35 protein-coding genes are annotated in these 40,803 nt (G+C 64.0%); 18 read left to right on the top strand and 17 right to left on the bottom strand.

The window, feature by feature from the left end; translation table 11 throughout:
• Positions 1–111, top strand: a 111-nt coding sequence (locus APH30_RS27745; protein WP_156326401.1) for a methyltransferase, incomplete at its 5' end; no start/stop codon positions are given.
• A gap of 116 nt (positions 112–227) precedes the next feature.
• Here the strand turns inward: APH30_RS27745 and APH30_RS09420 are convergent.
• From APH30_RS09420 to APH30_RS09410, 3 genes are read right to left on the bottom strand one after another with little or no spacing between them, the layout of a single operon-like run.
• Positions 228–383, bottom strand: coding sequence for a DUF2474 domain-containing protein (locus tag APH30_RS09420; protein ID WP_054912344.1), 156 nt, complete (start codon positions 381–383; stop codon positions 228–230).
• A 9-nt stretch (positions 384–392) separates the two neighbouring features.
• The gene (gene cydB, locus APH30_RS09415) at positions 393–1,400 is read right to left on the bottom strand and encodes a cytochrome d ubiquinol oxidase subunit II (RefSeq protein ID WP_009682263.1); all 1,008 of its coding nucleotides are present in this window, start codon (positions 1,398–1,400) and stop codon (positions 393–395) included.
• 3 nt (positions 1,401–1,403) lie between these two features.
• Positions 1,404–2,840, bottom strand: a complete 1,437-nt coding sequence (locus tag APH30_RS09410; RefSeq protein ID WP_054912343.1) for a cytochrome ubiquinol oxidase subunit I — start codon at positions 2,838–2,840, stop codon at positions 1,404–1,406.
• Between the two features lie 344 nt (positions 2,841–3,184).
• Between APH30_RS09410 and APH30_RS09405 the strand changes: the two genes are divergently transcribed.
• The 5 genes from APH30_RS09405 (at position 3,185) to APH30_RS09385 (ending at position 8,475) form a co-directional block, all read left to right on the top strand.
• Positions 3,185–4,405 carry an MFS transporter gene (locus APH30_RS09405; RefSeq protein ID WP_054912342.1) on the top strand — a complete coding sequence of 407 codons (1,221 nt, stop codon included), beginning with the start codon at positions 3,185–3,187 and terminating at the stop codon, positions 4,403–4,405.
• 190 nt (positions 4,406–4,595) lie between these two features.
• Positions 4,596–5,891, top strand: a complete 1,296-nt coding sequence (locus APH30_RS09400) for an NCS2 family permease (protein ID WP_009682260.1) — start codon at positions 4,596–4,598, stop codon at positions 5,889–5,891.
• Positions 5,888–6,973 carry a tRNA (uridine(54)-C5)-methyltransferase TrmA gene (trmA, locus tag APH30_RS09395; protein ID WP_054912341.1) on the top strand — a complete coding sequence of 362 codons (1,086 nt, stop codon included), beginning with the start codon at positions 5,888–5,890 and terminating at the stop codon, positions 6,971–6,973. Before APH30_RS09400 ends, trmA begins: the two co-directional genes overlap by 4 nt.
• A 58-nt stretch (positions 6,974–7,031) precedes the next feature.
• Positions 7,032–7,937: a LysR family transcriptional regulator gene (locus APH30_RS09390; RefSeq protein ID WP_054912340.1), complete on the top strand. Its 906-nt coding sequence runs from the start codon at positions 7,032–7,034 to the stop codon at positions 7,935–7,937.
• Between the two features lie 103 nt (positions 7,938–8,040).
• Positions 8,041–8,475: a cupin domain-containing protein gene (locus APH30_RS09385; protein WP_054912339.1), complete on the top strand. Its 435-nt coding sequence runs from the start codon at positions 8,041–8,043 to the stop codon at positions 8,473–8,475.
• A gap of 35 nt (positions 8,476–8,510) precedes the next feature.
• On the opposite strand, the gene pcaG is transcribed toward APH30_RS09385, so the two are convergent.
• Both pcaG and pcaH read right to left on the bottom strand, forming a co-directional pair.
• Positions 8,511–9,116, bottom strand: a complete 606-nt coding sequence (pcaG, locus tag APH30_RS09380; protein WP_009682256.1) for a protocatechuate 3,4-dioxygenase subunit alpha — start codon at positions 9,114–9,116, stop codon at positions 8,511–8,513.
• A gap of 10 nt (positions 9,117–9,126) precedes the next feature.
• Positions 9,127–9,846, bottom strand: a complete 720-nt coding sequence (pcaH, locus tag APH30_RS09375) for a protocatechuate 3,4-dioxygenase subunit beta (RefSeq protein WP_009682255.1) — start codon at positions 9,844–9,846, stop codon at positions 9,127–9,129.
• A 225-nt stretch (positions 9,847–10,071) separates the two neighbouring features.
• Between pcaH and APH30_RS09370 the strand changes: the two genes are divergently transcribed.
• Together APH30_RS09370 and APH30_RS09365 are read left to right on the top strand one after the other, a co-directional pair.
• A complete protein-coding gene (locus APH30_RS09370) occupies positions 10,072–10,965 on the top strand; it encodes a neutral zinc metallopeptidase (protein WP_009682254.1) in 894 nt (297 codons plus the stop codon).
• A 244-nt stretch (positions 10,966–11,209) separates the two neighbouring features.
• Entirely contained in the window at positions 11,210–13,129 is a 1,920-nt protein-coding gene (locus tag APH30_RS09365) for a methyl-accepting chemotaxis protein (RefSeq protein WP_054912338.1), read from the top strand.
• A 132-nt stretch (positions 13,130–13,261) separates the two neighbouring features.
• Here the strand turns inward: APH30_RS09365 and ggt are convergent, their stop codons facing one another.
• From ggt to APH30_RS09350, 3 genes are all read right to left on the bottom strand, one after another.
• Positions 13,262–14,929 carry a gamma-glutamyltransferase gene (ggt, locus tag APH30_RS09360; protein WP_054912337.1) on the bottom strand — a complete coding sequence of 556 codons (1,668 nt, stop codon included), beginning with the start codon at positions 14,927–14,929 and terminating at the stop codon, positions 13,262–13,264.
• A gap of 117 nt (positions 14,930–15,046) precedes the next feature.
• A complete protein-coding gene (locus APH30_RS09355) occupies positions 15,047–15,943 on the bottom strand; it encodes a LysR family transcriptional regulator (protein ID WP_054912336.1) in 897 nt (298 codons plus the stop codon).
• Between the two features lie 122 nt (positions 15,944–16,065).
• On the bottom strand, positions 16,066–16,656 hold the full coding sequence (locus APH30_RS09350) for an NAD(P)H-dependent oxidoreductase (RefSeq protein WP_054912335.1): 591 nt from the start codon (positions 16,654–16,656) through the stop codon (positions 16,066–16,068).
• A gap of 162 nt (positions 16,657–16,818) precedes the next feature.
• On the opposite strand from APH30_RS09350, the gene APH30_RS09345 reads away from it, so the two are divergent.
• Positions 16,819–17,133 carry a putative quinol monooxygenase gene (locus APH30_RS09345; protein WP_054912334.1) on the top strand — a complete coding sequence of 105 codons (315 nt, stop codon included), beginning with the start codon at positions 16,819–16,821 and terminating at the stop codon, positions 17,131–17,133.
• Here the strand turns inward: APH30_RS09345 and APH30_RS09340 are convergent.
• On the bottom strand, positions 17,123–17,887 hold the full coding sequence (locus tag APH30_RS09340; protein ID WP_054912333.1) for a sulfite exporter TauE/SafE family protein: 765 nt from the start codon (positions 17,885–17,887) through the stop codon (positions 17,123–17,125). The two genes, APH30_RS09345 and APH30_RS09340, sit on opposite strands and share 11 nt — an antisense overlap.
• A gap of 77 nt (positions 17,888–17,964) precedes the next feature.
• On the opposite strand from APH30_RS09340, the gene APH30_RS09335 reads away from it, so the two are divergent.
• The 8 genes from APH30_RS09335 (at position 17,965) to APH30_RS09300 (ending at position 25,280) form a co-directional block, all read left to right on the top strand.
• Positions 17,965–18,867, top strand: a complete 903-nt coding sequence (locus APH30_RS09335) for a LysR substrate-binding domain-containing protein (protein WP_054912332.1) — start codon at positions 17,965–17,967, stop codon at positions 18,865–18,867.
• A 148-nt stretch (positions 18,868–19,015) separates the two neighbouring features.
• Positions 19,016–19,621: a CDP-alcohol phosphatidyltransferase family protein gene (locus APH30_RS09330; protein ID WP_054912331.1), complete on the top strand. Its 606-nt coding sequence runs from the start codon at positions 19,016–19,018 to the stop codon at positions 19,619–19,621.
• Between the two features lie 30 nt (positions 19,622–19,651).
• On the top strand, positions 19,652–21,406 hold the full coding sequence (locus APH30_RS09325; protein ID WP_054912330.1) for a bifunctional alpha/beta hydrolase/class I SAM-dependent methyltransferase: 1,755 nt from the start codon (positions 19,652–19,654) through the stop codon (positions 21,404–21,406).
• Complete coding sequence (locus tag APH30_RS09320) at positions 21,407–22,843, top strand: phosphatase PAP2/dual specificity phosphatase family protein (protein WP_054912329.1); 1,437 nt, start codon at positions 21,407–21,409, stop codon at positions 22,841–22,843.
• Positions 22,840–23,271 carry a hypothetical protein gene (locus APH30_RS09315; protein ID WP_054912328.1) on the top strand — a complete coding sequence of 144 codons (432 nt, stop codon included), beginning with the start codon at positions 22,840–22,842 and terminating at the stop codon, positions 23,269–23,271. The genes APH30_RS09320 and APH30_RS09315 overlap by 4 nt, the downstream gene beginning before the upstream one ends.
• Positions 23,272–23,281: 10 nt before the next feature.
• Positions 23,282–23,905, top strand: coding sequence for a lysophospholipid acyltransferase family protein (locus tag APH30_RS09310; RefSeq protein WP_009683877.1), 624 nt, complete (start codon positions 23,282–23,284; stop codon positions 23,903–23,905).
• A gap of 1 nt (position 23,906) precedes the next feature.
• Positions 23,907–24,839: a phosphatidate cytidylyltransferase gene (locus APH30_RS09305; RefSeq protein WP_009683878.1), complete on the top strand. Its 933-nt coding sequence runs from the start codon at positions 23,907–23,909 to the stop codon at positions 24,837–24,839.
• Between the two features lie 96 nt (positions 24,840–24,935).
• The gene (locus tag APH30_RS09300) at positions 24,936–25,280 is read left to right on the top strand and encodes a cupin domain-containing protein (RefSeq protein ID WP_003258412.1); all 345 of its coding nucleotides are present in this window, start codon (positions 24,936–24,938) and stop codon (positions 25,278–25,280) included.
• A gap of 151 nt (positions 25,281–25,431) precedes the next feature.
• Here APH30_RS09300 and mmsB read toward each other — a convergent pair whose 3' ends face one another.
• A complete protein-coding gene (gene mmsB, locus APH30_RS09295; protein WP_054912327.1) occupies positions 25,432–26,319 on the bottom strand; it encodes a 3-hydroxyisobutyrate dehydrogenase in 888 nt (295 codons plus the stop codon).
• 9 nt (positions 26,320–26,328) lie between these two features.
• Entirely contained in the window at positions 26,329–27,855 is a 1,527-nt protein-coding gene (locus APH30_RS09290; protein ID WP_054912326.1) for a CoA-acylating methylmalonate-semialdehyde dehydrogenase, read from the bottom strand.
• A gap of 132 nt (positions 27,856–27,987) precedes the next feature.
• Between APH30_RS09290 and APH30_RS09285 the strand changes: the two genes are divergently transcribed.
• Positions 27,988–28,938: a LysR family transcriptional regulator gene (locus APH30_RS09285; protein WP_009683882.1), complete on the top strand. Its 951-nt coding sequence runs from the start codon at positions 27,988–27,990 to the stop codon at positions 28,936–28,938.
• Between the two features lie 6 nt (positions 28,939–28,944).
• Here APH30_RS09285 and APH30_RS09280 read toward each other — a convergent pair whose 3' ends face one another.
• The 6 genes from APH30_RS09280 to recC all read right to left on the bottom strand — a co-directional run bounded on the left by APH30_RS09280 (position 28,945) and on the right by recC (position 40,642).
• Positions 28,945–29,436, bottom strand: coding sequence for an OmpA family protein (locus APH30_RS09280; protein WP_054912325.1), 492 nt, complete (start codon positions 29,434–29,436; stop codon positions 28,945–28,947).
• A 4-nt stretch (positions 29,437–29,440) separates the two neighbouring features.
• On the bottom strand, positions 29,441–30,712 hold the full coding sequence (locus APH30_RS09275; RefSeq protein WP_029887165.1) for a diguanylate cyclase domain-containing protein: 1,272 nt from the start codon (positions 30,710–30,712) through the stop codon (positions 29,441–29,443).
• A complete protein-coding gene (locus APH30_RS09270; protein WP_054912324.1) occupies positions 30,709–31,275 on the bottom strand; it encodes a YfiR family protein in 567 nt (188 codons plus the stop codon). The genes APH30_RS09275 and APH30_RS09270 overlap by 4 nt, the downstream gene beginning before the upstream one ends.
• A 141-nt stretch (positions 31,276–31,416) precedes the next feature.
• Positions 31,417–33,492, bottom strand: a complete 2,076-nt coding sequence (gene recD, locus APH30_RS09265) for an exodeoxyribonuclease V subunit alpha (protein ID WP_054912323.1) — start codon at positions 33,490–33,492, stop codon at positions 31,417–31,419.
• Positions 33,489–37,163 carry an exodeoxyribonuclease V subunit beta gene (recB, locus tag APH30_RS09260; RefSeq protein WP_054912322.1) on the bottom strand — a complete coding sequence of 1,225 codons (3,675 nt, stop codon included), beginning with the start codon at positions 37,161–37,163 and terminating at the stop codon, positions 33,489–33,491. Before recB ends, recD begins: the two co-directional genes overlap by 4 nt.
• Complete coding sequence (recC, locus tag APH30_RS09255; protein ID WP_054912321.1) at positions 37,160–40,642, bottom strand: exodeoxyribonuclease V subunit gamma; 3,483 nt, start codon at positions 40,640–40,642, stop codon at positions 37,160–37,162. The genes recB and recC overlap by 4 nt, the downstream gene beginning before the upstream one ends.
• Positions 40,643–40,803 lie beyond the last annotated feature (161 nt).

Below are 40,803 nucleotides of genomic sequence, written 5' to 3'. Positions count from 1 at the left end.
GTCGTGGGCAACCGCCACTTGGGCTATCACAGCAAGCTGGCGCGGTTGTTCCGTGGGGTCGCGCAGGTAGCGGCTACGCCCAAGTTTGTAATCCTCAAAGCGCGCAAGTAAGCCTGTATCGGCCCTATCGCCGGCAAGCCGGCTCCCACAGGTACTGTACAAGGCTCGAGGCAGATGCGACCCTGTGGGAGCTGGCTTGCCGGCGATAGGGCCAAAGCAGGCTTACCTCAATGGGTGGTCAGGCCCGCAGCCCCCATGAACAAGCGCATCACCCAGGCCGCCACACCCAGTGCGGCCACGCTCAACGCCCAGATCAGCACCAGCCAACCCAGCCGCTGCCACAGCGGTTTCTTCTCTTCCAGGCCATGCTTGCCAGCCATCATGCGGGCCTCCTAGTGATAGCCGTCGTCATGGGTCACTTTGCCGCGGAACACGTAGTAGCTCCAGAAGGTATACCCGAGGATGAACGGCAGGATGAACAGGGTGCCAACCAGCATGAAGCCCTGGCTTTGTGCTGGCGCTGCGGCATCCCAGATCGAGATCGACGGCGGGATGATGTTCGGCCACAGGCTGATGCCCAAGCCGCTGTAGCCAAGGAATATCAGCACCAGCGTGAGCAGGAACGGCGTGTAGTGCGCGTTGCGGGCCACGGCCTTGAGCAAGCCATAGAACGTTACCAGCACCAGCAACGGCACCGGCATGAACCACAGCAGGTTAGGCATGCTGAACCAGCGGTCGGCGATCTGCGGGTAGGCAATCGGCGTCCACAGGCTGACGATACCGATCACCACCAGCAGCACCAGCGCCAAGGGCCGGGCGATTTCGTGCATTTTCTGCTGCAGCGGCCCTTCGGTTTTCATGATCAACCAGGTGCAACCCAGCAGCGTGTAGGCCACGATCAGCCCCACCCCGCAGAACAGGCTGAACGGGGTCAACCAGTCGAGGGTGCCCCCGGCAAAATGCCGGTCGACCACCTTGAACCCTTCCAGGAACGCGCCCAGCGCCACCCCCTGGAAGAAGGTGGCGATCAGCGAACCCCAGATGAATGCCTTGTCCCAGATGTGCCGCTTGCGGGCGGTGGCCTTGAAGCGGAATTCAAAGGCCACCCCCCGGAAGATCAAGCCGATCAGCATCAGGATCAACGGCAAGTACAACGCTTCCAGCACCACCGAGTAGGCCATCGGGAAGGCCCCGAACAGCCCGGCCCCCCCGAGCACCAGCCAGGTTTCGTTGCCGTCCCACACCGGGGCGACGGTGTTCATCATCACATCACGGTCATGCTCGCCCTTCACGAACGGGAAAAGCATGCCGATGCCCAGGTCGAAACCATCCATCACTACGTACATCATCACGCCGAAGATGATGATCACCGCCCAGATCAGCGGAAGGTCGATACCCATGGCTCAGTTCCCCTTGTTCAGGCTGGCGGTGTTGGCCTCGTGGCCATCATCGGCGGCGGACAGCGGCCGCGCCGGGGTGCGTTTGGTGCCGGGGCCACCCGGGTTGATTTCATCTCCCTCACCGGTCTGCGGGCCCTTGCGCACCAGGCGCAGCATGTAGCCAAGGCCGGTGCCGAACAGGGCGAAATACACCACCACGAACGCCACCAGGGTAAAGCCAAGCTGCGCATAGCTGTGGTTGGACACCCCGTCTGCGGTGCGCAGCAGGCCGTAAACCACCCAGGGCTGACGGCCAATTTCAGTGGTGAACCAGCCGGCCAGCAGCGCCACCAGGCCGGAGGGCCCCATCCACACTGCCATGTGCAGGAACGGCCGCGAGGTGTACAGCGTGCCTCGCTTGCGTAGCCAGAGGCTCCACAAGCCAACGATGATCATCAGCAGGCCCAGGCCGACCATGATGCGGAACGACCAGAACACGATGGTCGAGTTGGGCCGGTCTTCTGGCGGGAAGTCCTTCATCGCCGGCACCTGCTTGTCCAGGCTGTGGGTCAGGATCAGGCTGCCAAGCGCCGGGATCTCAAGCTTGAAGCGGGTGGTTTCGGCCTGCATGTCAGGAATGCCGAAAAGGATCAGCGGCGTCGGCTCACCGGGCACGTTCTCCCAGTGGCCTTCGATCGCGGCGATCTTCACCGGTTGGTGCTTGAGCGTGTTGAGGCCGTGGAAGTCGCCGATCACCGCCTGGATCGGGGCGACGATCAGTGCCATCCACATGGCCATCGACAGCATCTTGCGCACCGCCGGGTTGTCCCGCCCGCGCAGCAGGTGCCAGGCCGCCGAGGCGCCGACGAAGAACGCGGTGGACACGAACGCGGCCGTGGCCATGTGCATCAGGCGGTACGGGAACGACGGGTTGAACACCACGGCCAGCCAGTCTACCGGCACTACCCGGCCATCGATGATCTCGTGGCCCTGCGGGGTTTGCATCCAGCTGTTGGAGGCCAAGATCCAGAACGTGGACACCAGCGTACCCAATGCCACCATCAGCGTGGAGAAGAAGTGCAGCCCTCTGCCCACACGATTCCAGCCGAACAGCATGACCCCGAGGAAACCGGCTTCGAGGAAGAAGGCGGTGAGCACCTCGTAGGTGAGCAGTGGGCCGGTAACCGCGCCGGCGAAGTCGGAGAAGCGGCTCCAGTTGGTACCGAACTGGTAAGCCATGACCAACCCCGAGACCACCCCCATGCCGAAGTTCACTGCAAAGATCTTCGACCAGAAATGGTAGAGGTCGCGGTAGACCTGGTTGTGGGTGCGCAACCACAGGCCTTCGAGCACCGCCAGGTAGCTGGCGAGGCCAATGGTAATGGCCGGGAACAGGATGTGGAACGACACGGTAAAGGCGAACTGCATTCGGGCGAGCTCTAAGGCTTCTATTCCGAACATGGTGCTTCCTCTTCAGATAATCCGGCGTACGGGCTCGTGGCACCGTCGCCCACTGCCCCCACTGGGTCGAGTACGGCGCGTTGGAATTGTTCTGTTCGATCGCAGGGATTCCGGCCCATCGGGCCCATTCGTTAGTTCTGGAACGATTGATCCAGATCAACGACTGCTAGGAAGCATAGTCCTGAATGCACGGTTGGGCCGTGCGGTGGATTGCCGCGTGACCGGTTGCCCCACCGGCTTTCATGACGCGCGAAAAAGTGCCGACCCGGGCAAACAGTAACTGTTTGTTACAAACAGATGATACGCTGCGCCCCCCTCCACTGCGCCGAGGCCCCAGGGTTCCGATGTCCGATTCCGCACCGCAGTTGTTGCGCCAACACCGCCCGTTTCTGGCCTTCTGGCTGGCCCGTGTATTCACCGCCAGTGGCTTCCAGATGCTCACCGTGGCCATTGGCTGGCACCTCTACCAATTGACCGGCAATGTTCTCGACCTGGGCCTGGTAGGCCTGGTCGAATTCGCCCCTCGGGTGCTGTTCATGCTGCACACCGGGCATGTCGCCGACCGCTATGACAGGCGCAAGGTCGCAGCGCTGTGCCAGAGCCTGCAGGGGCTGATTGCCCTGGCGCTGGCCGTGGGCAGCGCCACCGACAACGTTACCCGGGAACTGATTTTTGCCCTGGCCTTCCTGCTGGGCGCCACGCGCTCGTTCGAAATGCCAGCCACCCAGGCGCTGCTACCCAACGTGGTACCGCCAGGGCTGTTCCCACGGGCGGTGGCCGCTTCGGCCTCGGCCACCCAGTCGGCGACCATCGTCGCCCCGGCGGTGGGCGGTTTTCTGTACGCCTTTGGCAGCATCTGGGTGTATGGCCCGACGGTGGCCCTGTACGCCATCGCCTGCATCCTGACCCTGAGCCTGCAGGCACGCGGCCAGGTTACCCAGCGTGGGCGTGCGAGCATCGAGTCGCTGCTGGCAGGGATCCGCTTCATACGTAGCCGCCCGGACATTCTTGGGGCCATTTCGCTGGACCTGTTCGCTGTGCTGCTGGGCGGTGCCACGGCGCTGCTGCCGGTGTTCGCCAAGGACATCCTGCTCACTGGCCCGCTGGGCCTGGGCCTGTTGCGCTCGGCGCCAGCGGTGGGGGCGTTGCTGATGTCGCTGTGGCTCGCGCGTTTTCCATTCGAGCGCAATGTCGGGCGGACCATGTTCACCGCAGTGGGTATTTTTGGCGTGGCCACCATTGCCTTCGGCCTGTCCACCTCGTTCTGGTTTTCGCTGGCGGTGCTGGTGGTACTGGGCGCGGCAGACATGATCAGCATGGTCATCCGCAGTTCGTTCGTGCAACTGGAAACCCCCGATGAGATGCGCGGGCGGGTGAGCGCGGTGAACGGGCTGTTCATTGGTGCCTCAAATCAGCTCGGCGAGTTCGAGTCGGGGGTAACGGCGCACTGGTTTGGCACAGTGCCGGCAGTGGTGATGGGTGGGGTGGGCACGTTGCTGGTGACCGGGGTGTGGATAAAGCTGTTCCCTACACTGGCCAAGCGGGATCGGTTGCACAGCGGTTGATGGGTTGCCGGCCACAGGGCCAATACAGGCTACAGCGAACCCATTCCCCAACGGCCATAGGCCACCGCCGAGCATGCTGGTATGATGCGCGGCTTTTTTCCGCCCCACACAAAACCACGGCAAGCGGTACGGTCTGTGCTTTGCTGTTGGGGTCGATATATTCGTGGCGCCGGGCGCCTTGGGAGCGGGAATGCTGGAAAGGCTGTTTCAACTAAAAGCACACAACACCAACGTGCGCACCGAGATTCTTGCGGGCGTCACCACCTTCCTGGCCATGGCCTACATCCTGTTCGTCAACCCGAGCATCCTCGGCGAGACCGGCATGGACAAGGGGGCGATCTTTGTCGCCACCTGCCTGGCAGCCGCCATCGGCTCCACCACCATGGGCCTGATCGCCAACTACCCGATCGCCCTGGCCCCGGGCATGGGCCTGAACGCGTTCTTCACCTATACCGTGGTGCTGCACATGGGCCACACCTGGCAGGTGGCATTGGGTGCAGTGTTCCTGTCGGCAGTGATGTTCTTCCTGCTGTCGATCTTCCGTATCCGTGAATGGATCGTGAACAGCATCCCACTGCCGCTGCGCTCGGCGATTGCTGCCGGTATCGGCCTGTTCCTGGCGCTGATCGCCCTGCATAATGCCGGCATCGTCGTCGATAACCCGGCAACCCTGGTGGGCTTGGGTGACCTCAAGCAACCGGCCCCGATTCTCGCCACGCTGGGCTTCTTCCTGATTGTCGGCCTGGAAGCACTGAAAGTGCGCGGCGCCGTGCTGATCGGCATCCTGGCGGTGACCGTCGCGGCGATCGTGATGGGCGTGACGCCGTTCGGCGGCATCGTCTCCATGCCGCCATCGCTGGCCCCGACCTTCCTGCAGCTGGATATCGCCGGCGCGCTGGATGTGGGCCTGGTAAGCGTGATCTTCGCCTTCCTGTTCGTCGATCTGTTCGACAACTCCGGCACCCTGATTGGCGTGGCCAAGCGCGCCGGGCTGATGGGCAAGGACGGCCACATGCCGAAAATGGGCCGTGCGCTGATCGCTGACAGCACCGCGGCCATGGCCGGTTCGCTGCTGGGCACCTCGACCACCACCAGCTACATCGAATCCGCTGCCGGCGTTAGCGCCGGTGGCCGTACCGGCCTGACGGCCATCGTGGTCGCCGTACTGTTCCTGCTGGCGCTGTTCTTCGCACCGTTGGCCGGCAGCGTGCCGGCCTTCGCCACGGCCCCGGCGCTGCTGTTCGTTGCGGTGCTGATGGCCTCGGGCCTGGCGGAGATAAACTGGGACGACGTGACCGAAGCCGCACCGGTGGTGGTGACTGCCCTGGCCATGCCGCTGACCTACTCGATCGCCAACGGTATTGCCTTCGGCTTCATCGCCTGGACTGCAGTCAAGCTGATTTCCGGCCGCTACCGCGACCTGAACCCGGCGCTGGTGATCCTTTCCATCCTGTTCGTCATCAAGCTGGGCTGGTTCAACGCATGAGTGCTGCTTTCGACCCCTCCTCCTACGCCACCCAGCTGGACGCCAAGGTCGCCCGGCTGCGCGAGCTGCTGGCACCGTTCGGCGCACCAGAGCCGGCTGTTTTCGACTCGCCACGCGAGCACTACCGCCTGCGCGCCGAGTTCCGCCTGTGGCGCGAGGATGGCCAGCGCCACTACGCCATGTTCGCCCCGGGCGAGAAGCACAAGGCGATCCTGATCGACGACTTCCCGATTGCGAGCCTGCGCATCAACGAACTGATGCCGCGCCTGAAGGCAGCCTGGCAGGCCAGCGAAGCGCTGGGCAACCGCCTGTTCCAGGTGGAGTTCCTTACCACCCTGGCTGGCGACGCCATGATTACCCTGTGCTACCACCGCCCGCTGGACGAGGCCTGGGAAGTGGCTGCACGGCAGCTGTCCGAGGCGCTGGGCGTGAGCGTGATTGGCCGCTCCAAAGGCAAACGCCTGGTGATCGGCCGCGACTACGCGGTGGAAAAACTCGACGTGGCTGGCCGTGTGTTCAGCTACCGCCAGCCAGAAGGCGCGTTCACCCAGCCTAACGGTGCCGTGAACCAGAAGATGCTGAGCTGGGCGTTCGAGGCAATGGGCGAGCGTGAGGACGACCTGCTGGAGCTGTATTGCGGCAACGGCAATTTCACCCTGCCACTGGCCACCCGCGTGCGCCAGGTGCTGGCCACCGAGATCAGCAAGACGTCGGTCAATGCCGCGTTGAGCAACCTCGACGAAAACGCTGTGGATAACGTGCGGCTGGTGCGCTTGTCGGCTGAAGAGCTGACCCAGGCGCTGAACGAGGTGCGGCCGTTCCGCCGGCTGGAAGGCATTGACCTGAAAGCCTATGACTTCGGTACGGTGTTCGTCGACCCGCCGCGTGCGGGTATGGACCCGGATACCTGCGAGTTGACCCGGCGTTTCGAGCGGATCCTGTACATCTCGTGCAACCCGGAAACGCTGGCGCAGAACATCGCTCAGCTGCAAGATACCCACCGTATCGAACGCTGCGCGCTGTTCGATCAATTCCCGTACACGCACCATATGGAAAGCGGCGTGCTGCTGGTCCGGCGCTGATCCGCGCTGCACTGGGGCCTGGCTGGCCCCAGCGCAGCTTGCCAGGAGAGTGATGCCGATGGACCAGTTCAGTGCCATGCAGTCTTTCCGCCGGGTGGTCGATCTCGGCAGTTTCAGCGCCGCTGCCAGTCAGGCGGGGGTCTCGCATACCGTCCTGTCACGCCAGGTAAAGCAGCTTGAACGCCACCTCGGCGCGCAATTGCTCACCCGAACCACGCGCCGCTTGCACCTCACCGAAGCCGGCGCATTGTTCTATCGCCATTGCGTGCAGATTCTCGAACAGATGCAGGCGATGAGCCTGGAATTGTCGGAGCATCAGCAACAGCCCACTGGCACCTTGCGCCTGGGCGTGGCCACAGCCTTTGGTGAACTGGAGCTGGGTCGCTGGCTACCGGATTTCGTCGAGCGCCATCCCCTGTTGCAGATCGAGCTGCACTGCAGCGACCGCTTCGTCGACCTTCTCGAGGCGGAAATTGATGTCTGCTTGCGAGTCACCGACCAGTTACCGAACTCCAGCCTGGTGGCGCGCCGGCTGACGGGCAGCGAGGTGTTGCTGGTAGCAGCCCCGGGTTATCTGCAGCGACACGGCACACCGGCTACGCCCGACGAACTCACTGGCCACCCCCTGCTCGGCTATAGCCAGCTACCGCACCCACAGCGCCTGCAACTGACCAACAACCAAGGCGAACAGCGCGACATACTCATGCCCCGACGCCTGAGTGCGAATTCGCCGATGGCCCTGCGCGCTGCCGCCATAGGCGCCCTCGGCATCGCCAGCTTCGACCGCTTCATCGTCCACGATGCCCTGCTGAACGGGCGGCTGGTACCGGTGCTGGAAGGCTGGAAACTGCCAGCACGCACGCTTTACGCGGTTTATCCACAGAGCCGCTACCTGCCGCCCAAGGTGCGAGCATTGCTGGATTACGTGCAGGGGTACTATTCACAAGCGAGGTGGGAATACTGATTTGTGCGTGATTGACACAAGTCATGGCTGGTTCTGCCCGTATTTGTGCCCTGAACGGTGAGTTAGCCTTTTGTTGATCATCACTCAACAAAGGTACTCCATCATGAAAGCAGTGCAGGCATTCATCGCAGCGTTGGCACTCGGCACCTTGGCAGTTGGCGCCAACGCGGCACAACCACTCGTTTCAGTCACCGACCACACGGCCTTGAACTGGCAGGACGTGCCCAATACCAATGGCGCTGTCAGCTTCGCCAACGTTGAAGGCGATATCTTCGGCAAGGGGCCCTACTCGGCCTATGTGAAATTCAGCAAAGGCACCGACAACGGCCTGCACCAGCACAGCCAGGCACTGCCGACGGTCGTGCTGAAGGGGACCTTCTATGCGGTGATCGACGGCAAGCGCATCGAGTATCCGGCAGGCGCCTATTACAATCTGCCGGCCGGGTTGATACATGAAAGTGGCTGCACGGCGGCTGCCGATTGCCTGCTGTTTCAACATCAGGCCGGTGCGTTCGACCTCAAACCCGTTGCAGGCTGAGGCATCGGGGCCGCTTGGCGGCCCCGACGTCTACATCAGAAGTCGAAGAACACCGTCTCGCCTTCCCCCTGAATACGGATATCAAAGCGATACGCCGTTTTCCCGTCCACTTCACAACGCTTGGCAATCAGCGTCTCGCGGCGCTGCGGCTGCTCGATCAGGTTGAGCACCGGGCACTTGGCATTGAGCGGCGCTTCATCATCGAAATACAGGCGCGTGTGCAGGTGGATGTTGATGCCACGGGCAAACAGGCTGATGTTGATGTGCGGCGCCATCGGTACGCCAGCGGCATTGTTCACCACGCCGGGCTTGACCGTGTACAGCGTCCACTCACCGGCGTCGAAGGTGGTGGCGGTGCGGCCGAAGCTGTTGAACGCGTTTTCCAGGTTGTAGGCATCCTGGTACTCGCCGTTGGCATCGGCTTGCCACACTTCCAGGAACGAGTCGCGCACCAGGTGGCCGTTGCCGTCGTAGACATGGCCGATCAGCTGAATGTGCTCACCCGGGGCGTCGGGCTTGGCCAGGCGGTTCCAGATTTCCTGGTCACGGGTAGGGTTGCCGGCCGCTTCCAGGGCCAGGCCGATGTGCACGTAGGGGCCGGCAGTCTGCGAAGGGGTTTCCGGCAGCAGTTCGATTGGCATGGCGGGGTCCTCAGCAGTTTTCGAAGTGGGTCTTGCGCTGGCCGCGCAGCACGATGTCGAAGCGGTAGGCCAGGCAGTCCATCGGGTTGGCGTTGCTCATGTCGAGCTTGGCAATCAACTGCTGCACAGCTTGCGGGTTGGCGATCGACTTGACGATCGGGCACATCGGGATCAGCGGGTCGCCTTCGAAGTACAGCTGGGTGATCAGCTTGGTGGCGATCGACGGGCCGCTGATGGCGAAGTGGATGTGCGCCGGGCGCCAGTCGTTCGGGCCGTTGCGCCACGGGTACGGGCCCGGCTTGATGGTGCGGAAGCTGTAGTAGCCGTCACGGTCGGTCAGGCAGCGGCCGACACCGCCGAAGTTGGGGTCCAGCGGTGCCAGGTAGCGGTCGTTCTTGTGGCGGTAGCGGCCACCGGCGTTGGCTTGCCACATTTCCACCAGGGTATTGGGCACAGGCTTGCCGTACTGGTCCACAACGCGGCCGGCAACGATGATGCGCTCACCGATCGGCAGGCCACCGTTGTTGAAATTCAGCAGCAGGTCATGGTCATGGGCACCGAAGCCCAGGTGGGAAAAATCCGGGCCGGTGGTTTCGCTGATCGACTGCGGAATGCTGACCAGCGCCTGGCGCGGCGAGCGGGCAACGGAGGTCTTGTAGTCGGGGGTGAGGGCTTTGGGGTGCCAGTTGCGATCACGGATCACGAAGCGGCTGTTGTCCTGGGCGGGCATGCCGGTTTCCTCTCTTGGAATTATGGAGATGCACAGGCGGGCTTATTGAACCCTTCGCGGGCAAGCCCGCTCCTACATACAGTTTCCGGCATGTCGCGCGCGGTGAATATTGAAATGAGGCACCTCAAACATATCCATTTGGTTATGCATGACCACCTGGACCTGACACCCGCTGCTGTCGTGAACTAATCTTTCACTTCTTGTTTCACGCTCGGGAGAGCACTCATGGAATGGCGAAAAGGCCGACGCAGCGACAACGTAGTCGATGCCCGGGGCGAAGGTGGCGGTGGGGGCGGCATGCGCTTTGGCGGCGGCAAGGGCCTGGGCCTGGGGGCGATCCTGCTGATCGTCGGCATCGGCTGGTTGACCGGGCAGGACCCGCTGCAGATCCTCGGCCAGTTGGCCGGCCAGGTGGAGCAGCAGCAGACCCAGACCGCGCCAAGCGGTGCTGGCGCCAAGGCGCCGCCGGCCAACGATGAACAGGCCCAGTTCGTGGCCTCGATCCTGGGCGATACCGAGGACACCTGGAAGGCATTGTTCGCCGAAGCAGGCAAACAGTACCGCGACCCCAAGCTGGTGCTGTTCAGTGGCCAGGTCAATTCGGCCTGCGGCGCTGCCTCTGCGGCGGTGGGGCCGTTCTATTGCCCGGCCGACCAGCGCGTGTACCTGGACATGTCGTTCTTCCGCGAAATGGAAACCCGTTTCGCCGCGGCCGGCGACTTTGCCCAGGCCTACGTCATCGCCCACGAAATTGGCCACCACGTACAGACCTTGCTGGGGGTTTCGGCCAAGGTCGACGCCGCCCGCCGCAGTGGCCAGCGCATGGAGGGCGACAATGGGTTGCTGGTACGCCAGGAACTGCAGGCGGACTGCCTGGCGGGTGTCTGGGCCTACCAGGCACAGAAGCGCCTGAACTGGCTGGAGCCGGGCGATGTAGAGGAGGCGCTGAACGCTGCCAACGCCATTGGCGATGACCGCCTGCAACAGCAAGGGCGCGGCCGTGTAGTGCCGGACTCGTTTACCCATGGCACCTCGGCCCAGCGCGTGCGCTGGTTCAAGACCGGGTTTGCCGAAGGTGAAGTGGACCGCTGCGATACCTTCAGTGCCCGTAGCCTCTGACACCTCGCCAACAGGCTGCTGCGTCACCGCTGGAACCCTGGGGCCGCTTCGCGGCCCTTTCCCACCGGTCCGGCGCACCGGCAAGGCCGCGCCTACAAAAACCCGCACGCTTTTTTTTGCTGAAAAAGCGTTTCAGCTTCCCGCAGCATTGCCGATAACCCCTGCATGAATCAGCGGGCATCCAGAACAATAACGCCTGGCGATCGAACATCAAAAGAGCGAAAACTATTTCTGGAGTGCGTGCATGAACAGCTGGTTTGCCAACATCAGCGTCAACCTCAAACTCGGCCTGGGCTTCGGCCTGGTGCTTGTCCTCACCGGCCTGCTGGCCCTGACTGGCTGGACCAGCCTGGGCAGCCTGATCGACCGTAGCAACTGGATGAGCGACATCGGCCAGTTGAACAAAGACCTGACCGACCTGCGCGTGGCCCGCCTGCAGTACATGATCGCCAATGGCGACGATGCCGCGGCCGCCAACACCCAGGCCAAGCTGAACGCCTTCAGCAAGCAGCAGGCCTACCTGGCCAGTACCTTCAAAAGCCCCGAGAACGTCAAGCTGCTGGGGGAGCTGGGGGAAACCATCAGCGCCTACAAGCTGTCGCTGAACAAGATGCGCCAAGGCTACGACGCCACGCGCGCAGCGCGTAGCACCATGGACAGCTCGGCCGCCGGCGCCGACCAGGCCATGGACCTGCTCAGCCAGGAAGTCATGGCCCGCCCGGAAGCCGACAGCGTGCGCCTGGCCCAGTACCAACTGATCAGCCAGGCGCGCCAGCAGTTGCTGCAGGTGCGCATCGACGTGCGCGGCTACATTGCCGACAACAGTGCCAGCAACGAGCAGGCCGCCCTGCGCCAGCTGGATGCGGCACTGGCCAATGTCGACAACCTCAAAGGCCAGATGCCGGGTGAAAGCACACGCCTGCAGCAACTGGAAAGCGCGGTACGGGCCTACCGTGATGCCGTACGCCAGTTCCGCGATGCGGTCGCCAGCATCACCACCGCGCGTGCGGAAATGACCGTACAGGGTGCCGATATCGTCAAGCGCAGCGATGCGCTGTACCAGATCCAGCTGCAGCGTCGCGATGTCGAAAGCAGCCAGGCCCGCAGCCTCCAGGCCATCGCCACGCTGCTGGCGTTGCTGGTCGGCGTGCTGGGCGCGGTGGTGATCACCCGGCAGATCACCCGCCCGTTGCGCGAAACGCTGCTGGCGGTGGAAAAGATCGCCAGTGGCGACCTGACCCAGCAACTGCGCGTCACCCGCCGCGACGAATTGGGCGTGCTGCAGCAAGGCATCGCGCGCATGGGCACCACCTTGCGCGAGCTGATCAGCGGCATCCGCGACGGCGTGACCCAGATCGCCAGCGCTGCCGAAGAACTGTCGGCAGTGACCGAACAGACCAGTGCCGGGGCCAATAGCCAGAAGGTCGAAACCGACCAGGTGGCCACCGCCATGCACGAAATGGCCGCCACCGTGCAAGAAGTGGCGCGCAATGCCGAACAGGCTTCGCACGCCGCCACCGGTGCCGACGAACAGGCCCGCGCCGGCGACCATGTGGTCGGTGAAGCGATCGGCCAGATCGAGCGCCTGGCCCAGGACATGCATCGCTCCACTGAAGCCATGAGCCTGCTGCAACAGGAAAGCCAGAAAATCGGCAGCGTGATGGACGTGATCAAGTCGGTGGCAGAACAGACCAACCTGCTGGCGCTGAACGCGGCGATCGAGGCGGCGCGGGCGGGTGAAGCCGGGCGCGGCTTCGCCGTGGTGGCCGATGAAGTACGCGGCCTGGCGCAGCGTACGCAAAAGTCCACCGAAGAAATCGAAGAGCTGATTGCTGGCCTGCAGCAGGGTACCCAGCAAGTGGCCAGCGCCATGCAAGGCAGCCGCACCCTGACCGACAGCAGCGTGGAACTGGCGCGCAAGGCCGGGGCCTCGCTGGAGAGCATTACCAGCACGGTGTCGGGCATTCAGTCGATGAACCAGCAGATTGCCGCGGCCGCAGAGCAGCAGAGTGCGGTGGCCGAGGAGATCAGCCGCAGCATCCTCAATGTGCGCGATGTGTCTGAGCAGACGGCGGCGGCCAGCAATGAAACGGCAGCGTCCAGCGTCGAACTGGCGCGCCTGGGTGGGCAGTTGCAGACGCTGGTCAGCCAGTTCCGCGTCTGACTGCAAGCCCGGGGGCCGCTGAGCGGCCCAGCGCCGGCAAGCCAGGCTGCCACAGCAACGGTGCAGGATCAGAAACAGCGCCGTACCTGTGGGAGCTGACTTGCCGGCGATCAGGCCAGCACAGGCGGCAGCTTATTTGACGATCATGCCCACCCCACGCCCCCGCGGATCAGAGGCCGTCTCCAGCTTTGCCCCTTCCACCCGGATCGCCTGGATATCACCCATCTCCCAGCCCTGGTCTTCCAGCACATACCCCATCTTCTTCAGGCCGTCAGCCACAGGCCCGGTCAACGGTGCATAGCTGTCGAAGTAGATGGTGTCCTTGGGCAGCAACTGATGGTGCACACGCTGCGCCGCCACCGCTTTGTCCAATGGCATGCCGTAGTCATACAGGTTGTTCATCACCTGGAAGATCGAGGTAAAGATCCGCGAACCACCCGGGGTGCCGATCACCAGCTCGACCTTGCCGTCACGGGTCATCAGGCTGGGGCTCATCGACGACAGCATGCGCTTGCCCGGCTCGATCGCGTTGGCATCACCGCCGACTACGCCAAAGGCATTGGCCGCCCCCGGCTTGGCGCTGAAATCGTCCATCTCGTCGTTCAGCAGGAAACCCGCCCCTTTCACCACCACGCCACTGCCGTAGTCGAGGTTGAGGGTGTAGGTGTTGCTGACCGCGTTGCCGTGCTTGTCGACGATGGAAAAGTGCGTGGTCTGGTGCGGTTCCAGCCCGGGCTTGACCTTGTCAGTGTCGGAAATGGCTTTCGGGTTGACCTGCGCAGCGCGCTTGGCCAGGTAGTCCTTGGCCACCAGTTTATCCACCGGCACTTGGGTAAAGGCCGGGTCACCGAGATAGTCGGCGCGGTCGGCGAACACGCGTTTCTCGATCTCGGCCAGCAGGTGGATGTACTGCGCCGAGTTGTGCGCCACCCCTTTGAAGTCCGCCGCGCGGTCTTCCTTGATGCCCAGCAGCTGAGCCAGGGCTACACCGCCGGAGCTGGGTGGTGGCGCGGTATACACCACGTTGCCACGCCAGCTGACGGCCATCGGTTCACGCCATACGGCCTTGTAATCCTGCAGGTCTTGTTTGGTGATCAGGCCCTTGTCGGCCTGCATCTGCGCCACCAGCAAATCGGCAGTCTTGCCCTGGTAGAACTCGCTGACGCCTTTGTCGGCGATACGCTCCAGGGTCTGGGCCAGTTCGGGCTGCCTGAACAGCTCGCCAACCTTCATGTTGCCGAAGTAATCGTTGAAGTTGGTCGCAGTCTTGAACATGCCCTGTGCATCGTTGCGGTACTGGTACTGCTTTTCCGCGACCTTGAAGCCATTTTTCGCATAGCCGATGGCCGGGGTCAGCAGCTCGCTCCAGGGCAGCTTGCCAAACTTGCGATGCGCCTCCCACAAGCCCATTACCGTGCCGGGTACGCCAGCGGCGCGCACCCCGACCAGGCTGAGGTTCTCGATGACCTCACCCTTGTCGTCCAGGTACATGTTGCGCGTGGCGGCCTTGGGCGCCACTTCGCGGTAGTCGAGGAAATACGGCTTGCCGTCGACGAACAGGGTCATGAAACCGCCGCCGCCGATATTGCCGGCCTCGGGGTAGGTCACCGCCAGGGTGAAGGCCGTGGCCACGGCGGCATCGACTGCGTTGCCGCCCTTTTTCAGGATATCGGCGGCGACCTGTGCACCATATTGATCGGGGGCAGCCACTGCACCGCCTTCCAGATCCGCAGCGTAAACCGAGGAACAGCTCAGGATCGCGGCTGCGAGAGCCAGGTACTGGAACGGGACAATACGCATGACACTTCCTTGGTGTTGTTTTTGTCGAGCAGTCAGTAAGGCCGATGCGCCTGGATTGTGCAATCAACCGCAGGGCGTTTCGCCGCCCGTGGGCAGGCTTTGTCGCGTTCAGGCAAATCAGCAGGCGTACATGGCCAGCTTGCGCTGGATGAAATCCAGAAAGCACTGAATACGCAGGGCCAGCTGCGTGTTGCGGTAGTACACCGCGTGAATCGGTTGCCGGTAACCGTTGTTGGCTTCACCCAACAGCACCTGCAAGCGCCCGCTGCGGATGTCTTCGTGGGTCATGAAATGCGACAGGCTGACGATGCCCTCCCCGGCCAGCGCCAGCTGGCGCAGGGTCTCGCCGCTGGAAGCGAGCAACGCGGGGCGGATGCCGAAGCGGTCACCCTGGGCATGGCGCAGCGGCCATTGGTTGAGTGACTCGGGTTGGCTGAAGCCAAGCAGGCAGTGGTTGGCCAGGTCCTCTACACGCTGGGGCGTCCCATGCTGCGCCAGGTAGGCGGGGCTTGCCAGCACCTGCACCGGGCTGCAGCCGAGGCTGCGTGCATGCAGGCTGGAGTCGGCCAGTTCGCCGATGCGAATCGCCACATCGGTGCTGTGCTCCAGCAGGTCGATGATCAGGTCGTCGGTGTTCAGCTCCAGCTCTATGCCCGGGTACTGGCGGCGGAACTCGCCGATCCACGGCACGATGGCATGCAGCATGAAAGGGGCGGCAGCGTTGATGCGCAAGCGCCCGGTAGGGGTCTGGCGGTTCATCGACAGGCGCTCTTCCATGTCGTCCATCTGCTGCAGGATCAACCGCGCGCGTTCGAGGAAAAAACGCCCTTCTTCGGTGAGGTCCATACGCCGGGTGGTGCGATTGACCAGAGTGGTGCCCAGCTTGCCCTCCAGGCGCGACAACGTGCGGCTGACGGCGGACGGGGTCTGGCCCATCTGCTCGGCAGCGGCGGAGATCGAGCCGCAGTCGATGACGGCGACGAATACCTGGAGTTCTTCGGATCGGGTTTTCACATTCGGGCCTGTGATAGGTCTGTGCAAGGATCAGATAATCGCATGTCCAGGCCAAGTGCGGCTGCTCCCACCTCACCCGTGGGAGCAGGCCAGCCCGCGAAGAGGCCAGTACAGGCAACCCATCACGCTGCCTTGCCGAACACCTTGTCCAGATGGGCTTCATAAGCTGCCAGCGCCGCCGGCACATCCGGGCGCTTCATCACATCCGTTGCCAGGAAAGTCGGCAGGCCGGCCATGCCAAGGAACTGGTTGGCCTTGTGGAACGGGAAGTACACCGCATCCACGCCTTTGCCTTCGAAGAAATCGCTCGGGTCATCGAAGGCCTGCTGCGGCGCGTTCCAGGTCAGCGACAGCATGTACTGCTTGCCGTGCACCAGGCCACCGCTGCCGTACTTCTGCGTGTGATCCGAGCGGGTGCGGCCATCGCTGGCGTAGAGGCTGCCATGGCCTGCGGTGAACACTTCATCGATGTACTTCTTCACCGTCCACGGCGCGCCCATCCACCAGCCCGGCATCTGGTAGATGATCACATCGGCCCAGAGAAACTTCTCGACCTCGGCCTGCACGTCGTAGCCACCGTCGATGAAGGTCTGCTGTACATCGAAACCGGCGCGGTCCAGGTGGGCGATGGCCGCTTCGTGCAAGGTCGTGTTGAGGCGGCCATCAGAGTGAGCGAACTGTTTACCACCATTGAGCAGAAGAATCTTTTTCATGCTGGCCTCCCGGCCGAGTCAAAATTTGATGTCGGCAGGTTAGAGGTTCGCTGGGGCGGGATACAGAAGTCACCGGGAAAAATACAATTGACCAGAAGTCACGAATCAGCATCACATTATTGCCGTAGAATCGGTTCACCACCCCTCACCGAGTAGCGCCTCATGACTGAGCAGATCGCCTTCATTCTCAAAGCCAAGACCCGCCCGGAAATGGCCGATGCGTTCGAAAAACTGTTCCGCCCTTATGTCGAGCCAAGCCGCCAGGAGCCAGGTTGCATCGAGTACCACATGCTGCGCGACCAGCAGGACCCGAGCCTGTTCGTGTTTTTCGAAGTGTGGGCCGACCAGGCCGCGCTGGATGTGCATTCGGCCCTGCCGCACATGGCCGCCTTCTTCGAAAAACGCATGGACTACCTTGAGCGCGATTTCGATATCCAGCAGGTCGAAATGCTCAGCGCATCCAGCGCTAACCGTTGATCAGCAAGTGGCCGCCCAGTGCGGCCAGGCCGATGAAGAAACAACGCTTGAACAGCAACGCGCTGATGCGCTGACGCATCCACTGCCCGGCCAGCATGCCGAGCAAGGCTGGCGCCAGCATCAGCAGTGAAGCACCCAAGGCCTGGCCACCGAGGGCATCCTGCCCGGCCAGGCCAACAGCCAGTGCCAGGGTCGAAACCGTGAACGACAGGCCCAGCGCCTGGATCATCTGCTCGCGGCTCAGGCCCAGGCTCTGCAAGTAGGGCACCGCAGGTATCACGAATACCCCGGTTGCCGCCGTGATTACCCCCGTCACCAGCCCGCACGCAGGCCCCAGCCAACGCTCGTGCGCCGCTGCCAAGCGCAAACCCGGCCCAACCAGCCCGTACACCGCGTACGCCAGCAAGGCCGCACCCAACGCATGCGCGGCCCATGGCCCGCTGTCGATGCCCAGCCAGGCACTGCCCAGCAAGGTGCCAATGAAGATCAGCGCCAGCATCGGGCCCAGCCGCACCAGCAACGCTCGCAGGTGCCCGCCGCTGGCCAACTGCCAAAGGTTGGTAAGGGTCGACGGCACGATCAGCAGTGCTGCAGCCTGCGCCGGAGGCATAGCCAGGCCCAGCAGGCCCATCGCGATGGTGGGCAGCCCCAGGCCGATCACGCCTTTCACTGCGCCGGCCAGCAGGAACGTCAGCACCACCAGCAGCGACAGAGCAGGGCCCATGTTGTGGTAGAAAGAGAGCAAGGTATTCATGGGCCGATAATGGCCCGTGGCGGGCAGGCTGAAAATCTGCCATACCCTTATCCAGACTCTTGCGCAGGCAGAGGCACATGCATTTTGACCTGATCGATCTCAAGCTGTTCCAGCACACCCTGGAGTGCGGCAACATCACCGCCGGTGCCAGCCGCAGCCATCTGTCGCTGCCGGCAGCCAGTGCGCGCATCCGGGCCATGGAAGCGTCGCTGGGCATCCCTTTACTGCAGCGTAACCGCCGCGGTGTTCAGCCGACCCCGGCCGGCCAGGCGCTGTTGCAGCATGCCCGCCTGATTGCCCAGCAGGTCGAACGCCTGCAGTTCGACCTGGGCCAGTATGCGCAGGGGCAGCACGGCCAAGTGCGCCTGCTGTGCAACACCGCAGCACTTACGGAGTACCTGCCCGAACTTGTGGCCGGTTATTTGGCTGAAAACCCCGGCGTCAGCGTGGACATACAGGAACTGCCGAGCCTGCGCATCGTGCAGGCGATTACGCAAGGCATGGCAGACCTTGGCATTGTTTCAACAGCCGCGCCTTTCGGGCACCTGCAAACCCGGCCGTTTCGTGACGACCCACTGGTGCTGGTAACGCCGCCTGGCCATCCGCTGGCCAGCGAGGTTGCCCCCAGCTTCATCGACAGCCTGGCGCATGGTCATGTCGGACTTGGAGCAGGCAGTGCATTGGCGTTGTACCTGGAGGAACAGGCATTGCGGGAAGGGCGGCGCATGCAGGTGAGAGTGCGGGCCGAAGGGTTTGATGGCGTGATCCGCATGGTTGCAGGCGGGGCTGGGGTCGGGGTGGTGCCACTGGCGGCGGTGAAGCGTTGGCAAGGGCTGTTGCCGCTGCACTGGGTAGCCCTGGCGGAACCCTGGGCCAACCGCCGGTTGCTGGTGTGCGCGCGGGACTTTGCGGCGTTGCCAGGGTATGCGTCGGGGTTGGTTGACCGGCTGGTGGGAGCAACTGTCTTGCTCAATTACTAAAAGCTGGCGCGGTCCCTGTAGGAGCGGGCGCGCCCGCGAACACCGGCGCAGCCGGTGCCATGCACTGCGTTGGATTCTTCGCGGGTTTACCCGCGAAGAAGGCTCACACACAATGGCGCCATGACGCCCCACTAAAAAGGACTGTCCAGTGGCCTCGATCTACCAGCTCAAACCACGCTTCCAGGCTTTGTTGCGCCCGGCCGTGCAACGCCTTTACGACCGAGGCGTCACCGCCAATCAGGTCACTGTCACCGCTGCCGTGGTATCGCTCCTGGTGGGCCTGCTGCTGGCCGCCCTGCCGCACATCACCTGGCTGTTCATCCTGGTACCGATCTGGATGCTGCTGCGCATGGCGCTGAATGCCGTCGACGGCATGCTGGCCCGGGAGTTCGGCCAGCAATCAACCCTCGGTGCTTACCTCAACGAACTCTGTGACGTGATTGCCGATGCAGCGCTGTACCTGCCCTTCGCCTTGTTGGCCGGGGTGTCGCCTGCGCTGGTGGTGCTGGTGGTGCTGTGCGCCATCTTCAGCGAGTACGCCGGTGTCATGGGCCCGCTGGCAGGCGCCGCGCGGCGCTACGACGGGCCTATGGGCAAGAGCGACAGGGCCTTCGCCTTCGGCGTGCTGGGCACCGGCGTCGCCTTTGGCCTGCTCGATGGCGCCTGGATCAACGGCCTGTTGCTGGTCATCCTCGCGCTCTCGCTCTATACCCTCTACAACCGGGTTCGCCAGGGCCTGGCCGAAACCCGCTGAGCCTATCGTCGTCGCAAAAGGACGTTGACCATGCGCCAAGCGCAAGCGCTGCACTTCCCCACCCATGACGGTGTCGAGCTGCATTACCGTCATTGGCCTGCCACCCGCAACGAACACCAGCCACGCCGCGCCGTGGTGATGTTCCACCGGGGCCATGAGCACGGCGGGCGCATGGCCCACCTGGCCGATGAGCTGGACATGCCGGGCTACGACTTCTTCGCCTGGGATGCCCGCGGCCACGGCCGCTCGCCAGGCGCGCGTGGCGACAGCCCGGGGTTCGCCACCAGTGTGCGCGACGTGCAAACCTTCATCGAACACATCCAGGCCCACCACGGCATCGCCGAACAGGACCTGGTGGTACTGGCACAAAGCGTCGGCGCCGTGCTGATCGCCACCTGGGCCCACGACTACGCGCCCAAGGTGCGCTGCCTGGTGTTGGCCTCACCAGCGTTCAAGGTCAAGCTGTACGTGCCGTTTGCCCGCCCAGGCCTGAAGCTGCTGAAGGCCTTGCGCGGCAATTTCTTCGTGAATAGCTACGTCAAGCCGCGCCTGCTCACTCACGACCCTGAGCGGGTGATGTCGTACGTGGCCGACCCGCTGATCAGCCGGCCCATTTCGGTAACCATGCTGTTGGGCCTGTACGAGGCCGCCGACCGCGTGGTGGCCGACGCCCAGGCCATCCAGGTGCCGACCCAGTTGCTGGTGTCCGGGGCTGATTTCGTGGTCGAGCGCCAACCGCAAGAACGGTTTTTCGACCGGCTCGGCAGCACACGAAAGGAGATGCACATACTGCCCGGGTTCTTCCACGACACCTTGGGTGAACGTGATCGGGCCCATGCCCTGAGGCGCATCGAACGGTTTGTCGACCATTGCTTCGCCAGCCCCGCCGCGTTGCCCTCACTGCTGGATGCCGACAAGACCGGGGCCAGTTGCGCCGAGGCAGAAAGCCTGGCTGCGCCGCTGCCGCGCAACTCGCCCCGCGACCTTTACTGGCGCGCCACCCGCGCTGGCTTGAGCTTGGGCAAGGGGCTGTCTGCGGGCGTGAAGCTTGGGTTTGACACAGGCTTCGATTCTGGCAGCACCCTCGACTACGTGTACCGCAACCAGCCGACCGGCAAGGGCAAACTGGGGCGCCTGATCGACCAGAACTACCTCGACGCCATCGGCTGGCGTGGCATTCGCCAACGCAAGCTGCACGTCGAGCAATTGCTGCGCCTGGCCATCGCCCGCCTGCGTGAACAGCAACGGCCCGTGCACATTGTCGATATCGCCGCCGGCCATGGCCGCTATATCCTCGAAGCCCTTCAAGGCCTTGAGCAGTTGCCAGATTCGATCCTGCTGCGCGATTACAGCGAACTGAACGTTCAGCAAGGCAGCGCGCTGATCCGCGAGAAGGGCCTGGCCGACATCGCCCGCTTCGTACAGGGCGACGCCTTCGATCGCCAGAGCCTGGCCACACTTGAACAACCCCCAACGCTGGCCGTGGTTTCGGGGCTGTACGAGCTCTTCCCCAGTAACCAACTGGTGGGCAATTCCCTGGCCGGGCTGGCCGACGCCATAGAGGATGGCGGCTACCTGGTCTACACCGGCCAGCCATGGCACCCGCAACTGGAGATGATTGCCCGCGCCCTCACCAGCCACCGCGGTGGCGAGGCTTGGGTAATGCGCCGGCGCAGCCAGGCCGAGATGGACCAGCTGGTTGAGGCCGCGGGCTTCCGCAAGCTGGCCCAGCGCATCGATGAATGGGGCATCTTCAGCGTCAGCCTGGCACAGCGGGTGCGCTGAGTGAGCCCGCCACGCGAGCACGGGCTGATTCGCCGGGGTGTGTTCTGGCTTCTGCTGCTGGGGCCGTTGTTCTTCCTCAGCTATGGGCTGGCGAACAATTACACGGCTGGGCGCAGTGATGTCGGCAGCCTGGTGTTCGGCTGGGAGCACGGCATGCCGCTGTGGCCCTGGACGATCATCCCGTACTGGTCGATCGACCTGCTGTACGGGTTGTCCTTCCTGCTGCCGCGCACACGCCAGGAAATGGACCGCCACGCGCTGGCGTTACTCAGCGCACAGGTGATCAGCGTCTGCTGTTTTCTGCTGTGGCCGCTGCGGTTCACCTTCGAGCGGCCGGGCCTGGACGGGCTGTTCGGCTGGCTGTTCGATGTGTTGATGGGCTTCGACAAGCCATTCAACCAGGCGCCTTCGCTGCACATCGCTTTGCTGGTGATCATCTGGGCGATGTTTGCCCGGCATGTGCAACGCCAGCCCTGGCGTTGGCTGATGCATGGCTGGATGGCGCTGATCGGGGTGTCGGTGCTGACCACCTGGCAGCACCATTTCATCGATGTGCCCACGGGGGCGCTGGCGGGGTTTGCCTGCCTGTGGCTGTGGCCGCAGCAAGGGCGCCTGCCCTTTCAGGCGGCCCGCCTTGCTCAGGATGCCAAGCGCTGGAAGGTTGCCGCTTGTTATGCCTTGGGCGCGCTGCTGTGTGTACTCCCTGCCGCTGCGATGGGCGGGGCTTGGCTGTGGTTGAGTTGGCCAGCGGTGTCGTTGGGGCTGGTGGCGCTGAACTACGCCGTGTTCGGGGCGGGTGGTTTTCAGAAGGGTGATGACGGGCGCTTGTCGCCTGCAAGCCGGTGGCTGCTGGCCCCCTATCTGGCGGGCGCGTGGCTCAATTCGCGGTTGTGGACCCGGCGCCATCCACAGGCCGACGAGGTGTGCGATGGTGTGTACCTGGGGAGAATCCCAGGGCGCGACACGCAGTTCGCTGCAATTGTTGATCTGTGCGCAGAACTGCCGTGTAACGCAAACCATTGTAGGAGCGGCCTTGTGTCGCGAAAGGGGTGCGAAGCGGCCCAGGGTTTTCAGCTTCGCAGCAGAAACTGTCGGGGCTGCTCCGCAGCCCTTTCGCGACGCAAGGCCGCTCCTACGACGATCGCGTCAGCCCTTGACTATCAGTGTTTCGCTACCCTGGATCTGATAGCGCCAGACGTTGCCCTGCTACAGCAGGCCGCCAACGCCATCGAACACCTGCGCGCCCAGGGCCCGGTGCTAGTGTGCTGCGCTTTAGGCTACTCGCGCAGCGCCAGCGCCGTGGCCGCGTGGCTGCTGCTCTCCGGCCGCAGCAGCGACGCCCAACAGGCAGAAGCACTGATTCGCCAAGCACGCCCCGGCATCGTACTGCGCAACGCGCATCACCAGGCTCTTCAGCAACTGGGAGCACAGCCATGAACCTGCGCGTGGCCGCCAGCCTGCTGGGCCGAGGGAAACAGCTGGAGCGCCTGTCCGACGGCCTCACCTTGCTGGCCCTGGCGTATGGCCTTTCACCGCTGCTCAATACCCCACTGCATCCGCTGGCGAGCCTGCTGTGCAGCGTGCTGCTGGTGCTCGGCGTGCTCCACAAATACTGGGCCATCCGCGTGGCTATCGATGCCGAACTGTTTGCCCACCTGGCCAATAGCGCAGACCTGCCGGCTGACACCCAGGCCCTGGACCGCGCCCTGTTCGAACTGAAACTCAAACCACAGGCAACCGACGGCCGCGCCTGGCCTGCCCGCAGCCGGGCCGCACTGGGCCTGTTGCGCCGTCAGGCCGTATGCCTGGGCCTGCAGCTGTCGCTAGCCTTGGCTACCCTGCTGACACTGCCTTTTAAGGGATGACCACCTGCCTATGCTCGCCAACCTGACTGCTTACGTCATCACCTCGGCCGCCCGCCTGATTACCGGTGCCCGCGCCCTCTGGCTGGGTTGCTCGGCGCTGCCGGTGCAGCGCCTGTATTTCGCCAACCACAGCAGCCACGGCGACTTCGTGCTGCTGTGGGCCTCGCTGCCGCAAGGGCTGCGCCAACGCACGCGCCCGGTGGCCGGCGCAGACTACTGGGCCAGGCCGGGCATCCGCGACTTTCTTATCCGCAAGGTCTTCAACGGGGTACTGATCGAGCGCCAGCGCAGCGAAGGGCAAGGCAACCCTTTGCAGCCGGTGCTGGACGCGGTGGCCCAGGGCGACTCGCTGATCTTCTTCCCGGAGGGCACGCGCAACCTTGGCGACGAACCGCTACTGCCCTTCAGAAGCGGGTTGTATCACCTGGCAGCAGCCCACCCGCAGGTCGAACTGGTACCGGTCTGGATCGCCAACCTCAACCGGGTGATGCCCAAAGGGCGCGCCTTGCCATTGCCGTTGCTGTGCACCCTGAGCTTTGGCGAACCGCTGCACCTGCACGCCGATGAAAGCAAGCAGGCGTTTCTCGAGCGGGCCAGCCAGGCCCTGCTGAACCTGGCCCCCAAGGATGCCTGACATGGACAACAACACCCTTTCCCTGTTTGCCGGCATCGGCGCCCTGCTGCTGCTGGCCAGCGTGGTCGGCCGCCTGCTCAAATGGCGCGCCGGCCCGGCGCCGCACGCCGTGATCGACAACCTCAACGCCCGCATCAATGCTTGGTGGGTGATGGTGGTGGTAATCGGCATTGCCTTTGTGTTCGGCAAGTACGGTGTGATCGTGCTGTTCTACGGTGTGTCGTTCTATGCCCTGCGCGAATTCATGACCCTCACCCCTACCCGGCGCAGCGACTACCCGGCACTGGTGGCAGCCTTCTACGTGGCACTCCCGGTGCAGTACGTGCTGATCGCCATGGACTGGTACGGCCTGTTCAGCATCTTCATCCCGGTGTACCTGTTCTTGCTGCTGCCGATCCTCGCCAGCCTGGGCGGTGACACCACACGGTTCCTTGAGCGTGCGTCAAAAGTGCAATGGGGCTTGATGATCGCCGTGTACTGCGTGTCGTCGGTGCCGGCCCTGATGACCCTGGACATCCCCGGCTACGAGGGCCGCAACCTGCTGCTGATCGCCTGGCTGATTCTGGTGGTGCAACTCAGCGACGTGCTGCAGTACGTGTGCGGCAAGCTGTTCGGCAAACACAAGGTGGCGCCCAACCTGTCCCCCTCCAAGACCGTCGAAGGCCTGGCCGGCGGCGTAGCGCTGGCCACCCTGATCGGCGCCCTGCTGTGCTGGATCACGCCCTTCAGCTTCTGGCAGGCAGCACTGATGGCCTTGGCCGTGAACGCCATGGGCTTCTTCGGCGGGCTGGTGATGTCGGCTATAAAACGCGACCGTGGGGTGAAAGACTGGGGGCACATGATCGAAGGCCACGGCGGCATGCTCGACCGCATGGATTCGGTGTGCTTTGCGGCGCCAGTGTTCTTCCACTTTGTGCGGTATTGGTGGGCATAGCGCGACCAGACAGCTGGACGTCGAGCCCAGGCAACTGCGGCTCGGCCGATGGCCCTATGGTGACCAGTCATTCAGCCAGTCACCAGGAGTTGTGCCATGTCCGATTTCATCACCGTCCTGCGCGAAACCTGCCCCACGCCGGTCGTGGACGCCACCAAGTGGAAGCGCATCGGCGGCGATCCGCACACCGTCAACCTCAACGCCTACCTGTCGGCCGACGGCAGCAAGATCATGGGCACCTGGATCTGCACCCCGGGCAAGTTCGAGGTCAATTACGAGAAGTGGGAGTTCTGCCACTTCCTCGATGGCTACTGCATCATCACCCCGGAAGGCGAAGAGCCGAAGCACCTGAAGGCCGGTGATGTGTTCGTCATTGAACCGGGTATGAAAGGCACCTGGGAAGTGGTCGAGACCGTGCGCAAGTATTTCGTCTTCGCCTGATCAGACACTCTACAACTAACTCTGTGGGAGCGGGCGCGCCCGCGAAACAGGCAGCGTGGTGGATGGCACCGGCTTTGCCGGTGTTCGCGGGCATGCCCGCTCCCACAGGGTTATGTGGCCACCTGGCCCGCGATGAAGCCCACCTCTTGCGTCAATCTTTCTTGCGATACCCCTCGACGATAGCCGAGAAGTCCTTGCCACCCTCGCCACGCAAGCTCATGGCCTGATACAACTGCTGGGCCACAGCCCCCAGGACCACCGGCTGGTGTGCCTGGCGCGCCGCTTCGGTCGCCAGCCCCAGATCCTTGAGCATCAGTTCGGCGCCAAAGCCACCGGTATAGCCACGCGATGCTGGCGCGGTTTCGATGATGCCCGGCCACGGGTTGTAGGTGTCCGAACTCCAGCAACGCCCGGTCGAGCTGTTGATGATGCCGGCCAGCACCTTGGTATCGATGCCCAGCGCATTACCCAGCGCCATGGCCTCGGACACGCCGATCATCGAGATACCCAACAGCAGGTTGTTGCAGATCTTGGCGATTTGCCCGGTGCCCACCTCGCCGCAGTGGACGATATTGCGGCCCATCTGCTCCAGCACCGGCTTGAGGCTGGCGAACAACTCGGCGCTGGCACCGACCATGAACGTCAGGGTGCCGGCTGCCGCACCGCCGGTGCCACCGGACACCGGCGCATCGCCCATGTCCACGCCCTTGGCCGCTGCAGCCTTGGACACATCACGCGCGGTCTGCGGATCGATGGTGCTGCAGTCCACGGTAGGTGTACCGGGACGAATACCGGCCAGCACGCCATCTTCGTTCAGGTATACGCTGCGCACATGGGCAGCGGCAGGCAGCATGGTGATCACCAGCTCGCTGTTGGCCGCCGCGTCCTTGGGCGACGGGCTGATCTGCCCTCCCAGTTCGGCCAGCTCGGCGAGTACAGCCTTGTTCAAGTCGAACAGGTTCAACTGGTGCCCGGCCTTGATCAGGTTGCGGGCCATGGGCGCGCCCATGTTGCCCAGGCCAATGAATGCAATACGCATGACGTCTCCTTAGCGCAGGCTGATGGTGGTGTTCACACCGTCGTTGACGCTGCCGTCATCGAACCAGCGGGCAGTGACGGTCTTGGTCTGAGTGTAGAACTGCACCACTTGCTTGCCATATGGGCCGAGGTCGCCGAGCTTGGAGCCACGGGAGCCGGTGAAGCTGAAGAACGGTACCGGTACCGGGATCGGGATGTTGATTCCGACCTGGCCGATATCGATTTCGCTCTGGAACTTGCGCGCTGCAGCGCCGCTTTGGGTGAACAGGCCAGTGCCGTTGCCGAACGGGTTGGCGTTGACCAGGGCGATGGCTTCGTCGAGGGTATCGACCTCCAGGGTCACCAGCACCGGGCCGAAGATTTCCTGGGTGTAGACCTGCATGTCAGTCTTCACACCCGAGAACAGGGTTGGGCCAACGAAGTTGCCGTGCTCGTAACCCGGCACCGTGACGTCGCGGCCATCGAGTTCCAGCTTGGCGCCTTCCTTGATGCCGCTTTCGATCAGGCCCAGCACACGCTCCTTGGCGCGTTTGGAAACCACCGGGCCGACATCGGTGCCTGGCTCACACCCGGCATTGACCTTGAGCTTGCTGGCTGCTTCCTTGATGTCCGGCAGCCACTCACGGGCCTTGCCCACCAGCACCGCCACCGAGGTGGCCATGCAGCGCTGGCCCGCCGCGCCGAAGGCGGCACCGACCAGGGCATTGATGGTTTGCGTACGGTTGGCATCGGGCAGCACCACGGCGTGGTTCTTGGCGCCCATCATCGACTGCACGCGCTTGCCGTGCTGGCTGCCCAGGTTGTACACGTGGGTACCGACTTCGGTAGAGCCGACGAAGGAAATCGCCTTGATGTCCTGGTGAGTGCAAATGGCATCCACCACCTGCTTGCCACCGTGCACCACATTCAGCACCCCGGCCGGTACGCCGGCTTCCAGCGCCAGCTCGACCAGCAGCATGGTCGACAGCGGGTCCTGCTCGGACGGTTTGAGCACAAAGGTGTTGCCGCAGACGATGGCCATGGGGAACATCCACAGCGGGATCATCGCCGGGAAATTGAACGGCGTGATGCCAGCGCATACACCGATAGGCTGGCGCAGGGTGTAGGTATCGACACCGCCGGCGACGTTTTCGGCGAATTCACCCATCTGCAAGGTGCCGATGGAAGCAGCGTGTTCCACCACTTCCAGGCCGCGGAAAATATCACCCTCGGCGTCAGCCAGGGTTTTGCCCTGCTCGGCGCTGAGCACCTGGGCAATGCGCTTGGTGTGTTCGCGAATAAGCGCCTGCAGCTTGAGCATGATGCGCATGCGCGCGCCAATCGGGGTGTCTCGCCAGGTCTTGAAGGCACGGTGGGCAGCGGCTACGGCTGCATCGACTTCTTCTACCGTCGCGAACGGTACGCGCGCCAGCACCTCTTGGGTGGCCGGGTTGACGATGTCGCGCCATTCGGTGGTCTTGGACTCGACCCACTGGCCGTCGATCAGCAGCTTCACCTGGTCGACCTTGGTCGGGTTCGGGGATTGCGGTGCGTTCATCTGCGTTCTCCTTGGAATTATTGTCGGGACGAGATCGCCAGCGCCAAGCAAACGCGAGGTGGCGTCCTGAGGCTTGTTTCGAGTATAGATGTGCAAACATCCAACAAGAACGCACAAAAAAACCGGATCATCATGCAAAAAGATCTCACATCCCTGAGCGCGCTCAACTGGGACGATTTGAAGTTTTTCCTTGAAGTGGCCCGTACCCGCAAGGCCAGTAGCGCGGCAAAACGCCTGAGCGTGGACTACACCACGGTGTCGCGCCGCATCAGCTCGCTGGAGGGGGCGCTGGGTACCTTGCTGTTCGAAAAGTCGCGCACCAACGGCTTTGTTCTCACCGCCGAGGGCCAGCGTTTGCTGGGCTATGCCGAGTCGATCGAAAGCACGCTGCACATGGCGTGCGAGCAGGTATCCGGGTCGAGCGTGGCGTTGTCGGGGCATGTGCGCATGGGGTGCACAGAAGGCTTCGGCAGTTTCTTCATTACCCCGCAGTTGAGCCACTTCGTCGACGCCTACCCGGCCATTTCAGTGGATATCCTGCCGCTGCCGCACTTCATCAGCCTGTCCAAGCGCGAGGCGGATATCGTCATCGCCCTGGAGCGCCCCGAGCATGGGCCTTATGTGTGCTGCAAGCTGTGCGACTACAGCTTGCGGCTGTATGCGACGCAGGGCTATCTGGACAGCCATGCGCCGATACGCCAGGTGGCTGACCTGGCCAGGCACCCGTTCATCAGTTACGTGGACGACCTGGCGTTCAGCTCAGAGCTCTTGTACCTCGCCAACCTGATCCCCGGCGCCACTGCGCATCTACGCAGTACCAGTGTGATTGCACAGTACACGGCGGCGTTGCAGGGCCGCGGGCTGGCGATCCTGCCGTGTTTCCTGGCTGCGCAGGATCCACGGCTGGTCACGGTGTTGCCAGAGGACATCGAGGTGACCCGGCAATTCTGGATGTATTGCCGGGAGGACCTGCGCAAGCTGAAGCGGATCACCCTGTTGTGGGATTACATTCGCGGGGTGACCGAGGCGAATGCGCCGTTGTTGATGGGGCAGACCCGGGAAATGCGCTTTGCCCAGCAGTGACGGGGCTCAGTAGGACGCTACCACGATGGACACGCGCCGGTTCTCTGTACGCCCGGCGCTGGTGCGGTTGTCTGCCACCGGCTGGCTGCTGCCCAGGCCCTGGCTCTGGATGTTCTGCGGCTGCATGCCGACCCCGACCAAGGCTTTGGCCACGCTCTGCGCGCGGCGCTCGGACAACTCCTGATTATAGGCCGCCTTGCCCGACGAGTCGGTATGCCCGTCTACCCGCACACGCTGGATACCCACGCCCAGCAGTGCCTTGCCGATCCGCTCGACAATCGCCTGGCTCTGGCTGTTGAGGCTGTCCAGGTCACTGCCGAACAACACTTTGCCAGACAAGTCATACGCCCAGCCTTCATCGGTGGGGGTAAAGCCTTCGCGCTTGAGCACGGCAATCTGTTCCGGGGTCAGCCCCTTGGGCGGCGCGCTTTGGCAGCCGGTCAGCGCCAGCACAGCGAGCAACACGGCCCACAGTGGAAAACGTAAAGCCTGTATCACGGGTTCAGCTCCTGTTGTCGATAGGGTTGGCGGACCGTTCCGTCTGCGCCACTTGCCAATGGCCACGCCGTTTGCGCTTGGCCTGATACATCGCCGCATCGGCGGCATTCAGAAGACTGGCCGGGTCGGCGCCGTCTTCCGGGTAATAGGCGATACCGACGCTCACCGACGTGGCGACACTGCGGCCGCTGTCCAGCTGCACCGGCAGCTTCATGCTGGCGACGATTTTTTCGGCAATGTGCTCGGCATCCCGGCGCGTTTGCAAGGGCGTCAGCAGCACGGCGAATTCGTCACCGCCCAAACGTGCAACCAGATCATGCTCACGCAACTGGGCACGCAGGCGCTCGGCCACGCTGATCAGCACCTCGTCCCCCACCGCATGGCCCAGCGTGTCGTTGATCTGCTTGAAATGGTCACTGTCGAGGAACAGCAGCGCCATGTGATCCTGCTGGCTGGCTGCGTTGCGCACGCTGCGGCTCAGGCGCCCTTCGAAGAAGGCGCGGTTGGGCAGGCCGGTCAGGCTGTCGTGGCTGGCCTGATGGGCCAAGGTCTGGTTTTCGCTCTGCAGGTGGCTTTGCCACACTTCCAGTTCGTCCAGCAGGGCGTTGAAGTCATTCCCCAGCTCGTTGAGCTCGGCAATCGCCGTTTCCGGCACACGCCGGTCGAAGCTGCGCTCGCGGCGGGCGGCGTGGGCGACGCTGGCCAAGCCGCGCAGCGGCCGGGTGATATCGCCGAGCAGGCGCCGCGACAGGTACTGGGCAGCCAAGGCGCTCAAGACCGTGCAACACAGAATACCGGCAAGCCCCCCCAGCATGAACAGCAACAGGCTACGCCCCTGGCCAACCAGTTCGATGCGCCCGATCTGTTGCTGCTGGTGCATGATCGGCAGCTTGACCGGTTCGTCCAGCAACGCGCTGGCGACCTGCGCTTCCAGCAGGGCAAGCATGCCCGAATCGGCACGCTGCCAGCGCGCCAGTTGCTCGCCTTCACCATTGAAGACCCTGGCCTCGGCCACTTCCTCGGCGCTGGCGATCAGCCCCAGCGCTTCACTGGCGGCGGCACTGTCATCGAACACCACCGCCGCCTCCACGGTGTAGCTGATCGACCGGGCAATCAGTTGCAGGTTGTGATTGGCGTAGACGCTCAAGGCCAGCACGCCCAACAGGGTCAAGGAAATACCGGCCAGGCCCACGGCCAGCAAGGCGACATTCAAGTGTGCACGGCCGAGCACCGAGCGCAGGGTTGGGCGCAGGCTGCGTTTGCGGGTCGGCTTCATGGTTGCACCGCCCGGCGCCGCGACAGCTGCAGCACGCTGGGGTGAATGCGCACCCCGGAGCGCGCCACCGAGTCAAGGTTGACCTCGAAGGCCACCTGCTGGTCGCTGACCCGCAGGCAGAACAGGCTGCCGATGGTGCATGGGTCATTCGATTCGCTGATGCTCAGGACCGGGTAGCCGCTGACCCGCTCGAACAGCTTGTCACGCTGGCGCTGGTCGAGCTTGCCGATGTAGATCGCATCACACGCCTGAGCGACCTGACTGTCATCTGCCAGCAAGCGCTTCACTTGCAGCGGGCGGCCAGACTCCTGCACCTGGCCTTTGATCAGGTCGTCCGCGTATTCGGTGGGGCCGACCAGGCACAGGCGCAATGGAGACGGCTCCACCGGCCAGCGCGCGTAGCTGAAAATGCCCAGCACGACCTGGGTGACGGCCTTGGCCCGTTGCTGCGCCTGGGCGTTGGTTGTGGCGGTGTTCGCCCCGGCAGAGCCCGTAGCGATACACAGCACGGCCAGCAATACCGAGAGCGCACAGTTTGTCACACGTCTTGCGGCCACGTGCATGTGGGGAATCTCTCAAAGTCCTTTCTGGTTTCGGCGCAACGATAGCACATGGCCGTATCAATGTCGGAAAGCGGGCACCGCTGAGGTGGGCACGGGCTGCGCCCGCTCCCACAGGGGATCTCCACCTGGTTTCGGCCGGGGTCAGACTTGCTCCAGCATCAACCCGGAAATGCGCCTTACCTTGCGCGACACCGCTTCTTCGAAAATGCCCTGGCGCGGCTCGACCAGGCTGAAACAGTGCTTGGCGCGGGTGATCCCGGTGTAGACCAGCTCCTTGGTCAGCACCGGGTTCAGTGCGTCGGGCAGTACCAGTGCGGTGTGGCCGAACTCCGAACCCTGGGACTTGTGCACCGTCATGGCAAATACCGTTTCCACTTCATTCAGGCGGCTGGGCAGGACAAAACGCACGCCGCCGCTGCCGTCATTACGCGGGAAGGCCACCCGCAGCAGCGGCTCGCCGCGCTCGTCCGGCAAACGCAGGGCAATGCCGATGTCGCCGTTCATCAGGCCCAAGCCGTAGTCGTTGCGGGTGACCAGTACCGGGCGCCCTTCGTACCAAGGCTGCTGGCTGTCGATCAGGCCGGCGCCGTGCAGCACCCGCGCCACCCGCTCGTTGAGCCCTTCGACGCCCCAGGCACCGCGGCGTACCGCACACAGCAACTGGAAGTCCTCGAAACTGTGCAACACCTTGCCCGCCCACTGCTCCCAGGCGGGGTCGTCGAACGGGGTATCCAGCAATGGCCGATAGCGGCCAAGGGTACGCAAATAACTGCGGTACCCTTGTGGCCCTTCGCTGCCCTGGTTCAAGCCGTCGAGCAGCAGGCGGTCGAAGGCGCGGTCCTGCTCGTGCCTGAGCACCAGGCTGTGCACATCGGCCGGTGGCATGGCCAGCAGGTTGCGCGCCGCATGGGCGTCCTGCCGGTTGACCAGCCGCGCCAGCTGGCCAATCCCGCTGCCTTCGCCAAAGCGCCGCGAAAAGCGCAGCATCACCACTTGCTGGGCCAGCGGGTTGCGCTGTTCATCGCCAACCTTGAGGCCACTGCCAGCCAGCGATTCGCCACTGACCTGCTCGAGCCAGCTGGCGGTGGCCGGCGCGTAGTAGCCTTCTTCGGCGTCCCGGCACAAGTCCCCCAGCACGGCACCGGCTTCGACCGAGGCCAGCTGGTCCTTGTCACCCAGCAATACCAGGCGTGCCCGCGCTGGCAAGGCGTCGAGCAGGTTGGCCATCATCTCCAGGTCGATCATCGAGGCTTCGTCGACCACCAGCACATCCAGCGGCAACGGGTTGCCCGCATGGTGGCGGAAGTGCCGCGAACCCGGGCGGCTACCGAGCAGGCGGTGCACGGTGCTGACGTCGGTCGGCACCTGCTCGCGTACCTGGGCACTGACCTGCAGGCGCTCGACCTGCTGGCCAATCGACTCGGTCAGGCGCGCAGCGGCCTTGCCGGTGGGTGCCGCCAGGCGGATACGCAATGGCCTGCCCTGCTCCACCGCCGGCGCTTGCAACAACGCCAGCAGGCGCACCACCGTGGTGGTCTTGCCCGTACCGGGGCCGCCGGTGATGATGCTGAAGCCGGCGCGGGTGGCCAGGGCGCAGGCGAGCTTCTGCCAGTCCACCTGGCCTGCCGGTGCGCCGCCCTCGAACAACTGCGCCAGGCGTTGCGGCAAGTCCGCCGGCGCTGCTTCAGCCTGGCTCAGGCGCAGGCGCAAGGTGTGGTCGATACGCCGCTCGTAGCTCCAGTAACGGCGCAGGTACAGGCGCTGGCCGCTGAGCACCAGGGGGCGCGCCTGCTGGCCCGGTGCGTCGCCAGCGGCCACCAGCGGGCTGGCAACGATGCGTTGGCGCCATGCTTGCAAGTCGAGGTTGGCCAGCAATTGTGAAGGCAACAGCAACGGGCCGGTCAGTGCGTCACCCTCTGGCGGCAACGACAGGGCAAAGTCGGGCTCGGCCAGGGTTTGCTGCAGGTCGAGGCAGACGTGGCCGTGGCCCAGTTGATGGCTGGCCAACGCTGCGGCAAGCAGCAGCAAGGGGTCACTGCCTGGGGCCCGCTCTTCCAGAAATGACACGAACGCACGGTCCAGCGGCCGTAGCCAGCCGCGCTCGACCCAGCGGTCGAGCAGTTGCAGCAGGTCACCGCTGTCAGTTTGCGGCGCCAGCGCCAGCAGGTACTCGGCGTGCAATGGGGTGGGCAACAGGTCGACAAGGCTACGGCTCATGACAGGGCTCCGGCAAACAGGTCCTGCTGGGTGGGCGGATGCTCGCCACGGAACAGCGCATCCAGGCTTTCGATCAATTCACGCGGTGGCTTGGTGAAGTAAACGCCGTGCCCGCTGCTGCTGGCGCCCCGCAGGAAGATGAACAAGGCACCGCCCACGTGGCGGTCATAATCGTAATCGGGCAGCCGCGCGCGCAGTTGCCGGTGCAGGGCCAGCAGGTACAACACGTACTGCAGGTCGTAGCGGTGTTCGAGGATGGCATTTTCCATGGCCAGGGCATCGTAAGCCTGGGTATCCGGGCCAAGCCAGTTGGATTTGTAGTCGGTCACGTAATAACGGCCGTCCAGCTCGAATGCCAGGTCGATGAACCCTTTGAACATGCCATTGAGCAGCGTCGGCTGCGCCGCCGGGCGCGCCAGGCCGGGGTGGGTGTGGCGTGCTACCAGACGATCCAGCTGCTCGGCGTCGACGCGCTGGCTGGCGAACCAGAACTCCATTTCGATCTGGTAAGTGCACAGTTCCCCGAGCGTCACGCTCTGCCCACTGCCGGGCAACGGCAAGGCCTCGTTCAGCAAGCGCTGCATCCACTGGCTGAGGGTGGGGATCCAACCCGTCCAGTCCCGGCGGTTGCAGCGCTGGCCAACGGTTCGCTCGATCAACTGCGGGTTACGGCTTACCAGGCTAAAGCCTTCGCGGCCTGCCCACTCCAGCAGACCGTGCAGGAAGGTGCCGGGGTTCGGCCCCCGCGGGAAGCGGTGGATATCACCGCTGTCGGCCGGGACTTCACGCAGCACCTGCACATCGACGACTTCGTCATCCTGCAGTTGCTGGGCCTGCGAGCTGTCGGCACCGAGGGTTTGGTCACCAACGCGCAGGGCGCTGTAGGAGGCGATCCACCAGTGCTCAGCGGCGGCGCGGCGTGGCTTGCGTGCCGGCAGTAATTCACGCGCGGCGTGGGGCATGCGATACACCTGCTGCTGCGCCGGCGGCAGGCCTGGGCAGGCGATGTGCGGGCAACCCGCGGCCAGGGCCTGCAACCAGTCGGCCAACTGCGCCGAACTGGCCAGGGCAAGGCCGCCACCTAGCAGATACCCCAACGCCGAGCGGTGCAACTGCGACGTTTTCTGGTTGCCGCGCTTGAGGTCGGCGACACCCAGCCAGCAGGCATGCTGGGCACGGGTAAGGGCCACATACAGCAGGCGCAGGTCTTCGGCCAGGCGCTCATCGTCGGCGCGTTCGATCTGCTCCTGGTCTGGGGTCAGGGTGAGGTGGGCGTGGCCTTCAGGGTCGTGCCAGGCCAGCGGCAGCCGGCTACCGTCCACAGGTTTGCTGGTGCAGATGAACGGCAGGTAGACCAGCGGATACTCCAGGCCCTTGGACTTGTGGATGGTCACCACCTTGACCAGCTGTTCGTCGCTTTCCAGGCGCAGGATCTGGTCCTCGCCAGCCTGGCCAGAACTGGCCAGGTGCTCGGCCAGGTGGCGAATCAGCGCCTGTTCGCCATCCAGTTCACCAGCTGCCTGCTGCAGCAACTCGGCCAGGTGCAGCAGGTTGGTCAGCACCCGTTCGCCATCGCTGCGGCGGATCAGCGTGCGCGGCAGCTGGAAGTCATGCAGCAGGTGGCGCAGCATGGGCAGTACGCCCTGGCGCTGCCAGGTTTCGCGGTAGTAGCGGAACCGCATGACCCAGCCTTCCCAGACCCGCTCGTCCTGGTTCAAGCGGTCCAGTGCGGGCAACGACAGGCCTAAGGTAAGGCTGGCCAGGGCCGCCTTGAGCAGGCGCTCCGAATCGGGCTCGGCGCAGGCCTTGAGCCAGGCCAGCAGGTCGTGAGCTTCCTGGGCAGCGAACACCGAGTCCTTGTCGGACAGGTACACACTGCGTACATCGCGTGCGGCCAGCTCGGCGCGCACCAGCTGCGCTTCGTGGCCATCCCGCACCAGAATGGCGATGTCTGACGGCAGGCAGGGGCGCAGCTCGCCTTCGGCATTGCGGAAACCGGCCGTGCCTTGCTGGCCGCCATTGAGCAAATCGACAATGTGGCTGGCGCAACTGGCGGCCAGTTGCTGGCGGTAGACACTGCCGGATACCGGCTCTTCGCTCTGCAGCTGCCAGCATTGCAGGGCAGCGCTGGCTTCGCCGTTGATCACCAGCTGTTCGCTACGGCCTTTGGCGTGCACCTCGATGAACGGCAACGGGTTGTCATCGGCACCGCGGAACAGGAACGCCCCGCGCCCTCCCTGACGCGCCTCGGCCTGCAGGAACACCTGATTGACTGCCGCCACCATGGCCTTGCTGGAGCGGTAGTTGGTGTCCAGGCTGTGCAGCCGACCGCTGGTGGCCCGCCGTGCGGCGAGGTAGGTGTAAATGTCTGCACCGCGGAAGGCGTAGATCGCCTGCTTCGGGTCGCCAATCATGAACAGGCCGGTGTCCGGGCGGTTTTCGCTGATCTGGTAGATACGCTCGAAAATGCCGTACTGCACCGGGTCGGTGTCCTGGAATTCGTCGATCAGGGCCACCGGGAACTGCTCACGAATCAGCCCGGCCAGACGCTCGCCGGCTTCACTGGCCAGTGCGTGCTGCAAGCGCACCAGCATATCGTCAAAGCCCATTTCTGCCCGCCGGCGCTTCTCCACTTCAAACCGTGCCGAAACCCAATTGGCGGCATGCTCGAGCAGGGGGGCATCCGGGCTATCCAGGGCTTGCAGGTGTTGCGCCAGGGTCTGCATGGCATCCAGGCCTGGGTGCGCGGGTGGCTCGCCCTTCCAGGCCTCGGCCATGCCGGCCGGGGTCAGGCGGGTGAAGCCGGTACCGAGGTCGAGCTCAACCTGTTGTTCGTCCGTAGCCCACGCGTGGAGCTTGTCGAACCAGGGTTCGAAATAGCGCGCCTGCATCTTGCGGCCGTCGACCTGCTTGGCAGCCAGGGCATCGCGGCAGATCTGCCGCAGCTCTTCGGCCCACTGTAGCCAAGGCGCCTTGAGCCGGGCCAACTGTTCGCTGCGCTGCTGCAGCGATGCCTCGATCAGTGCCGCCGGTTCCGCGCCGTGCTGCTCGGCCCGCACCCGGCCGAACAAGGGGCGAATGCGCGGGAGCAAGGCGTCGGGGCTGACCCAATGGCTGCGCACCCACGCCAGCGCTTGGCCTTGCATGCTGTAGCAGAAGCGCCGCCAGTAATCGCGCATGACTTGGCCCAGCAGCTCGCTGTGGTCGGTTTCCAGGGTCTGGGTGAACAGGCTGCCGCTGTCAAAAGCGTGCTCGCGCAGCATGCGCTGGCACCAGCCGTGAATGGTCGATACCGCTGCTTCGTCCATCCACTGCACCGCAATTTCCAGGCGCCCGGCACAGCGCAGCCAGGCCTCTTGCGGGTAGTCGTCACGCAGTTGGTGCAGCAAAGGGTCGGCGCCCTCCAGCTCGCCACGGAAGAAGCGTGCAGCTTCTGCCAGGCGGGCACGGATACGCTCGCGCAACTCCTTGGTGGCGGCGTCGGTGAAGGTCACCACCAGAATCTGCGGTGGCAGCAGTTCGCGTGCAAAACCCTGCTCGCCGCCATGCCCGAGGATCAGGCGCAGGTACAGGGCGGAAATGGTGAAGGTCTTGCCGGTGCCGGCACTGGCCTCGATCAGCTGGCTGCCATGCAAGGGGAAACTCAACGCCAAGGGGCGGGCCTGGGTCATGCGCCTTTCTCCGGGTTGCCCAGGGTCTGCCAGGGTGCGGTGAACAATGGGCGGTACAAGGTTTCGCACCAGCCTTCAAAGGTTTCGTCGGCGGTGAGTGCGGCGAAATCACGGAACTGCCGAGCCAGGGCGATGCTTTCACTGCGCTCGCCGAAACTGTTGCGTTCATCGCCCTCGTAGGCGCGGGCCGCAGCGGCCAGGGCTTTGTCGGCATCGTCGTGGGCCAGCCAGGCAAAAGCGGTTTTGGCGGCGACCGACAGGGGCGCGTTCATCGCGGCCTGGCGCGCCACCAGCAGGTCGCCCAACAGTTGCCCGGCGGCGCCTTGCGGCAGCGGTGCCAGCAACAGGGTCAGGTCGCTGGCGACCAGGGCGCTATGGTAGGCGTAGCCTGCGGCACAGGCCGCCAGGTGGGTAACCCAGGGCGCGATCAGGCGGTGCCACTTCAGGTTGTTGCGCCCGGCACTGATAGTGTTGGGCACGGTGGTAATACTCAGAAGGCTTTGGTCGTCGGCCTGGAATACCCGCCCCAGCCAGCCTTCGAGACGGTGCCGGCCGTGCTCGAAATGAACGGGCAAAGCGCCCTCGACCAAGCGCGGCCAGCGTTGCAGCAACTGCTGGTGGCGTTGCAGCAGGTCGGGTAACGGCTCGATCAACTCGCTTTGCAGCAGCTCGCCGAACCCCGCCAGCGGCAGCACGCCGCAAGCCTGCAAACGCCGGGCCTGAGCCTGCAGGGCCTGCTCGGCGTTGCCCGGTGCGGCCAAGGCGACACCGAGCAGGCTTTCACTGGCGCCGTAGCGCTGCAGGGTGTCGAGGGTGAAGGGTTCTTCGTCCGGGGTCGGCACCTCCAGCGCTTCGAAGTACACCTTGAGGCGCTGACTGAAGAAATGCCGAACCGGGTGGCGCAGGAAGTCACTCAGCTGGGTCAGGGTAAGCGCTTCATCATCCTGATAGGGCGCCAGGGCTGGTTCGCCCTGCGGGTCGCCTTCGCTCTGCTGGTGCAACACTTGCCATTCGTGGGCATAGCTGAACAGCGGGCTGCCCTTCTGGAAGTAGCGCGGGCTGAACGGTTGCAGCGGGTGCTCTTGGGTCAGGGCGTGCAGCAGCTGCTCGCCCGCCTGTGTCGCCTGGCCCTGCTGTGCGCCGTTCAGCTGCCAACCCGCCGCAAGGTGGTCGCGCAACTGCCCGATCAACACCGAGGCCGGGCGTTCGCTGTTGTCACGGATACTGCGCCCGACCCAGCTGACGTACAGCTGGTCACGTGCCGACAGCAGCGCTTCGAGCAGCAGATAACGATCGTCCTCACGGCGTGAGCGGTCACCGGGGCGGTAGTCGCTGGCCATCAGGTCGAAGTCCAGCGGCTGCTGGGCGCGGGGGTAATCACCATCGTTCATGCCCAGCAGGCACACCACCCGAAACGGGATCGCACGCATGGGCATGAGCGTGCAAAAATTCACCGAGCCCGCCAGGAAACGTTGCGACAGCTTGCCTTGGTCCAGCCCCGACAGCCAGGCCTCGCGCACCACGGTCAATGGCAGAGGGTCCTGCAGGCCGACCGTTTCGCATACTTCAAGCCAGCTATCGCGCAGATCCTGCAACTGGATCAGCAGGAATTCGTCGTGCTCGTCCTCGGCCAGGAAGAACACATGCAACAGGGCATGCAGGCGCTCGCCCCACTGGCTGACGGTGGCCGGTTCGGCCAGGGCCTGGCAGGCGACATCCAGTGCGTCGAGCAGGGCCACCAGCGGGCCGATCAGGGCTGCGTCCAGACCACCGATTTCATCGTACGGCTCAATACCGTCACACGCTTCGCCCACGCCTACGGCATACCCCAACAGCATGCGTCGCAAACCAAAGCGCCAGGTGTTCTGTTCAAGCCCGGCGGGCAGGCCAAGGCTGGCTCGCTGCTCGGCATCGAGGCCCCAGCGAATGCCTGCGCCTTCGATCCAGCGGTGCAGGGTAGGCAGGTCGTTTTCGCGGATACCGAACCGGGCTCTTACCGCCGGGACATCCAGCAGGTCGAGCACTTCGCTGACTGCGAAACGGCTGTCCGGCAGCTTGAGCAGGTGTTCCAGCGCAATCAGCAGAGGTTCCCGGCCACGCTGCCCTTGGTCGGTCAGGGTGAACGGTATATAACGCGGGTCATTGCGCTGCAGTTGGCCGAAAACGGCGCGGATGTGCGGCGCGTATGTGTCGATGGCCGGCAGCATGACGATGACATCACGCGGGCGTAACGTGGGGTCGGCACTGAAGCGGGCCAACAGCTGGTCGTGGAGAATCTCCACTTCGCGCTGGGGGCTGTGGGCAATGTGAAAACGGATCGAGCGGTCGTTGGCGGGATCGACTGGCGGCCACAGCGCGCGCGTTTCTGCCAGCGGGCGGAGTTCGAGAATGTCGTCCTGCAATTGATTGAGCAGCGTGGCGGGTGAACCGTCGCTGAACAGATCGATGCGACCATCGCTGAACACGCCTTGGTAGCTACCCGGGTCGTCGTAGCTGTCGAGCAAGTTGATGTAGTCTCGGCCTTGCTTGCCCCACGCAGCCAGTAATGGGTGTGCGTGTTGGTGCAGGGCTTGGTCGTCGAGCTGCAAGGGCATGCCTTGTTTGCGCTGCTGACGCTTGTACTGGTGGCGCAGCAGGTCTTTGTCGGCAACGATGTCCGCCCAGTGGTGGCGACAAGGGTTGTGCACGCACAACAACACCTGGCTGAAGCGTGCGAGGCCGGCCAATGCTTCCAAGGCCTGGGCCGGCAACGACGAGATACCGAATACGATCACCCGCGAGGGTAACCCGGGGGGAGCCTGTTCCAGGCTATTGATACGTTCGATGAAGCGCTGGTGCACGCCGGCCCGGCTTTGCGCCATGCCTTTTTCGCCGACGTCTTCCAGCAAGGCCTTCCACAGCTCGGCCTGCCAGCGGTTAGCCGGGGGCAGGGCCTTGCGTTCGCCACGGGCGGTGTTCAGCACGTGCTCACCCGCTGCCCAGTCCCTGAGCCAGTCGGCCCGGTAGACCTGATACTGGTCGAACAGATCGGCCAGGCGCTCGGACAGCTGGTAGCGCTTGCGCAGGTCACCGTCATCCGTCAGGAAGCGGCGCAACGGCTCGAAGTGCGGGCGCTCGATCAGCGCTGGTAGCAGACGCATCAGGCGCCAGGTCAGCGGCGCTTTGTCGAGCAGGGACACCTCGGGAATTTCATCGCGCCCCAGCACGCTGCGGTACAACTGCCACATGAAGCTGCCGGGCAGTTGAACCTCGATTGCAGCGGCGATGCCGCAGCCACCTTGGTCGTCCTCCAGCGGGTCTTCCGCCAGCGCCAGCTTGAGCCATTGAGCGATACCGTTACTCTGCACCAGGGCGATTTCGTTTTCCAACGGTGCCAGCGGGTAGCGACGCATCCAGCTCACCACAAGGCTGCGCAGATCATCGAGGCGGTTGCCGTGGACGATCATGAAGCCGGGGTGGAGATGGGTGGTGTGGGGCATCGGAAACTCTCTGGCAGGTGCTGAGCTGAGGTTGGTGGGGGAAACGATATCATGCGTGATGCGTTCCCTGGGGGGCATGGCACGGGCTTCGCCCGTGTTCGCGGACGCGCCCGCTCCCACAGGGATTGTCGTGAGGCCAGGGGACTTTTTTGGAGCATAAA

Source organism: Pseudomonas sp. NBRC 111127 (genome assembly GCF_001320345.1).
Classification (GTDB): Bacteria; Pseudomonadota; Gammaproteobacteria; order Pseudomonadales; family Pseudomonadaceae; genus Aquipseudomonas; species Aquipseudomonas juntendi.
This window is presented reverse-complemented; position numbering and strand designations above follow the sequence as displayed.

What these genes read in the sequence shown, in the direction of transcription:
- trmA (WP_054912341.1), top strand. Translation starts at nt 5,888, where the DNA reads ATGAGTGCTGCTTTCGACCCCTCCTCCTACGCCACCCAGCTGGACGCC.
- cydB (WP_009682263.1), bottom strand. Translation starts at nt 1,400, where the DNA reads ATGGGTATCGACCTTCCGCTGATCTGGGCGGTGATCATCATCTTCGGC.
- pcaH (WP_009682255.1), bottom strand. Translation starts at nt 9,846, where the DNA reads ATGCCCGCCCAGGACAACAGCCGCTTCGTGATCCGTGATCGCAACTGG.
- APH30_RS09405 (WP_054912342.1), top strand. Translation starts at nt 3,185, where the DNA reads ATGTCCGATTCCGCACCGCAGTTGTTGCGCCAACACCGCCCGTTTCTG.
- APH30_RS09270 (WP_054912324.1), bottom strand. Translation starts at nt 31,275, where the DNA reads ATGCACGTGGCCGCAAGACGTGTGACAAACTGTGCGCTCTCGGTATTG.
- APH30_RS09335 (WP_054912332.1), top strand. Translation starts at nt 17,965, where the DNA reads ATGCATTTTGACCTGATCGATCTCAAGCTGTTCCAGCACACCCTGGAG.
- APH30_RS09365 (WP_054912338.1), top strand. Translation starts at nt 11,210, where the DNA reads ATGAACAGCTGGTTTGCCAACATCAGCGTCAACCTCAAACTCGGCCTG.
- APH30_RS09350 (WP_054912335.1), bottom strand. Translation starts at nt 16,656, where the DNA reads ATGAAAAAGATTCTTCTGCTCAATGGTGGTAAACAGTTCGCTCACTCT.
- pcaG (WP_009682256.1), bottom strand. Translation starts at nt 9,116, where the DNA reads ATGCCAATCGAACTGCTGCCGGAAACCCCTTCGCAGACTGCCGGCCCC.
- APH30_RS09275 (WP_029887165.1), bottom strand. Translation starts at nt 30,712, where the DNA reads ATGAAGCCGACCCGCAAACGCAGCCTGCGCCCAACCCTGCGCTCGGTG.
- APH30_RS09345 (WP_054912334.1), top strand. Translation starts at nt 16,819, where the DNA reads ATGACTGAGCAGATCGCCTTCATTCTCAAAGCCAAGACCCGCCCGGAA.
- APH30_RS09410 (WP_054912343.1), bottom strand. Translation starts at nt 2,840, where the DNA reads ATGTTCGGAATAGAAGCCTTAGAGCTCGCCCGAATGCAGTTCGCCTTT.
- APH30_RS09315 (WP_054912328.1), top strand. Translation starts at nt 22,840, where the DNA reads ATGAACCTGCGCGTGGCCGCCAGCCTGCTGGGCCGAGGGAAACAGCTG.
- APH30_RS09340 (WP_054912333.1), bottom strand. Translation starts at nt 17,887, where the DNA reads ATGAATACCTTGCTCTCTTTCTACCACAACATGGGCCCTGCTCTGTCG.
- APH30_RS09305 (WP_009683878.1), top strand. Translation starts at nt 23,907, where the DNA reads ATGGACAACAACACCCTTTCCCTGTTTGCCGGCATCGGCGCCCTGCTG.
- APH30_RS09385 (WP_054912339.1), top strand. Translation starts at nt 8,041, where the DNA reads ATGAAAGCAGTGCAGGCATTCATCGCAGCGTTGGCACTCGGCACCTTG.
- recD (WP_054912323.1), bottom strand. Translation starts at nt 33,492, where the DNA reads ATGAGCCGTAGCCTTGTCGACCTGTTGCCCACCCCATTGCACGCCGAG.
- APH30_RS09400 (WP_009682260.1), top strand. Translation starts at nt 4,596, where the DNA reads ATGCTGGAAAGGCTGTTTCAACTAAAAGCACACAACACCAACGTGCGC.
- APH30_RS09290 (WP_054912326.1), bottom strand. Translation starts at nt 27,855, where the DNA reads ATGAACGCACCGCAATCCCCGAACCCGACCAAGGTCGACCAGGTGAAG.
- recB (WP_054912322.1), bottom strand. Translation starts at nt 37,163, where the DNA reads ATGACCCAGGCCCGCCCCTTGGCGTTGAGTTTCCCCTTGCATGGCAGC.
- APH30_RS09325 (WP_054912330.1), top strand. Translation starts at nt 19,652, where the DNA reads ATGCGCCAAGCGCAAGCGCTGCACTTCCCCACCCATGACGGTGTCGAG.
- APH30_RS09370 (WP_009682254.1), top strand. Translation starts at nt 10,072, where the DNA reads ATGGAATGGCGAAAAGGCCGACGCAGCGACAACGTAGTCGATGCCCGG.
- APH30_RS09420 (WP_054912344.1), bottom strand. Translation starts at nt 383, where the DNA reads ATGATGGCTGGCAAGCATGGCCTGGAAGAGAAGAAACCGCTGTGGCAG.
- APH30_RS09390 (WP_054912340.1), top strand. Translation starts at nt 7,032, where the DNA reads ATGGACCAGTTCAGTGCCATGCAGTCTTTCCGCCGGGTGGTCGATCTC.
- mmsB (WP_054912327.1), bottom strand. Translation starts at nt 26,319, where the DNA reads ATGCGTATTGCATTCATTGGCCTGGGCAACATGGGCGCGCCCATGGCC.
- recC (WP_054912321.1), bottom strand. Translation starts at nt 40,642, where the DNA reads ATGCCCCACACCACCCATCTCCACCCCGGCTTCATGATCGTCCACGGC.
- APH30_RS09285 (WP_009683882.1), top strand. Translation starts at nt 27,988, where the DNA reads ATGCAAAAAGATCTCACATCCCTGAGCGCGCTCAACTGGGACGATTTG.
- ggt (WP_054912337.1), bottom strand. Translation starts at nt 14,929, where the DNA reads ATGCGTATTGTCCCGTTCCAGTACCTGGCTCTCGCAGCCGCGATCCTG.
- APH30_RS09310 (WP_009683877.1), top strand. Translation starts at nt 23,282, where the DNA reads ATGCTCGCCAACCTGACTGCTTACGTCATCACCTCGGCCGCCCGCCTG.
- APH30_RS09300 (WP_003258412.1), top strand. Translation starts at nt 24,936, where the DNA reads ATGTCCGATTTCATCACCGTCCTGCGCGAAACCTGCCCCACGCCGGTC.